Consider the following 56,467-nt stretch of genomic DNA (forward strand, 5'->3'; position numbering starts at 1 on the left):
GATCTGGACCCTCGACAAGTCCTATCGTTCCAGGTCAGGAGCACTTCTCGCGTTTCTGATCAAGCCTCGGACAGCTCACCTCATGAAAGCCCGAGGCTAACGGCGCAGAACCGCAGGCGGTAAACGGTAGCGGGCAGACTCCGATTGGGCTGGCTCGGCTCATTGTGAACCATGATGTCAAGGCTCATTTTGAGGACCTCCCGTAGCGATCGAATTTGGATCCCGAGGCGGCTACTTGAGGTTGGCGAGAAAAGTTACATATTAATAATTTGAGATTTACCTCCGAGGCCTTTTTAGATTTCCCAGAAGGCTCGGAGATGGCGGTAGCTGACGGTAGCGCCAACGGCGGGTTGTCCGAGGCGGTGGTTCGCCGTCGACAGGTTGGGTGAGTGCGAAGGGCGATGGCGTTGAGCCGGAGTCGGTCAGCGGAGGCTGGCGGTGCGCAGAAGAAGTGCGGCTCCCGCTATGCAGACGCGAGTACATTGCGAAGCATCAGTACCGCGATGGGGGTCAGAATGTCCGACACCGCCTCCGCTGCCCCGGACCGCATCGGGGCACGTATCCGAGGGTTCCGCGCCCTCCGTGACTACTCGCTCTCCGAACTCGGCCGGCGCGCGCACGTCTCGCCCAGTCTGCTCTCCCGGATCGAGAACGGAGAGCGCGCTCTGAGCGAGTCCGTCCTCGCGGCCGTCGCCCGTGCCCTTGCCGTGAACGTCTCGATCCTCCGGGGCCAGCCGTACATCCAAACGCTCCAGAAGGAACAACTGGACGCCCTGCTCACGCCGATCAGCACGGCGTTCGACGACTGGGACCTTCCCCCGGACGATGCTCCACCGCCGCGTTCGCTCGATGCCCTCGAAGACGAGGTGCGCCGCCTCCGTGACCTCCGCGTGAAGGCGCAGTTCACCGAGATCGCTGGGTTCCTGCCGGGGCTCGTCTCCGAACTCGCCCTCGCTACGCAACTCCATGCGGTCCCGGGGCGCGATCGCGAGCGAGCATACGCAGCACAGGCCGAGGTCTCCCGTACGGCGGCCATCGTGGCGTACCGGATCGGGTACATGGATCTCGCGCGCCTGGCCCTGTCACGAATGGCGGTCTCAGCGCCGCAGTCGGGCGATCCCCGGCAGGTCGCCATCGAACGTTACGAGCGGGCGCAGATAGCGGCGGACAGTTCGCGACCGGACCGCGGTGTCTCGCTCATGCGGCACTCGCTGCGGGAGCTGGACGACGACGGTACGCGCGCCACACGGGCCGTGCGCGGAACGCTTCAGCTTCGCGCGGCGACGCTCTCGGCCCGTGGCGGGGACGAGAGTGGCGCGGCGGACTGGATGGGCCAGGCCGCTGAACTCGCCGACGCGACCGGCGAAACCCGTGACTACGCGCTCGCGTTCGGCCCGCTCAATGTCCATCTGCATGAGATCGCGGCGGCCGGCGATCAGAACAACTACGACGAGGCACTGGCAGTCGCCGCAGACGTACGGCTGCCCGACGACTACCCGCCCACTCGCGCAGCGCACTTCTGGATCGACAAGGCGCGCGCCCAGACATGGACCGCCCAGAACGATGAGGCTCTGGCCTCACTCAACGCCGCACGGGCAGCGTCGCCGCAGCTCACCCGGTACCACCACTCCGTACACGAGACGGTGGCGACGCTCCTGCGCGCCAGGCAACGAGCCAGCAACGGGCTTCGCGACTACGCACTGTGGTGCGGCGTTTAACACTCTGCTCAACCCTCGTCAAGCCCTGCGGAGTTGACACTTTGGTCAACGCCACAGGGCTTCCGTGCGGTCACGATGAGTCACAACGAATTCCCCGGCGGCGGCGCAGACAACCCGGGGTGGTGACCTACCGGACGGAAGCAGGTCGAGATGACGCAGGCTCCAGCCCTCGGGCATGAGCGCGATCCCGGGGCCAGGATGACGATCCGCGTCTACACGGTGCGCGGCGGAAGCGGCGAGATCGTCGAGGATCGTGGCGTGGTCAGGGTCTTGGTGAGTGATGACCCGCCCCCGCTGAGGATCGCGTTCCCGCCCTGCGCCTGCCCCCTGCACCGCAGGCAGGAGGCCGCACAGTGACCACCCGCGCCGCCACGGACACCCCGCCCCCATCAACCGAATGCACCGTCGCACAGCGGCCGGAGTACGCGGATCTGCACCCGGCCTGCCGCCAGACCAAGGACGTCCCCTTGCCCCATGGAGGCGGGCTGCTGCTGATGCGGCGGTGCGGTTGCACTTGCCACAGCTGGACCGGAGTTGCCCCATGACGCCGGGACTGCCCGTGTGCCATCACTGCGACGGGCTGATCATCGACCCCGAGGACGCGGTCGTCGTGGCGTACGTGCACACCAACTCCGGGCCCGGCAGGGTGGTGTGGGCGCACGGTGCGCACGCACAACTCGTACATCCGGATCCGTATCCGCTCGCACTGCTGGCGCGTATTCGCGCGCTGTGCGCTGGGGGCTCCAGCTGAGTCGTCGCCCTGGGCCCGGTGACCGAGAGACAGCACACGTCGGTCGCCGAGGCCCAGCGGGCCGTCTTCCGACTGGAAGATTTTTGAGACAGCGGATGACGACGAGGTGTGCCGTTCGGATTCCCGCAGGGTGATCTCCACCGGTTCATATGATCTCAGCGCTACCGCAGATGAACGTGGTGTCCCGGAGAAGTTCCGGCGTGATGCGAACGCCCGTCAAGTGCTCGGCGAGGGCGAACGCCGCCTCCGTGTCCAGATCATCCGCAGTGTCGGAGATCTCGTCCCCGAACTGGAAACCGATGTGGTGCATGGCGTCCAGGAGGGCGTCGGGGGTCGTCCCCCAGCGGTAGTCGGGGGAGCCGGGTTCGAATGTCAGACGCTTGACCCTGTCTTCGGCCCAGAGGAACCTATTGACGCCGTTGATATTGACGTAGTGCGAGACCCAGCGCGTTCCGGCGGAGGCCGGTAGGGCGCGTTCTTCGGTGACCCCCAGATAGCCGATGGGCTCTATCAGCAGGGTCCAGTCCCCGACTGTGGTCACGGCGATGAACTGCCAGGTGTTGTCTGAAAGGTCGAGGATCTCGAAGGCCGCGTCCACTATCGCCGTCGCACCTTTCAGGGAAGGCTTGGCCTCTCCTCCGAGGCGGGTGAGAACGTCTGCGGGTGGCAGGTTGTGCACCAGCGTGAAGCAGTACGCCTCCGCGAGTTCCGGGAAGAGCTCCCCGAACCACAGGTAGTCGGCAGCAGTCGCAGTCGATCCCACCAGAACTCCCATTCGCGGCGCTTCATAGGCTCCTGGGCGTATGTCTCCCAGGAGTGGTTTGCCCATGGCGGGACTCTACGAGCCACCACTGACAGAGCACCCGAGGGAGCACCCTGAAGCACCCCGTGGAACTACGCCCCGTCAACCCCATCCCGCACAACCTCCCGAGCCACAGTCCTCCTCGCCCCCGCCAACTCACCCGCGATACGACCCACCCGCTCCTCATCCGCCGCAACCAACCCCGCCACCGCAGCCCCCTCCAGCAAACGCCGTCGCCTCAAGTGGGTCGGCGGGTGCGTCGAGTCGACGCTGTGGCCGCGCAGCGCGCCTACTCTGCGCTGGCGTTCGTACTCCGACTCCGGGACGGAGTCGATATGTGCCGCCAACTCCTCCCAAAGGCCCTCGCCTTCGGTGCCCCGAGTCTGGCCGCTTCGCCGCAGCCGGCGGTTGTTCACCTCGCGGCGCAGGGTGATGTCGATGGAGTCGGTGACCAGGAGGCGGTCCATCAGGCCGACAGCCGCGTTCGTCGAACCGGCCCTCGCCGCAGCCGAGTCGGCGAGGTACTCGCTGCGCTGCGTGGCCCGCAGGGTGAGGGTGTCGAGGAGCATCAGTACGCCCTGGAGGAGGAGTCGTGGCACGACGTACGCCAGGTTGGTGATCATCTGGATCGCGGTCGCCGGGTTGGCGATGGGGGAGACGTAGTGCAGCCACAGGCCGAGCGAGTGGAACGCGCTGCCAAGGACCAGGCCGCGACGAGTGTCGCCGTTGCTGTAGTGGCCCAACTCGTGGCCGAGCAGGGCGATTCGGTGCTCGGGGGTGAGTGATTCCCACAGGGGGAGGCCCAGGGTGAGGAGGCGTCCACGGAGGCCGTAGGTCCGTACGCTCGCGTTGATCGACGCGTTGACCGCTACGGCGTTCACGCCCCTCGTACCCGATGCTTCCGCGATCTCGTCGATCAGCGCGAACAGTTCGGGCGCCTCCGGGCGGCGCAGGACGACGCCGTTGTCCTCCTCCTTCGGGAGGCGGCCCAGCCTCGGCCGCAGTGCGAAGCCCAGCAGGAGCAGGAACAGTCCGGGCAGCATGAGGAATCCGCCCCAGCCGCTCACCACGCACCAGATGCCGGTCAGGAAGAGGGCAGCCGTCACTCCGTGGATCAGCAGCGCGACGGCGTAGGCCAGTGCCCCGTACACATCACGATGAGCCCGCTGCCCTCGGGACGCTCCCGCCGCGCCCGTTTCCGTTCCCGTTTCCGTGCTCATCGTGTCCAGCAGCTTCTCGCCGTGCCGCTGCGCCAGCGTGCGGCGCAGGGCCTCCAGCCTGCCCGTCTTCTCCTCCGGGCCGCCCGGATCCACGTTCCAGTCGCACGCCGGACACCACGTGGTGAATCGGCTGTCCGCCTGGATCTCCGTACCGCACTGAGGGCACTGACTGGACTCCAGCAGGCCTTCTCCGATGGTGCGCATCGCTGCGTACCTCCCCCCGGACCTCTCCCCAGAGGTCGCTCTGTTCATGACATGTCGGGGTCGATCATGCCAGTGCCTTTTGACGGCTGGAGTGGAGAGGGGTAGGTGACTTGCCTTGTCCAGGCAAGCGAAGAGGGATATATCCAGCGGCATATCGCGCAGGCTGGGTTGGTGGTGCTGCTGCGACGCGACCGGCCTGACTCGCAAGCCGCGTTACGCCACGACCACCCGCGTCCCGTTGAAGTTGGCCACGACCTCCAGCTCTCCGCCCAAGGCGGCGACGTAGGCGGCCACGGTTCCCACCTCTGCGGATGACGTACTGCCACGCTCGATGGCGGACACCCGTTCCTGGCGCACATGCATACGATCGGCGACTTCGCGCTGGGTGAGACCGAGTTGACGGCGCATCTCGGCGAGCCGGTGCGCGCGTGCCTCGGCCACCATGCGCCGGGCTCCTGCTGAGATCTCGCGAAGGTCTTCGGCGTCGAAGACCTCCTCCTTGACCTCGTCCCAGGAGTGGAAGCTGGTCATGTTCACGTCTACTTCCGTTGTCTCTGCTCCAGGGGTGCGAGCCACTGCGTGTACCGGGCTTCGGCCAAGGGGATGGAGTGCCTGTACCACTCGGTCCACCGGCCCGCCTTGTCGCCGGCGACGAGTATGACTATCGATTCCGTCCGGTGGGGATGACGACCTGGCCGCGGGCCCCCAGCCGGACGAACTCCTGGCGGTCTCCATCGGCCCCGGCCGGATCGAGCACCGGGCGGCGGCAGGGACGGCCCGGCGCTATGGTGGAAGGCGCGACACGCTCTGTAACCATTGGAGAACTGTGGTGACCATCATGACCGAGCGTCCGACAGTCATAGACGGAGACGCTCCTGCGGCCGGGTCCTTCGAGGACATGCTCCGGATCGTCGAGGAGATGGACACACCTGCCGGCTACAAGGCCGAACTCATCCGGGGGAAGATCGTCGTGTCGCCGTGGTCGAAGCTGCGTTACAAGAGGGTCATGAAGGCTCTGCGGCTGCAATTGGAGCCCCACGCCCCGGAGGGGCACGACGTAGATGTGGCGCCCTTTCTCTTCAGGTTCCCTGGATTCGAACGCGGCTTCGGGCCTGACCTCCACGTCGCCGACGAAGCGGCCTTCGACGACGAAGGCCGCCACGCCGACGCAGCTGCACTCTCCCTCGCCGCCGAGCTGACCTCTGACTCCACCAAAGACGTCGACTGGCTCGACAAGACGGACACTTACGGGCGGATCGTGCCTGTGTATCTCCTGCTCGACATGAGGATGCAGGAGATCAACGTCTTCTGGGATCCGTCTCCGAAGGGTTACCGGTCGCGGACCAATGTGCCCTTCGGGCGGCCCGTGCGTGTCCCCGCCCCGTTCGACTTCGAACTCGACACATCGGCGTTCATCATCGAGGCCAAGGCGGAAGCACAGGGAACAGCCGAAGGGAACGCCTCGGCTGAGAAGTGAGGCAGGCCGCCGCCCGCCTCACCACCCCCAGCCCCATACTCCTCACCAGGTCAGGACACGGACGCGAACGTGTACGTGGCCGTGGGCGTCCTCAGCACCCGCCCGCCCGCCGCGAACTCACCACCACATCGTCCATCCGCACGTCGTACGACGCCGGCGTCGGGTTCCCCTGGTACAGCTGCCACCCCAGCTTCAGCTTGTCGAACGTCGGGAAGGTGAAGTCGGAGTCCTGGGCGCCGCCGTGATGGGTGGCGTCAACCGTCAGGTCCGACTGCTCGACCCCGTCGAAGTACACCGTGACGCGGCTGTCCCTGGCGTCCAGATGGAATTCCACGCACTGCCACTTGTCCGCCACCGCCGGTGCCGACGTCTTCCACGACGTCCAGTCGCCCGTCGGGCCCAGGTCGGAGCCGACGCCCCAGAAGTTGCCCTTGTCCGTGGGGGCGTACTGGCCGCCCAACGGACGTACGAGGGTGGGGGAGTCGGAGCCCGAGGCCTCCGCCATCGTCCAGTGGGCCCAGTCGGGGGAAATCGGGTAGGCGTCCACGCGTAGGCGCAGGCGGGCCCAGTAGCTGTTGCCGGGCGGGGCGAGGTCGGGGAAGACCAGGAACGCGCGGCCGTTGCCCTCCGTGTGGATGCGGAGTTCGCGGCCCTTGCCGGTGGAGCTGCGGGCGACGGTCAGGGTGCCGTTGGAGGTGTCCGTCGTCCAGCCGCGGCCGGCGGTCACCGGGCCGAGGGGGAGGTGGTCGAAGTTCTCACGAGCGAGGGGGCGTTGGCCGAGTGCCGTGTCGTGCACCGGGGTTGCCGAGGCGGTGGGGGGTATCGCGAGCAGGGTGGCCGCCGTCGCCGCGACGGCGGACAGTGCTGCGATCGATTTCCTCAGAATGGTCATGTGCCCAGTCTGTAACGGGAGTTGACCAAGTTCCTAGAGGTGTCGGCGAGCCGAAACGCCCCAGGGCCCTGTTTCTGTCGATACAGAAACAGGGCCCTGGGGGCAAAGCAAACGACTGCGAAAGATCAGAACCGCCGAGTGATCAGCGCCCTCTTCACTTCCTGGATCGCCTTCGTGACCTCGATGCCACGCGGGCACGCGTCCGTGCAGTTGAAGGTGGTCCGGCAACGCCAGACACCGTCCCGGTCGTTCAGGATCTCCAGGCGCTGCTCGCCCGCCTCGTCACGCGAATCGAAGATGAACCGATGCGCGTTCACGATCGCGGCCGGGCCGAAGTACTGGCCGTCGTTCCAGAAGACCGGGCACGAGGAGGTGCAGGCCGCGCACAGGATGCACTTCGTCGTGTCGTCGAACCGCTCGCGGTCCTCGGCCGTCTGGAGGCGCTCGCGCGTCGGCTCGTTGGTGTCCTTCGTGATGAGGAAGGGCATCACGTCGCGGTACGCCTGGAAGAACGGCTCCATGTCGACGACCAGGTCCTTGAGGACCGTCAGGCCCTTTATGGCCTCGACCGTGATCGGCTTCGCCGGGTTGACGTCCTTGATCAGGGTCTTGCAGGCAAGGCGGTTCTTGCCGTTGATCCGCATGGCGTCCGAGCCGCAGATGCCGTGCGCGCAGGAACGACGGAACGTGAGCGAACCGTCCTGGTCCCACTTGATCTTGTGGAGGGCGTCGAGGACGCGCTCCTTCGGGTCGATCTCCAGCTGGAAGTCTTCCCAGACCGCCTCGGCCGCCAGCTCCGGGTTGAAGCGGCGGATGCGGAAGGTGACCGTGATGTACGGGGAGTCGGCGAAGCCGGGCTCGGGCTCGCCGGCCGCGTCGGCCTTGTCCAGAACAGGGGTTGCCATCAGTACTTACGCTCCATCGGCTGGTAGCGGGTCTGGACGACCGGCTTGTAGTCGAGACGGATCGACTCGGCGCCGTCGTCGCCCACCTCGCGGTACGCCATGGTGTGGCGCATGAAGTTGACGTCGTCGCGGTTCGGGTAGTCCTCGCGGTAGTGACCGCCGCGCGACTCCTTGCGGGCCAGGGCGGAGACCGCCATGACCTCGGCCAGGTCGAGCAGGTTGCCCAGCTCGATGGCCTCCAGGAGGTCGGTGTTGAAACGCCGGCCCTTGTCCTGGATCGAGACGTTCAGGTAGCGCTCGCGCAGCTCCGCGATCTTCTCGACCGCCGTCTTGATCGTCTGCTCGGTGCGGAACACCATCACGTTGGCGTCCATGCACTCCTGCAGCTCCAGGCGCAGCGTGGCGACGCGCTCAGTGCCCGTGGACTCGCGCAGGCGCTCCACCTGGGAGACCACCAACTCGGCCGGGTTCTCGGGCAGTTCGACGAAGTCGGCCTTCTGGCTGTACTCCGCCGCCGCGATTCCGGCCCGCTTCCCGAACACGTTGATGTCCAGGAGGCTGTTGGTGCCCAGGCGGTTGGCGCCGTGCACCGACACACAGGCGACCTCGCCGGCCGCGTACAGGCCCGGCACCACCGTCGTGTTGTCGGAGAGCACCTCACCCTCGACGTTCGTCGGGATGCCGCCCATCGCGTAGTGCGCGGTGGGCTGGATCGGGATCGGGTCCGTGTACGGCTCGATACCGAGGTAGGTGCGCGCGAACTCGGTGATGTCCGGGAGCTTGGCGTCGAGCTGCTCCGGCGGGAGGTGGGTCAGGTCGAGGTAGACGTGGTCGCCCTCGGGGCCGCAGCCGCGGCCTTCCCGGATCTCCGTGTAGATGGAGCGGGACACGACGTCACGGGACGCGAGGTCCTTCATGACCGGCGCGTACTTCTCCATGAAGCGCTCGCCGTCCTTGTTGCGGAGGATGCCGCCCTCACCACGGGCGCCCTCCGTCAGCAGGATGCCCATGCGCCAGATGCCGGTCGGGTGGAACTGGAAGAACTCCATGTCCTCCAGCGGCAGCCCGCGACGGTAGACGGCCGCCTGGCCGTCACCGGTCAGCGTGTGGGCGTTCGACGTCACCTTGAAGAACTTGCCGGTGCCGCCGGACGCGTAGATCACGGCCTTCGCCTGGAAGACGTGGATCTCACCGGTGGCGAGTTCGTAGGCCACGACGCCCGCGGACCGCTTCACACCGTCGACCTCGACGATCAGCTGGTCGAGGACGTAGAACTCGTTGAAGAACTCCACGCCCTCCTTCACGCAGTTCTGGTAGAGCGTCTGGAGGATCATGTGACCGGTGCGGTCGGCCGCGTAGCAGGAGCGGCGGACCGGGGCCTCGCCGTGGTTCCGGCTGTGGCCGCCGAAGCGGCGCTGGTCGATCGTCCCGTTGGGCGTCCGGTTGAACGGCAGGCCCATCTTCTCCAGGTCGAGGACCGAGTCGATGGCCTCCTTCGCCAGGATCTCGGCGGCGTCCTGGTCGACCAGGTAGTCACCACCCTTGACCGTGTCGAAGGTGTGCCACTCCCAGTTGTCCTCCTCCACGTTGGCGAGCGCGGCGGCCATACCGCCCTGCGCGGCGCCCGTGTGGGACCTGGTCGGGTAGAGCTTCGTCAGTACGGCGGTACGGCTGCGCTTCGTCGACTCGATGGCCGCGCGCATGCCGGCGCCGCCCGCGCCGACGATGACGGTGTCGTACTTGTGGATCTTCATCAGTATTACCTCAGCCCCTTGTGACCCGGTGGCCTAGCGGATGTTCGGGTCGAAGGTGAAGATCACCAGCGTGCCCAGCAGGATCGTGAACACCGTGGCGGTGTAGAGCAGGCCCTTGAGCCACAGCCGGGTGTTCGCGCGCTCCGCGTAGTCGTTGATGACGGTGCGCAGGCCGTTCGCGCCGTGCAGCATCGCGAGCCACAGCATCAGCAGGTCCCAGACCTGCCAGAACGGGGAGGCCCAGCGGCCGGCCACGAAGGCGAAGCCGATCTTGGAGACACCGCCGTCCAGCACCAGCTGGATGAGGAGGTGGCCCAGGACCAGGACGACCAGGACGATGCCGGACAGGCGCATGAACAGCCAGCCGTACATCTCGAAGTTGCCCCGGGTGGACTTCGGGGACTTCTTGGTGCGCTTGCGGGGGGCCTCGATCAGGGGCGCCGGGTTGTCGGCGTCGTACCCCGAGAACGTGCCCGCGCCCTCGACGGGGCCGATGCCCGCGGTGGATTCAGTCGTCGCCATGTGTGTCAGCTCCCGAACAGTTCACGAGCGGCGTGACCGAGGACGGGGTAGATCGCCCCGAGCATCAGCACGACCCACAGGCCGACGACGGTCCACAGCATGTGCTTCTGGTAGCGCGGGCCCTTCGACCAGAAGTCGACGGCGATGACGCGCAGGCCGTTGAGCGCGTGGAAGAGGATGGCGGCGACGAGGCCGTACTCCAGCACGGCGACGATCGGCGTCTTGTACGTGGCCACGACCTTGTCGTATGCCTCGGGGGAGACACGGACGAGAGCGGTGTCCAGGACGTGTACGAACAGGAAGAAGAAGATGAGGACGCCGGTGACTCGATGAGCCACCCAGGACCACATTCCTTCCCGGCCGCGGTACAGCGTTCCAGCCGGCACGGAAAACCCTCCGGGAGCGGGGATCGGGGCCGCGCCGGCTTGGTTGTCGGACGGGCCCGGCCGGGTACGGTCCTCCGGCCCTCGCCATCGTAGCGACGTGTTGTCGGAACGCTTACAGCGGCCCTACCGATGTGATCAAACTGGCTCTTACGGGCTACTGGGGGCGGCTACGGGGGGAAGGGGGGAAGGGATCGCGGTTGTGTGCCGGGTGCGGGCCGTCAGGGGCTGGTCGCGCCCCGCGGCGGAGCCGCATATGTCACAGCCCCGCGCCCCTTACGTACGTCACCAACCGTTGCCTTGCGAGGCGCCGGAGTTCTTCGGCGGCCACCACCCGTTCCTCCTCCGGATCGTTTGCCAAACGTGACCGGATGCCTGTCAGGACCTGGTTGAGGGCCTCGTCCGGGGAGGTGTGGTCGACGCAGATGACGAACACGTGTCCGAATCGACTCTCGTACGCCGCATGCGCGGCCCCCAGTGCTGTGTGGGCCGCCGAGTACACGCCCTCCGGGAGGTCGGGCAGGGACTCCGCGGCCAGGGCCTCCGCGAGGTCGCTCGAGGTCAGGTCGTACGCCGCCTCGTCCGCTGCGGCGAGCAGGGAGTCCAGGTCGGGGTAGGGGCGGTGGTCGGTGAGGCGGCGAGCCCAGCGGAGGCTGCGCAGGCAGGTGAGGAGGGCGCGCTCGACGTCCTCGGCCGGATCGGTGTTGAACCGCTCCAGGCTCGTCGGCGTAAGAGAGCCCGGCAGGGTGGGGCAGGGGGACTCGGTGCGCGTCTGGGCCGGCATGGCGAGACCGCCGGAGCAGTGGGTGAGACGGTGCGCGGGCAGCGTGAGTCCTCGGCGTCGTGGGCTGGTGGGGTGTGTGAGGTACGCGTCATTCGGTGTGTGAGATGCGCGTCAATTGCCGCTCACATTATCGAGAAGCGGTCAGGAGCCGTCCGACGGACGTCTGAATTTCACCCGAACGGGAGAGTTTCGGAACGTATCGTGGACGACTTCGGGTACGGCGGATTCGTAGGCGCAGAGGCGGAGGAGATCCAAAGAGTGGGTGGCATGCGGGCGATATGTGAGGCACGGACGGGCGGGAACCGGTGACCGGGCGGAGGCGGCGGGCTCCCGAGCGGAAACGAGGTCTGAGCGGGAAGACGTACGGACAAGGGTCCAGGTTGCTTCTCGGGGCCGGTGTTCTCGTCGCCGCCGGGGCGGTGGGCGTTTCCGTCGCCTTCTGGCCGGTCGGCGACTCGGACCCCGGCACCGACATCGACGCCGGCCGGACCGCCGCGTCGACCGGGGCGGCGCGCTCCTCGGAGGGAACAGAAACGGCCGACTCCGCGCCCGCCGCCGGGTCCCGTGACTCTTCCCGCGTCACGCCCTCTCCATCCCCGGCCCGCGTCTACCCCCTCTCCAAGACGCCCCGCACCATCCCCGCCGTACGCGAGCACATACCCGCCCGGGGCCCGGGCTGGCGTCCCGCCTCGACCGCGCGGGTGGTCGTCACCGCCGGCGGGCTGGCCGACGAGGGGAAGCTCCTCGCCGGTGAGCTGCGGATGACGTACGGCGGTACGGCCGCACCTCGTGCCGGGGACGTGCAGCTCAAGCTGGACCCGGGTCAGGCGACGCGCGGCCCCGAGTCCTACACCCTCACCGTCACCAACCGGCGCGTCACCGTCTCCGGTCCCACCGAGGCGGGCGTCTTCTACGGCACGCGCACCCTCAAGCAGGAGGTGACCGGCGGCGGCACCGCGTCCGAGGGCGTCGTACGAGACCGGCCCGCCAAGCCGCAGCGCGGGCTGATGCTGGACATCGCGCGCAAGCACTTCACGGCGTCCTGGATCGAGGACCGCGTCCGTGAACTGGGCGACCTCAAGTTCAACGAGCTCGGCCTGCACTTCTCCGACGACCAGGGCTTTCGGATCGCCTCGGACACCCACCCGGAGATCGTGTCCAGGGACCACCTCACCAAGGCCGAGGTCCGCCGCATCCTCGCCCTCGCCGCGAGCCGCCACATCACCGTCGTCCCCGAGATCGACTCGCCGGGCCATCTGGGGGCGGTCCTCGCCGCTCACCCCGACCTCCAGCTGACCAACGCGCAGGGCACGCCGGCCCGCGGGGCGATCGACATCTCCAAGCCCGGGGCCGCGAAGATCGTCGACGATCTGCTGGGCGAGTACGCCGACCTGTTCCCCGGCGCGTCCTGGCATCTGGGCGGCGACGAGTACCGGGCCCTGACGGTCGCCAACCCGGCGGCCTCCTACCCGCAGCTCGCCGCCGCGGCCACCGCGAAGTACGGTGCCGGCGCCGGCGTCTCCGACCTCGCGACGGGCTGGCTCAACGACCGCGCCGCGACCGTGCGTTCCCACGCACCCCGGAACCGGACCGTGCGTGCCTGGAACGACGGCTTCTACGCGTCGAGTTCGGTCCAGGCGGGCAAGAACGTCCAGGTCGCCTACTGGACCGGCAAGGAGATCGGCGCCCGCAAGCCGACCGCGTATCTGAGCGCGGGCCGCAAGGTCGTCAACTACAACGACGAGTACCTCTACTACGTGCTCGGGCAGCCGAACACCTTCGTCTATCCCACCGGCGAGCGGATCTACAAGCAGTGGACGCCGCGGGTGCTGCGCGGCAGTACGGCCGTCTCCTCGACGTACGACAGCCAGATACTCGGCGGGGTCTTCGCCGTCTGGTGCGACCTCGCCGGATCGCAGACGCAGAGCCAGGTGGCCGCCGGAATCCGGCTGCCGCTGCGGGCGACCGTACAGAAACTGTGGGATCCCCGGGCCCAACCGTCCCTGTCCTGGACCGACTTCAAGAAGCTGGCGAAGCAACTGGGCTGAGAGGGGCCGCGGCAGGCGGGGCAGGCGGGGACGGGCTGATACCGGCTGGACGCGGGGGCGGGTTGAACCATAGGTTCCGCACACAGTTTCGTATTCGGGGGGATCCTTATGTTCAACAAGCGTGCCCAGACACCCACTCCGGCCGGACCCGTCGTCCAACCTGACGGACCGGCCTGGCTGCGGTCGCCCGTCTGGCTCGGCAAGGCCGTCGCCGTACTGCTCGGCGTGGTCATGGCCGCCGACCTCTTCGCCGTCTACGCCGGCATCACCATGCAGGACGCACTGGACTCCCTCGCGTACGACAGCCTCCCCTTCGAATACGGCACCGTCCTGCGCGACGCCGACCGCGCGGACTCGCTCTACAGCACCGCCGGATACATACAGACGGCGACCTTCTTCGTGACCGCCGTCGTCTACCTCGTCTGGTTCCTGCGCGTACGGGTCAACGCCGAGGTGTTCAACCCGTTCGGGCACAGCAAGAAGCGCATCTGGGCCGGCTGGTGCTGGTTCGTGCCGGTCGTGAGCCTGTGGTTCCCGCGCCGGATCATGCTGGACATCTGGGACGCCAGCAGCCCCGCGGGCACCCGCGCCCCGCACGGGCTGGTCAACGCCTGGTGGACGGTGTGGCTCGTCGCGCTTCTCAGCAGCCGGAACGACTTCAGGACGTTCCAACGTGCCGACACGGCCGAGGAGATCCGCAGCGCCGTCGACCAGGCGATGTTCTCCGACGCCGCCGAGATCGTGGCCGCCGTGCTCGCCATCCTCGTCGTGCTGCGGGTGACCCGTATGCAGAACGAGAAGGCGCTGCTCGGTCCCGCCGCCGTGGGCGTCTGACACGCCCGAAGCGTCGGATCCCTGGCCAACTGCCTTGTCTCTGTGGTGTATTCGGCGCGGGCACAGCGAGCAGAACCAGAACGCCAGGGGGATGGCATTGGGTTACTGGGGCTATTTGATCGTGGGCAGGAGCGAGCGGCCGCTCGCCGAGACCGACGCCCTGCGGGCGGTGCGCGACGCGCTCACCTCGCGCGAACGGCGGGACGACGGCTGGCAGGTCTGGGAGTACCCGAGCGGTGACGGTGACGTCGGCAGCATGAACACCCTCGCCCTGGAGACCGGCGCGCCCGCGCTCTTCGGGTACGTCATGGACAGTCACTGCGTCGTGCTGGAGGCGGCGGCACCCGAGAGCGGGGCGTGGACCACCTGTCTGGCACGCGGCGCCATGGCCGGGTACCTGGGCGACGGGGAAGGGGGAGGGGAGGAGGGCGGCGGGCTCACGCTCGACGACTACTTCCTCGAACCCGGCGACGCCGCCCGACGCGCGGTCGACTGGGCCGCGGAGGCCGGGCACACGGTGAACGCCGGGCCGCTCCTCGACGTACTGATTTCAGAGCCCGACCCATTGGCCGAAAACCTGTTCTTCCGGTTCCTCGACCGGCTCGGGGTTCTGCCCCTGTGACGCTCCGGGTACGTTGCACGCAGTAAGGGGAAATGCGGGCTCCGTAAGGGATGGCGCCCCGCGAGGGAGGCGTGCATGAGCCTGGTGGAACTGATCGCTCGGGCCGACGAGCGCGGCCTGGCAGCCAGCGGACTGGCTTGTTTGGATCGGTGCGTCGCTCTTCTGGGCGGCGACGACGAGATGCTGCGTCCCCTGTGGGCGAGTCTCGCCGACGGCGGCGACGCGGAGGAATGGGCGACCGGGCTGGAACAGGCCCGCCTCAAACTGGCCACGGATGGCACAGCGGAGACCGAGGGCGAGGCCGCGCTCCTCGCCCGGGGCATGCTCGCCGCCGCCCCCGACACCCGTTCCGAGGCCGAGGTACGCGAGTGGGCCGACGCCTGTTCCCTCGCCGCGCTCCGCATCCACCGGCTCCTGGACGCCTTCCCCGCCGGCCCTTCCTCCATCGAGTCGAACCGGGAAGGCCGTACGGAGGGCATCTCACCCCTCGTCGCGGCCGAGCTGCGGCGTCAGACCAAGGTGCTGGAGCTGCTCGCCGAGCACGGCTCCGGCGGGCTGCGGCAGGCGCTCGCGGTGTCCACGGAGGGCCGGCGCGTACTGCGCGCGGTGGTGTCGCGGCGGGCACGCGGCCGGGCCTGACCGCCCGGCCCCGGCGAGCCGTGTGGGTTTCCTGTGGGCGTCCCGGGAGGGAGCTGGGGTGGATCTGGGGTGGTCCCGTACCGATTCACGTCAGTCGCCGCAATGGGGTGACACCGGCCGCCACCTGCACGCTTTCCTTGACTGTGACAGCACATCGAGCACCAGAGCGACTGATACGCCCGCAGGCCGCCGCGAAGCCCGTACGGTGGGCCGCCGACACCGTCTCGACGATGCGCGAGGGCGCCCGACTGCGCCTCGACTACTCGACCCAGAGCCTGTGGCGCGTCGACCGCATGATCGAGGAACTCCGCCGCGAGCAGACCCCGTACGCCGCCGTGGAGTCGGTGCTGCGCGGCTTCGGTGCGTACGCCGGTGAGGTGATCGTGCGCCAGGCCCAGGGCAGCGCGGAGTGGCTCGAGGCGGGCGGCGGGCATTGGATCCGTACGGCCGACGGGCAGTTCTGGGACCCGGTCGACGAGGCCCGCCGCTGCTTCGGCGGCCACGGTTCGCTGCGGCTGCTGTGCCTGGACGCGACGGCGATCTGAGCCGACCCGGACCGGCCACCAGGACGGGCCTGAGCTGTGACACTTCCGCGCCGGGCGACGCAGATGCCCATGGGGACGGGGAAGTCGCCCCCGCACTCGTATCCGGTACGTCGGTTCGGTACGGACGAGGACAGCGCTTGGGCCAGGGACGACGGGAACCCCGCCGAGTACAGGCGTACGACGAGGAGTTGGGCGACGCGGTCACGCGGGCCCAGGACGGGGACGAGGCCGCCTTCGCGGTGGCGTACCGACTCGTGCAGCCCGGACTCCTCGGCTATCTGCGCGCCCTCGTCGGCGAGGAGGCGGAGGACGTGGCGTCCGACGCCTGGCTGGAGATCTCCCGCGACCTGGGCCGCTTCAAGGGCGACGGAGCGGGGTTTCGCGGCTGGACCGCGACCATCGCCCGCAACCGCGCCCTCGACCTGCTGCGCCGCCGACGGGTACGGCCGCAGGTGACGGCGCTCGAACCGTACGTACTGGACCTGCCCGGCCCCTCCAGCACTCCCGACCAGGCCCTCGAGACCCTGTCCACGGAGTACGCCCTCGGGCTCATCGCCGGGCTGCCGCGCGACCAGGCCGAGGCGGTCCTGCTCCGCGTGGTCGTCGGCCTCGACGCTCCCGCCGCCGCCCGCGTCCTCGGCAAACGCCCCGGCGCGGTACGTACGGCCGCACACCGCGGGCTGAGACGCCTCGCCCGGCAACTGGGGGAACCGGCATGAACGGCGGCGACAGCGGCGGCGACCGTGACCGGCGCCGGGACGACTGGCGCTGACCGGTTCGTGAGGGAGAGGGGCTGTCTCACTGGGCCTCAAGGATGAACGCCATAGGTACCGCGGTACTACCCGGCGGCCCAAGTGCGTCCTCCAGTGCCGGGGGACGGCGCGCATCCGCTCCTAGCTTGAGTTCGGGGCTGTTCCGGCCCCCTCCCCCCGACCTCTCGTCTCCCGCTGGAGTACACCGTGGCCACCTTTCTGTACCGGCTGGGCAGGCTCGCCTTCCGGCGACGCCGGCTCTTCCTCGCACTGTGGATAGTCGTCCTCGCAGCCGTCGGAGTGGGCGCCGCCAACAGCCCCGGCACCTCCACGGACGACTTCACCCTGCCCGGTACCCAGTCGCAGAAGGCGATCGACCTGCTGGAGAAGGAGTTCCCGCAGGCCTCCGCCAACGGTGCCACCGCCCGGGTCGTCTTCCAGGCGCCGAACGGGCAGAAGCTGACCTCCGGCGGCAACAAGTCGGTCGTCGAGTCCCTCGTGGCCGACCTGAAGACCGCCCCGCAGGTGGCGAACGCCTCCGACCCGTTCACCAGCGGGCAGGTCAGCAAGGACGGCACCATCGCCTTCGCGCAGGTCACCTACAAGGTGTCCAAGGCGGACCTCAGCGACGAGGCGTCGGGCGCCCTGACCAAGGCCGCCGACGAGGGTGAGAAGGCCGGACTCACGGTCAGCCTGGGCGGCAACGCGGTCCAGGAGAAGAGCGCCAGCAAGGCGGCCGAGATGATCGGTCTCGTGGTCGCCGCGTTCGTCCTGGTGATCACTTTCGGCTCGCTGCTCGCGGCGGGACTGCCGCTGCTCACCGCGATCATCGGCGTCGTGACCGCCGTCTTCGCGATCACCATCGCCACCGCGTTCGTGGACATGTCGTCGGCCTCCACGACCCTCGCGCTGATGCTCGGGCTCGCGGTGGCCATCGACTATGCCCTGTTCATCGTCTCCCGCTACCGCAGCGAGCTCCGCGAGGGCCACGAACCGGAGGAGGCCGCGGGGCGGGCCCTGGGCACCGCCGGTTCGGCCGTCGTCTTCGCCGGTCTGACCGTGATCATCGCGCTGGCCGGACTGAGCGTCATCGGCATCAAGATGCTCACCACGATGGGGCTGGGGGCCGCCTTCGCGGTCGCGGTCGCCGTCGTGATCGCGCTGACCCTGCTGCCCGCGATGCTCGGCTTCGCCGGGACGCGGATCACCAAGGGCAAACTGACGACCCAGCGGCTGCGCGCGCAGGAGCGCGGCGAGGGCGAGACGATGGGCGTCCGCTGGGGACGGTTCGTCACCCGCAACCCCGTCAGGATGCTCGTCGGGTCGGTGCTCGTCCTCGGTGTGCTGGCCATCCCCGCCCTGTCGATGCGGCTGACCCTGCCCGACGACAGCATGGCCGCCCCCGGCAGCACCCAGCGCGCCTCCTACGACACCCTGAGCAAGGGCTTCGGCGAGGGCTTCAACGGACCGCTGACCGTGGTCGTCGACGCCCGCGACAGCAAGGACCCCAGGGCCGCCGCGGCCGACGCGTACGCCAAGGTCGGCAAGCTGCCCGACGTCGCCGCCGCTCGCCCCGCCGTCTTCAACGAGGCCGGGGACGTGGCTCTGATCGGCGTCGTGCCGAAGAGCTCCCCGTCCAGCGAGGACACCAAGGACCTGGTCAACGCCATCCGCGACCAGAGCGCCGGCCTGCACGCGGACACCGGCGCGGATCTGCTGGTCACCGGCACGACGGCCGTCAACATCGACGTGTCCGCGAAGCTGGGCGAGGCCCTGCTGCCCTATCTGGCCATCGTCGTCGGCCTCGCCCTGATCCTGCTCCTGCTGGTCTTCCGGTCCATCCTGGTCCCGGTCAAGGCGGCGCTCGGCTTCCTGCTCAGCATCGTCTCCACCCTCGGTGTGGTGGTCGCCGTCTTCCAGTGGGGCTGGCTGAAGGACGTCTTCGGTATCGACGAGGCGGCACCGATCGTCAGCGTCCTGCCGATCTTCATGATCGGCGTGGTGTTCGGTCTCGCCATGGACTACGAGGTCTTCCTCGTCACCCGGATGCGTGAGGAGTTCGTCCACGGTGCCGAACCCACCGAGGCCATCGTCGCCGGGTTCCGGCACGGCGCCCGGGTGGTCACCGCCGCCGCCGTCATCATGATCGCGGTGTTCGCCGGGTTCCTCCTGGACGACACCGCGCTGATCAAGTCCATCGGGCTGGGGCTCGCCGCCGCCGTCCTCTTCGACGCCTTCGTCGTCCGGATGACCATCGTCCCGGCGGTGATGACCCTGCTCGGCCGCCGCGCCTGGAGCCTGCCGGCCTGGCTCGACCGGATCCTGCCGAACGTGGACGTCGAGGGCGAGAAGCTGCGCCACACCCTGGAGGCCCAGCGGTCGCAGAACGGCCCGGGCGGTGACAGGCCGGAGCAGGCCGAGCCCACGCCGCTGCACCAGGGCTGACACGCACCGCCGCACCGAAGAGCGCCGCGGTCGAAGCCATACGATCCCCCCGAGCGGGACGGATCCCGGCCGACCGTGTCCTCGAAACTCCGCCCGTCGGCCCCCCTTCCCCCTGGGCCGACGGGCGGATCCGCCTGCTCCGTGAAGGGCGTACACCGTGACCTCGACAAACGCACCCGAGTCCACCGCCGACAGCGGCGAGCGGGTGCTGCGCATTCCGGGGCCGCTGATGAGCGATCCCGAGTACCGCGTGATCCGCTCGCTCATCCTCCGGCTGGCCACCTGGCGCCTGGCCGACCAGGCCCATCCGCGGGTCAGGCGATGGGCGGTGCCGGCCCTGTGCGCGGTGCTCGGCCTGCCCGCCGTACTGCACGCCTCCGACGGCCGCGAGGCGTTGACCGCCCTGGCCCTGGCGGTCGCCTACGCCGTTCCGCTGCTGTGGCGGGACCGCCGGCCGCTGCTCGTCTTCGCCGTCGTCTCCTGCGTCCTGGCGGCCTCGTTCCCGCTCGACACCATCAGCGGCTCCGCCACCGCCTGGGTGCTGGCCCTCCACCAGGTGGGCCGGCACGAGACGCCCCGCCGACTCGCCCTCGCCGCCTCCGCCGCCCTCGTGGAGATCCTCGTGTGGGCCTTCTTCGCCCGGAGCGGTCAGCAGCTGGAGCAGATGACGCGCCCCGACGTGGTGACGCTCATGGTGATCCTCCTGTTGTGGGGGAGTGCCGCGCTCGGACTGGCCGGCCGGCTGGTGGACGCGGCCATGGCCTCGCTGGAGAAGGAACGCGACCAGCAGGCACGCCTCGCCACCGCCCAGGAACGCGCCCGGGTCTCCCGCGAGATGCACGACATCCTCGGCCACACCCTGGCCGTCATCGTCGGCCTCGCCGACGGAGCCGCCGCCCTCGCCGTGACCAGGCCCGAGAGCGGCGCCGACACGCTGCGCATCATCGCCGACAGCGGTCGCGACGCCCTGGGCGAACTGCGCCGCCTCCTCGCCGTCATCGGCGACGAGGACGCCCCACGGGACCAGGCCCCGCTCGCGCCCCAGCCGGGCCTGGCCGACCTCGACGCGCTGCTGCAGCGGATCCGCGCGGCCGGCCCCACCGCAACCCTGCGCACCGAGGGCGACCTCACCGGCCTCACCCGGGGTCTGCAGCTCGCCGTCTACCGCATCGTCCAGGAAGCCCTCACCAACAGCCTCAAGTACGCGGGCCCCGACACCACGGTGACCGTCACCGTCACGGCCGACGCCCACCTCGTACGGGTCGCCGTGGAGGACACGGGCCCCGCGCACGCCACGAAAGCGGCCCGCCCGAGCGGCGCCGGCAGCGGCCGGGGCGTCGTCGGCATGCGCCAGCGGGCCGCGCTCTACGAGGGCAGCATCGCCGGCGGCCCCAACCTCCGCGGCGGCTGGACCGTCCGAGCCCTCCTGAAGGCCGGCCCGTCGACCCCGTCCGCCACCGGTACGACCAACCACCCCGCACAGGAGCCGCCCGCATGACCACCGTGCTCATCGTCGACGACCAGGCCCTGCAACGCCTCGGCTTCCGCATGCTGTTGCAGGCCCAGCCGGACATGTCCGTCGTGGACGAGGCCGTCAACGGCAGCGAGGCGGTCCGCAAGGCGGCCGAACTGCGTCCCGACGTCGTCCTGATGGACGTACGCATGCCCGGCATGGACGGCATCGAGGCCACCCGGCGCATCGTCGAGTCCGGGGGCCGCTCAAAGGTCCTCGTGCTGACCACGTTCGACCTCGACGAGTACGCCTACGAGGCCCTGCGTGCCGGAGCCAGCGGCTTCTTCCTCAAGGACGCCCGCCCCGACGAACTCGTGGTCGGCATCCGCGCGGTGGCCGCCGGGGACTCCGTGATCTCCCCCGGCATCACACAGCGGCTCATCGACACGTTCACCCAGCGGGCGCCAGGCGGCCGGGGCGCAGCGCAGGAAAGCCGGCTCGCGGTCCTGACCGAGCGCGAGCGGGAGGTGCTCGTCGCGGTCGCCTCCGGCTGGACCAACATCGAGATCGCCGAGCGGCTCCACCTGGCCGAGTCGACCGTCAAGTCCCACGTCAGCCGCATACTCGCCAAGATCGGCGCCCGAGACCGAGTCCAGGCGGTGATCTTCGCCTACGACACGGGACTGGTACGGCCGTCGTGAAGCCCCTGGCCGGCAGGACGCGGACTCCCGTGCCTCGGGTGACGCCGGGCCGGCCGGAGCGAGGGCGGGCGCCGATGGACCACGGAGACGACCGGGGCCGCCACCCCCCACAGGAGAGGCCCCGGCCGTCGCGCGGTACGGGCCGCGCGGCGGCCCGTACCTTCTACAGCGCCACGCGTTCGTTTTCTGTCACACCGTCACCGCGTCACGAGTCAGTTGCACAATGGACGGACATGGACGAGGAGCACTTTGACGCCGTAACGTGCCTTTCGCTACAGGTCGCGGACGACGGGCACCCACGTCCTTGAGGCCTGGGACCGCAACCATTCATTGAGGAACCACGACGGCGAGGACCGGGTCCGCGAGAGCGGCGCCGGTTCAGGTGCGAAGAGGTGTGGTGCAGGGGGACGACGCGGAGCTGACCACCGCGGTGCTTGCGGCACAGGCTGGGGACGAGACCGCTTTCCGGACTGTGTACCGCTCGGTGCACCCACGGCTGCTCGGGTACGTACGGACGCTGGTCGGCGATCCGGACGCCGAGGACGTGACGTCCGAGGCCTGGCTCCAGATCGCCCGTGACCTGGACCGGTTCAGCGGGGACGCGGACCGGTTCCGGGGCTGGGCCGCCCGGATCGCCCGCAACCGTGCCCTCGACCACATACGTATGCGTGGCCGCCGCCCGGCGATAGGCGGCGACGAGACCGAGCTGTCCGGCCGGGCCGCCGACTCCGACACGGCGGACGAGGCCATGGAGTCCCTGGCCACCGACAGCACCCTCTCCCTCATCGCCCGGCTGCCGCAGGACCAGGCCGAGGCCGTCGTCCTGCGGGTGGTCGTCGGCCTCGACGCCAAGACCGCCGCCGAGACCCTCGGCAAGCGCCCCGGAGCCGTACGTACGGCGGCGCACCGCGGTCTGAAACGGCTCGCGGAGTTGCTCGGGGCGGACCCGGACGCGACCGCCGCGCTCGACGCGCTGCCGCTCCAACGGGAACCGCACGGACGTGCGGTGACGTCGGCCGGTGTGACGCATACGCGTTCGCGGACGCAGAAGGACATGTGATGGCCGACGACGACCGGTACAGGTGGCTGGACCGCGCCACGGCGGAGCGTTTGCTGAGCGGGGAGTCACTGGAGGCCTCACTGGCGTCCGCGGGCCCCGAAGCCCGTGACCAGGCCGAGCGGCTCGCCAAGACACTGGACTCCCTCTCCGTGGACAGCCCGCCGAGCGGCGACGAACTACCGGGCGAGGCCGCCGCGTTGGCCGCGTTCCGCAAGGCCCGCCCGGTCGCGGACCTCACCACCGGCGCGCCCGTGACGAACCCGGGCCCGGACATCGGTCTCGTCCGGGTGGGAGGCGCCGGGCGCTTCGGTGCCTCCCGGCGACGCGGCGTCCGTCCGGCCCGCTGGGGCCGCCCCCTGCGGGCGGGGCTCGGTGCCGCGCTGGCCGCCGGAATGGTCGGCTCGGTCGCGATGGCCGCCGGTGCCGGGGTCCTCCCGAACCCGTTCCGGGGTGGCGACCCCGGACGCCCCGCCGCCACCGTGTCCGCCGGTGAGTCGTCCGGCTCCGTGCCCGACTCGCCCTCTCCGGACGGCGGCACCCGGGGCAGGAGCGTGCCGTCCCAGGGGCCCGACGTCACGACCGGGGGCTCCGGCGACCAGGGTTCCGCCGGCGGTGGCGGAGCCAAGGCCGGTCCGGGCGACGGGAAGCAGGGGTCGCGCTCCGACATGAGCCTGCCCGGCGACTGGCGCGGCGGACTCGCCTCGTCGTGCCGGGACATGCGCAGCGGCAAGAAGCTGGAGACGGAGCGCAGACGGGCCCTGGAGAAAGCGGCCAAGGGTGCCAAGAAGGTGCCGAAGTACTGCGAGAAGACCCTGAACCACGAGCCGGCCGGCCGCCCGAACCCCAACACCGGCACAGGCACAGGCACAGGCCCCGGCACCGGGCAAGGCGGGGGAGAGGTCGGTGCCGAGGGCGGCCAGAGCGGCGCCGGTGACGGCGGCGGAAACGGCCACGGCGACGGTGGCAACGGCCACGGCGACGGCGGAAACGGCCACGGCGGCGGGAACGGCCAGGGCAACGGCGACGGCCACGGCGGCGGCGGAAACGGTCACGGCAACGGCCAGGGGAACGGCCCCGGCACAGGTCACGGCGGCCGTGCCGTGTCGGGACCGGCGCCCGCCCCGACGTCCTTCACCGCCGTAGGCGCGGACAAACCCCGAGACGAACCGGCCCCGGCCCCCGGCCCGTCGTACGGCATCCTGCCGCTGCCGAAGACCGACTGAGCCCCGCACACCCCACCGGTCACGCCCCCCGCACCACCCCGGGAATGATCGCAGTGCACCCCCTCCGACCTGCGCGAACGCGTGCCGAAGATCTTTTCTCCGGCCGGGGTGTGACGTTTTCGGCCGTGCCGACGCAGTAGACAGTGAGCCGACTGGTCATCGGTTCCTCGCACAGAGCCGGGGTTCCCCCCGTACCTACGGCTCGTGCACCTGGCGCGGGCGGGACACGTTCCCCCGGTCCCGTCCGCGCCCCATATCACCACCACTCGCCGCCGGCGCCGGCTCACCAGTAGATGACGACCTTGTCGCCGGTGCTCACCTCGGCGAAGATCGCGGCGATCGCCGTCTCGTCCCGTACGTTCACACAGCCGTGCGAGGCACCGCCGTAGCCGCGGGCCGCGAAGTCGGCGGAGAAGTGCACCGCCTGGCCCCCGCTGAAGAACATCGCGTAGGGCATCGGGGAGTCGTAGAGCGTCGACACATGGTGCCGTGACTTCCAGTAGACGCTGAAGACGCCTTCCCGGGTCGGTGTGTACTGGCTGCCGAACCGCACGGACATCGTCGAGACGGTCCGGCCGTCGATCATCCAGCGCAGCGTCCGGCTCGTCTTGCTGATGCACAGCACCCGGCCCCTGAGACAGCGCGGGTCGGGATAGGCGGCCGGCTGCCCGCCCATCAGATACAGCTCCCACTGCCCCGGCTCGCGCGTCATCCGCAACAGCCGCTGCCAGGTGACGGTGTCGGTCTTACCCGTGCGCGGCAGCCCGCGCTTGCCCTGGAAGCCCTTGACGGCGCTCTCCGTCAGATCGTCGTACGACCCGGTCGGCCCGTCGAACAGCCAGGCGACCTGATGCAGCCGCGCCTGAAGCTCGCGCACATCACGCCCGCTGTCACCGCGCGACCAGAGAACGGGAGCGGGCGGCGCGGGAGCCGCTTTCTTCGGCGCAGGTGCCGGTACTGGTGTCGATTTCGGTGGCCGCGTCGGAGCCGGTGCTGGAGCCGGGATCGAAGCGCCTGTCCGGGCCGGCGCCGGATCGTCCCCGGTGCCGGGTTTGTCGTCGGCGGGCGGACGCGAGACCTGGATGTGCACCGGCGAACGCGCCTCACCGTCCGGATCGGTGGTCTGCACCGTGCAGCCGCCCACGACGAGAGCCGCGAGAACCGCGGAAATCACCTTTCGCATGTCCGTAGTACGCAAGCCGAACCCCCCGAAGCTCATCGTCCCTACCTCCCATCCGTCCATCCGTCCGTCCCTCGGTGCTTCCCCGCACATGACCCGGGACGAACTACGCGGCATTGTTGTGTGCGGCGACTGGCAACGTACGCGGAAGGACACACCATGACGCGTGAGTCCGAGTCGGGACTACCCGTCGAACCGGTGTACAGCCCCGACACGCTCGCGGACTGGGACCCGGCGCGGAAGCTGGGCGAGCCCGGCGAGTACCCCTTCACCCGGGGCGTGTACCCCACCATGTACACGGGCCGCCCCTGGACGATGCGCCAGTACGCCGGTTTCGGCACCGCCGTGGAGTCGAACGCGCGCTACCGGCAGCTGATCGCCCACGGCACGACGGGACTGTCCGTCGCGTTCGACCTGCCGACCCAGATGGGCCACGACAGCGACGCCCCGATCGCGCACGGCGAGGTCGGCAAGGTGGGCGTGGCGATCGACTCGGTCGACGACATGCGGGTGCTGTTCGACGGGATCCCGCTGGACAAGGTCTCGACGTCGATGACGATCAACGCCCCCGCCGCTCTCCTGCTGCTCATGTACCAGCTGGTCGGCGAGGAACAGGGCGTCCCGGCGGACCGCCTCACGGGCACGATCCAGAACGACGTACTGAAGGAGTACATCGCGCGGGGAACGTACATCTTCCCGCCGAAGCCCTCCCTGCGCCTGACCGCCGACATCTTCGCGTACTGCGGGGCCGAGATCCCGAGATGGAACACGATCTCGATCTCCGGCTACCACATGGCGGAGGCGGGTGCGAGCCCCGCACAGGAGATCGCGTTCACGCTCGCGGACGGCATCGAGTACGTCCGGACGGCCCTCGCGGCCGGTATGGACGTCGACGACTTCGCCCCGCGCCTGTCCTTCTTCTTCGTGGCCCGTACGACGATCCTGGAGGAGGTCGCCAAGTTCCGTGCGGCCAGGCGTATCTGGGCGCGGGTGATGAGGGACGAGTTCGGCGCGCGGAACCCCAGGTCGTGGATGCTGCGTTTCCACACGCAGACCGCCGGGGTGCAGCTGACGGCTCAGCAGCCCGAGGTGAATCTGGTCCGGGTGGCGGTCCAGGGCCTCGCGGCGGTGTTCGGCGGCACCCAGTCCCTGCACACCAACTCCTTCGACGAGGCGATCGCCCTGCCCACCGACAAGAGCGCCCGGCTGGCCCTGCGTACCCAGCAGGTCCTCGCCCACGAGACGGACGTCACGGCGACGGTGGACCCCTTCGCCGGTTCGTACGCCGTCGAGCGGATGACCGACGACGTGGAGGCGGCGGCGGTCGGCCTGATGCGGCGGGTGGAGGACCTCGGCGGCGCGGTGGCCGCGATCGAACACGGCTTCCAGAAGAGTGAGATCGAGCGCGTCGCCTATCGCATCGCCCAGGAGACGGACGCGGGCGAGCGGGTCGTGGTCGGCGTCAACCGCTTCCGTCTCGACACGGAGGAACCGTACGAGCCCCTCCGCGTGGACCCGGCGATCGAGACCCAGCAGACACAACGACTCAGCGCTCTCCGGGCGACCCGCGACCGGGAGAAGATCGACACGACCCTGACCGCCCTCCGGCAGGCGGCGGCAGGCACGGCCAACGTCCTGTACCCGATGAAGGACGCCCTGCGGGCCCGCGCGACGGTGGGGGAGGTGTGCGGGGCGTTGCGGGAGGTATGGGGGGTCTACGCTCCCACAGATGCCTTCTGACCTGGCGGCATGAAGGGAATCGAGGCATGATCCAGCTCTTCTTCTCGGCGACGCAGTACGCCGCCGCGACCGTCGTCGCCGCGATTCGTGCCGGGCTCTTCGGGCCGCGTGAGGATCACCGACGTGTCCTCGTGGTCAGTGACACCGCCCCGGTTCCCGAGGCCGGTACCCCGCTGGACCGGATGGCGGGCTTCGAGAGGCTGCGGTCCGAGTTCGACGAGGTGCGTTCCTGGAACGAGTTCGTCTTCCCGCACCACCCCAGCGCCTGGTCCCCGACCGCCCAGGACGCCCCGATGTGGGAGAAGGCCGTACGCCTGGCCTGGGACCTCGGTGACGAGCCCGTCGAGATCGCCTGCGAGTCCCTCCAGGCCAACCCCTCCCGCGCGGTCGCCGACATCTTCGCCGACAGCCCCATCCATGTGTACGCGGACGGCTTGATGAGCTACGGCCCCACCCGCAACCGCATCCCGCACGGCATGAGCACCCGCATCGACCGCGTCCTGCACCTCGACCTCGTACCGGGGCTCAAGCCGCTGCTGCTCGCCGAGTACGGCGTGCGGCCCGTCGCGATCCCGAACGAGCCGATCGTCGCCGTACTGAACGAGATGGGCGAGCAGGGCGCGGCCCTCCTCGGAGAGTGCGTGCCGGACCTGAACCGGCCCACCGCCGTGCTGCTCGGGCAGTACCTCTCCGCCCTCGGCCTCATCTCAGGGGAGGAAGAGGAGGAACTGCACGTACGGATGCTGTGCGCGGCGGCGAAGGCCGGCCACACCCACGTCCTGTTCAAGCCCCATCCCAGCGCCCCGGCCGCGTACGCGGGCACCCTGGAGAACGCCGCGAGGGAGCTGCACATGCACCTGACCGTGCTGCGCGAGCCGGTGCTGGCCGAGACGGTCTTCGCCCAGCTGAAGCCCGACCTGGTCATCGGCTGCTTCTCCACCGCCCTGATGACCGCCGCGGCCTTCCACGGCATCCCCGTCGCCCGCGTCGGCACCCGCACGCTCCTCGACCGCATCACCCCGTACGAGAACAGCAACCGGATCCCGCTCACCATCGTCGACGCGGCCCTCCCCGACGCCGAGGACGGGCCGTCGGACTTCATGTGCTCGCCGACCGATGCCGGTGTGGCCGAGCGGCTGACGCCGCTGGTGCGCGCGGTGGGGTACTGCATGCAGCCCCGCAAGCATCCGGAGCTGCGCGACGAGGTCGCCGCCTGGTTGAGCACCCGGTCTGCGGCGGACGCCCACTACTTCGAGCGCCGCCGCCTCACCGGTCTCCGCCTCTACCCGGCGCGGCCGGGTCAGACCTTGTGGAACCGGGCCGCCTGCACGGTCATCGCGCGCTTGAGCCGGGGCCCGAACGGCTTCTCGACCAGGCGGTGGATCGCATAGGCCAGGACGAGCATGCTCGTGATGGTCGCGGCCAGCGTCAGGTACGGGTCGAGGCCGAGGCCGCGGTGCAGCACCCGGACGAAGAACCAGCCCAGGTGCTCGTGGATCAGGTAGAAGGGGTACGTCAGGGCCCCGGCGACCGTCAGCCAGCGCCAGTTCATCCAGCTCAGCCAGCCCAGCGCCACCACGGCGACGGCCACGAAGGCGAGCAGCACGAGGAACTGGATGACATGCGGGTTGCGGTGGAAGTCGCCGGTCGCGCCGGGGTGCCACAGCTCGACCGTCGCGTAGCGCTGCCCGAGCAGGAACGAGGCGCCGACTATGCCCCAGGTCAGCAGGTCGCTGCCGAACTTGTGGATCAGGAAGAGCGCCAGGCCGCCGACGAAGTAGGGCGAGTACTCGGGCATCACGATCTGGTCCACGAGCGGGTCGTTGGTGACCCCCGCGATCCCGCTGGCGAGCGTCCACAGCAGGCAGAAGATCACCACGCTGCGGTAGTTGACGCCCTTCCAGACCACGAGCAGCGCGAACAGCGCGTAGAAGCGCACCTCGACCCAGAGCGTCCAGCACACACCGAGCACCCGCTTCACGCCCATGGGCTGCTGCAGCATGGTGAAGTTGACGAGGACCTCGTCGGTGCGCAGCGGGTGCACGACCACGGGCAGCAGATACGCGGCGACGGTGATGATGACGATCGCGACCCAGTACGCCGGGTAGAGACGGGCGATACGCGAGCGGAAGAAGTCGCCGACCGTACGGCCCCAGCTGCTCATGCAGATCACGAAGCCGCTGATGACGAAGAAGAACTGCACACCGAGGCAGCCGTACACCGCCGCCTGGGACAGGGTCGGGAACATCAGGCCCGGCGACTGGTTCCAGGACTCGGAGATCGTCCCGCCCCGGCCGGCGTAGTGGTAGAAGGCGACCATCAGCGCGGCGAGGAGCCGAAGCCCGTCCAGCGCGCGCAGGCGGCTACCGGCCCGCGCGGGAGTGGGCGCGGGGGGCACGGCCGGGCCGGCCGGTTCGGCGTCCGCACGCGCAGCCGGTGGCGATGCCGGATGCGGGGGTGCCATGGTCTGGTCGGCCGCGGTCATCGTGAAGCCTTTCGGGACAAGGACTGTGGGCAGCAGGGACCGGAGGGGTCAGAGGCAGCGCACGGCACCCGCACAGAAGTTGTACGGGTGAAGGATAGGACAGTGTATTGACCCCCGAGGCCGCACATGGGTTGCCCCCCGTTTCGCAAGGAAACGGGGGGCAACTGTCCTACGGTTCAGTCCGCTTCTACTTCTTCACGGTCTTGCCCAGGGCCCGCGCCCGGCGGGCGATGCGCCGCACGGTCGCGTTGCGCGGGATGAACGCCAGCTGCACGGGCACGGAACCCGGCAGGGCCAGTGCGGTCAGCCGGCGGCGCTTGAAGTAGCGCCAGGTGTGCGCGTCGAGCCGCGTGGAGAGGTACTTCTCCGCCTCCGGCCGCAGCTTGGGGTAGATCTTCGGTTGCATGGCGAACCCGACGGCCTTGACCAGCCCGGCCAGGTCCTCGTCCACCCGCCCCCGCGAGGGCATCGCCCACTTGGCCACCGCCGCGGCGTCCTCCAGGTCGGGCAGCAGCGCGTCGACGATGGTCAGGGGCACCCGGTTGCTGTTCTGGTAGGGCGCGAGCCGCTCCAGCAGGGTGTCCGTGCCGACCCGGGCGACCGGGATGCCGTACAGACCGGCCGCGGTGAGCAGCCCGGTGGAGAAGCAGCCGACGACGAGCGAGGGCCGGGTCTGCTGGAAGACCACCTCGGCGAGCACCGGCCGGTCCAGCACGGTGAGCTCGGCGCCGAGCTTCTTCGCCTCGTTCTCCAGGGTCTGCGACCAGTGCGCGGGCGCGACCGGGTGCGGCTTGAAGACGATCTTGCGGTGGCCGCGCGCCACGGCGCCCCGCATCATGCGCACGTGCAGCTCCTCCTCCTCTTCGGGAGTGAGGATGCTGAGCGCCGACAGGTACTGGCCGAGCAGCAGCGCGGGACCCTCGCCGGAGCCGGCCGCCGCGGTCGTCCCGCCCTTGACCCCCTCCTCGGCGGCCGCGGACTCCGCGAGCTCGCCGAGGACCTTGAGGAACGCCTCCGACGGCACCAGCTCGGGCTCCACCCCGAACTCGGTGAGCAGCAGCGGCTTGAGCCCGGGTACGAGATCGAGGTGCAGCAGCCGTCTGATGCCGGTGCCGACCAGTGGGTCGATCTTGTCGCGCGTGGGGCCGTAGCTCATCAGGCCGTCCGCGTAGACGTCGACGGGCGCGCCGTTGAACAGACGGCACAGCGCCAGCGAGGGATTGACCTGGACGGACTCGACGGCGAGCTCGACGTGGTCGTCACCGAGGTTCCACAGGAGCCGCAGATGACGCTCCCATATGGGGATGTCGTCGGCGCGCGGGCTCCAGCCGCTGGGGTGGAAGGGGTAGATGGCCTCGTTCCACGAGAGCACGTCGTCGAAACGCTCGCGGACCCGGTCGAAACCGGACATCTCGTCGAGACCGGGGGTGATCTCGGGGGCGGCGGTGTTGTTGGTGACCAACAACACCCTCCGGTCGGCCGGTTCGAACAGCCCGGCGTCCAGCGCGGCGGCCACCGTGGCGGCGCCGTACAGCGTGGACGCGACGAAGATCTGAGTGGTGCGCGCCATCAGCCGGCCACCTTCTCCGCGGCGACGGGCCTGCGCCGCACCCGGCGCAGCCGACCGGCGCGCGTGGCGTCCATGGAGTTGATCGCCTCCGTGAGGACGTCCTGCGGCATCCGCTTCAGGGCGGCTGAGCTCAGTGAGCGCAATTCTCGAGCCACGGCGGGTTCGAACCTCTCGATCGATCCGAGATGATGGGCCATGATCGCGCAGTACGTGCGCACTGCCTTGGGCAGCAGCCTATCGGCCTCGGCATCCCGGGCGGTCTCCTCGATCACCTGGTCGAAGGCGCGGATGAAGTCCAGTTGCCGGGTGTCACCGATCTGAGTGAGGGACGACGTGACCCCGCGCCGGTAGAAGACGCCGAGCAGTCCCACCACGGCGAACGTCTCCGCCTCCCGGTGCAGCTTCCAGATCCACGGCCGGTCCTCCGCCGTGCGCAGCCCGTCCCTGAAGTGCAGGACGCCGCGGTCGACGAGCCGGCGGTGATAGATGCCCGCCCAGGCATAGGCGTAGTCGACGGACGTGGTGCGGTCGGTCGGCAGAATCGCGTCCCGCGGAGACATCACCACCCCGCGCCGGCCATGCGGAACCCGGTGGATCGTGCGCGCCTTGCCGGTGCACTGCACATGATCCGTGCGGACGAAATCGCAGCCCAAGTCCTCAATAGAAGCGAGGAGTTGGGAGAAATAACCGGGCGCGAGCCAGTCGTCGCCGTCGAGGAACGTGAGGTATTCGCCACGCGCTTTGTCGATCCCGGTGTTGCGGGCGGTGGCCAGTCCTCCGTTCTTCTCGTGGCTGACCAGCACGGCGCCCGGCAGCTCGCGCTCTGCGCGCGCGAGGATGTCCGGAGTCTCGTCGCGCGAGCAGTCGTCGACGAGAATGAACTCGAAGTCCTCGCGCGCGTTGGCGCGGAGGCTCTTCAGAGTGTCGGGCGCGTATTGCTGCACGTTGTAGAACGGCACGATGACGGAGAGCTTGACCACGGGTCCAGGTTAGAGCCTCTCCGGAGCTCGTACTTTACCCGGGGTTAGAGGTGCGGCGAACTGCATGTGTCGGCCCGGTGAATCAAGGGGGTTTCTGCATGTATGGCGCCCCGAATCAAGCGGCGTCGATCTTTTGTTAACCCTTTGTTGCCTCGGGATTGGGCGGAAGCACCCCATGTCGGCTTAAGGTCTTGGGCGTGCCAGCCAGTACCTCGAGCCCCATGAGGGTCGCCGTTCTCGCCGATTCCGACACTCGGTGGAAATGGGGTGCACTCACCGCCAGTCGTATTTCTCCTGATAATTCAGACATTCTCCTCGACGGCTACCTCCTTCGAGGCAGAGCCACCCCAACGGCCCGCCAGCTCCAGGAGGTCGGCGTCACCGCGGACTCGCTGCGCGAGGTGACCGCCCTGGAGTTCCTGCGGGCCATGGAGCAGGAGGAGCCGTACGACATCCTCGTACTCGCCCTGGTCGGCGGCGGTGTGCAGGCGATGCTGCACGGCCTGGCGAAGGTGTGGGACGACACGGCCCTGCGTCCCGTCGTCGTCACCGGCTACGTGGGCGTCGTCTACGAGAAGCTCACCGACGGACTGCTGCTGCGCCACGGCGCGGACCTGGTCCTCGCCAACTCCCGCCAGGACGCCGACCGCTTCAAGGCCGTATACGACGGGGTCGGTGCCGATTCGTCCTCTGTGACCGAAGTCGCACTCCCCTTCCTGGGCGGTACGACGTACACAGGTGAGCATGGTCACCCCTACACGGTGGTGTTCGCCGCCCAGCCCTCCGTCCCGGAGAGCCGCAAGGACCGTACGTATCTGCTGGACCGCCTCGTGCAGCACGCGAAGCTGCACCCCGAGCGCGAGGTGCTGCTCAAGCTGCGCTCCAAGCCCGGCGAGCACACCACGCACATCGAGGAACTCCCGTACCAGAAACTGGCCCAGCGCGCCGACCTTCCGCCGAACTTCAAGCTCGTCTACGGGCACATGGGCGAGGTCCTGGACCGTACGGACCTGCTGGTCACCATCAGTTCCACGGCGGCCCTGGAGTCCCTGCACCGCAGCATCCCGACCGTCGTGCTGAGCGACCTGGGAGTGCGCGAGTCGCTCGGCAACCACCACTTCGTGGGCTCCGGCTGCCTCGCCTCCTGGGCGCAGTTGGACGAGGGTCACCAGCCCGTTCCCGACCCGGAGTGGGTGGCGCGTCAAGGTGTCGCCGCTGATGGCTCGTACGAGACGGCCTTCGACGCGGCACGCGACAGGATCGACCGTCTTCTGGGATCCTCGAAGCTTCCGCCCCTGGCTCCGTACTACACGCCGATGACGGCTCCCGGATATTTGCCGGGTATTCTCGCTCGGCACCACCTCGGCCCCGACGGCGTTCCGCTGCCCGGAGCGCCGGCCGCCGACAAGGAGCCGGGAGCGGTGCGGCAGATCGTGCGTCGCGCGGCCCGCGGCGCCTACCGGCACGGCGTGCAGCGCGTCGCGCCCGTGATCCGGCGGATGGGGGAGCTGTGACCCACCGGATCCCCCGTCAGACACGCGAAGAGCGTCAAGGAGTGCAGGCAATGTCCAACCCGGAAGCGGGCCGAGCGACCGCGCGGCCCCGCGTGCTCGCGGTCATCCCCGCCAGAGGCGGCTCCAAGGGCGTCCCCGCGAAGAACCTGCTGCCCGTCGGCGGGGTCCCGCTGGTCGCCCGCGCGGTGCGCGAGTGCCTCGCCGCCAAGCTGGTCACGGACGTCGTCGTCTCCACCGACGACCAGGCGATCGGTGCCGCCGCCCGCCAGGCCGGCGCCGAGGTCGTCCTGCGGCCCGCCGCCATCGCCGGTGACACGGCGACCTCCGAGGCCGCGGTCCTGCACGCCATGGACGCCCACGAGGCGCTGCACGGCGTCAAGGTCGACGTCGTCCTGCTCGTGCAGTGCACCAGCCCGTTCATCGTCCGCGAGGACGTCGACGGCGTCGTCAACGCGGTCGTGCACAACGGCGCGGACAGCGCGCTGACCGTCGCCCCCTTCCACGGCTTCATCTGGCGCGACGCCGCCGACGACCCGCAGGCGGTGCCCGGCGAGCGCACCGAGGTCGAGGGCGGCACCGGCAGCGTGGCCACCGAGACGGTGACCGTCGGCGGCGGCTATGGCGTAAATCACGACAAGTCCTTCCGGCCCCGCCGCCAGGACCGTCCCCAGGACCTCCTGGAGACCGGCGCCGTCTACGCCATGAACGCGGCGGGCTTCCGCAAGTCGAACCACCGTTTCTTCGGTCACACCGAACCCGTGCGCACCGACCCGGCCCGTGTGCTGGAGATCGACGACCCGCACGACCTCGCCCGCGCCCGGGCCCTCGCGACGCTCTTCGACGCGAACCGCCCCGGCGCCCTCCCGACCGCCGACGACATCGACGCGGTCGTACTCGACTTCGACGGCACCCAGACCGACGACAGGGTGCTGATCGACTCCGAGGGACGGGAGTTCGTCTCCGTGCACCGCGGCGACGGACTCGGCATCGCGGCGCTGCGCAAGAGCAGCCTCAAGTTGCTGATCCTGTCCTCGGAACAGAACCCGGTCGTCGCCGCCCGCGCACGGAAGCTACAGCTGCCCGTGCTGCACGGCATCGACCGGAAAGACCTCGCGCTGAAGCAGTGGTGCGAGGAGCAGGGCATCGCGCCGGAGCGCGTGCTCTACGTCGGCAACGACGTCAACGACCTCCCGTGCTTCGCCCTCGTGGGCTGGCCCGTGGCGGTCGCGAGCGCCCACGACGTTGTGCGCGGCGCCGCACGCGCGGTCACCACCGTTCCCGGCGGCGACGGCGCGATCCGAGAGATCGCCAGCTGGATCCTCGGCCCCTCTCTCGACCCCCTCAACAAGAAGTAAGGAACCCCCGGAATGACCTCCACCCGCTTGCGCTCGTTCGGCTCGAAGACCGCCGGCCCCGGCCAGCCCGTGTACATCTGCGGCGAGATCGGCATCAACCACAACGGTGAGCTGGAGAACGCCTTCAAGCTGATCGACGTGGCCGCCGAAGCCGGCTGTGACGCGGTCAAGTTCCAGAAGCGCACCCCGGAGATCTGCACCCCGCGCGACCAGTGGGACATCGAGCGCGACACCCCCTGGGGCCGCATGACCTACATCGACTACCGCCACCGTGTGGAGTTCGGTGAGGACGACTACCGCGCCATCGACGAGCACTGCAAGAAGCGCGGCATCGACTGGTTCGCCTCCCCGTGGGACACCGAGGCCGTCGCGTTCCTCGAGAAGTTCGACGTCCCGGCCCACAAGGTCGCCTCCGCGTCCCTCACGGACGACGAGCTGCTCGTCGCCCTGCGCAAGACCGGCCGTACGGTCATCCTGTCGACGGGTATGTCCACCCCGAAGCAGATCCGTCACGCGGTCGAGGTGCTCGGCAGCGACAACATCCTGCTCTGCCACGCGACGTCGACCTACCCGGCGAAGGCCGAGGAGCTCAACCTCCGCGTGATCAACACCCTGGAGAAGGAGTACCCGAACGTCCCGATCGGCTACTCCGGCCACGAGACGGGCCTGCAGACCACGCTGGCCGCGGTCGCCCTCGGCGCCACCTTCGTCGAGCGTCACATCACCCTCGACCGCGCGATGTGGGGCTCCGACCAGGCCGCCTCCGTCGAGCCGCAGGGCCTGACCCGCCTCGTCCGTGACATCCGTACCATCTCCGAGTCCCTCGGCGACGGCGTCAAGAAGGTCTACGAGTCCGAGATCGGCCCCATGAAGAAGCTCCGTCGAGTCTCCGGCGTCATCGCCGACGCGGAGGTCGCGGCTGCGGCGGGCGAGCCCGTCACCGCCTGATCCACACCACTCAGCGGCTTCACCGGCGCCAGCCGGTGACCACTCCGTCCACGCGGATCCCCCAATCCGTACTCACGGAAGCGACGGTCGTACGTCGATGAGCCCACGCGCCGGTACCACCGGCCCCCAAACTCTCGCCTTCGTCGAGAGCCCGGTCCAGCTTCTCAACGTGCTGGAATGGGCGCACGTGCATGCGCACGCGCCCAGCCCGGAGGGGGCCGGCGGTCCGGCGCCGGCTGTTTCCACCCGTAAAAAAGGCAAAGCCTCCGGCAGGGTCCGGGTCCCCGGACAGGCCACGCGCCGCTGGCGCAGGGGCCAGAACCGGCCGGAGATCCACCGGGAGCCCGTCGGCGACGGAGGACTGACCCTGGTGGTTCTCTCCCCGGTCGACCCGATGACCCGGGGCCAGCTGCGCCGCATGGCCGAACTCGCCCGCGAGGAGGGCCACGAGGTCCGCTGGGAGGACGCGCGGGACGGTACGTCGGCGCCCTTCCGCACGATCGGCGGCCTCGCCCCCCTGCTGCGCAGGACGCGGCGGATCGTGATGGGGGACCCGTTCTCCCGTTACGTACAGGTACTTCTCAACATCACCAAGGCCCGCGATCTCGTCGTGGTCGACGACGGCACCGCGACCATGGAGTTCGTCTCCCAACTGGCGCGCGGTGAACGCCTGGTGCGCTGGCACCGCAAGTCCCGGCGCCCCGGCGCACGGGACCTGCTGTTCATCCCCGTCTCCTCGAAGGCCCGCCGTCGGCTGACCCCGGGCGGCAGGCGCCGGGTCGAGATCTTCTCCTCGATGCCGATCGAGGACACCCCCAAAGGCGTCGAGGTCACGTACAACGACTTCGCCTGGACCCGCTCCCGCTTCGGCCCCCCGCACATCGCCGAGGGCGCGGACATGGTCGGTACGTCCCTGGTCGAGACGGGCGTGGTCGACGCCGACCGCTACCGCGAGGCCGTCCGCACCCTGGCCAAGGCCCACGGGGTGACGCGCTACTTCGCCCACCGCCGCGAAAGCCCCGAGAAACTCCACGACCTGGCGTCCTGCACGGGCCTGGAGGTGGTCCGCCCGGACCTCCCCCTGGAACTGATCGCCCGCCGCGGCCCCATCGGCCGGACGATCCTCAGCTTCCCGTCGACGGTCGTGCACACCCTCCCCCTGGCCCTGGCGGGCACGGACGTCAAGGTCGCGGTCTGCGACATCGACCCGGCCTGGCTGACCGCGAACGCGTCACCGAGGGCCCAGGGCTTCCTGTCGGGCGTCACGGGCTCGGCCCGCGACGTGGAACGGGTGTCGACGGACTCACCCCGCCCCACAAAGGAAGCAAAGGCAACGGGCTGACGCTCGCCCTGCATCTTTCCTGTGCATTTCCATCGTTCCTGTGCATCTCCAGCCCGTCCGGCGTTTGAGGACGAGGCCCGTTCAGGGCCGTAGGGGGGTCTGGGGGCACAGCCCCCAGGAACGGGATGGGACGGGTAGGGGCGGCGGGGGCGAGAAACACCCGGCCACTACACCGGCTTGCGGGCCAGAACATACGCGCGCCGCCGCTGCTCCCCCTCATACGGTTCCCGGATCGTTTGCGCGTGCGTAGTCAGACCTGCCTTGGTCAGGAGTTCCGTCACCCTGTCCGGGCTGTGGAACCAGTAGTCCAGGGACATCTCGTGGCCGAAGCGCTCCGTCAGGTGCAGATGCAGCTCTTCGTCGTCAAGGTCCGTCTGGAAGCCGAGCAGGACATGGCCGCCCGGGGCCAGGACGCGCTGGAACTCCGCGAACACCGTCGGCAGATCGCTGTCCGGGATGTGGATGATCGAGTACAGCGCCAGGATTCCGCCCAGGGTCTCGTCCGGGAGATCCAGCGCTGTCATCGAGCCGACGTGAAAGCGGAGGCCCGGGTGGGCCCGGCGGGCCAGCGCCACCATGCGCGGGGACAGGTCCACCCCGAACACCGGTACGCCCAGGGCGTGCAGCCGCGCGGTCACATGGCCGGGGCCGGAACCGATGTCGGCGACGGGCTCGGAGCCCCGGGCCCGCACCAGCTCGGCGAAGGCGGCGACGAGCGCACGGTCCAGCGGAAGGTCCGCCAGGTGGTCCGCGTATCGCTCTGTGTAGTCGGCGGCCATCGCGTCGTAGGACGCGCGGGTGGCGTCGAGGAAATCCGGTGCGCTCGGTGCGTCCGGGGGGAGTAAGGCCTGTGTGGAGTCCTGGTTCTGGGCGGTCACGTGGGTGCACGTTACCCGGGCGCCGGGCGGGGGCGGAGGCCGTTCTCGTCGACGACGGCGAGTGTTCACGCCCCTGACCGTGACCGTTTCGGTGGGTGGACAGTTCGGTCGAGGCGGTGGACCGCGTGGCATCGTGGACGAAGGTAGACAGGAGTGGCTGCCGGGAAAGGGCCCGGAGTCTACCCATCCAAGTTCGCGAGTATGCCTCCGGCGATCAGTTTTTCTTCCTCTGACAGGTTGAAATTTTGTTGATCCTGGTCAGCTGACCGCCAGGGCGTCCTACCCTTCAGAGGGTGAACCAATTGATGTCCCGAGAGTCCGAGGCCGACCTCCCCGCGGAAGCACTGCTTCCCGGCGCGCTGCCGGAGGCACTGCGCGCCGAACTCGTCGCGTTCCGGCGCGACCTGCACATGCACCCGGAGCTCGGCAACCAGGAGTTCCGCACCACCGCCGCGATCAAGGCACGGCTCGAGAAGGCCGGCCTCGAGCCGCGTGTGCTCACCACCGGAACCGGGTTGATCTGTGACATCGGCGACATCGAAGCCGACCCCGAGGGCCAGGGAGACGGCACCCCCGTGCCCGTCCTCGCCCTGCGCGCCGACATCGACGCCCTCCCCATCCCGGACACGAAGAGTGACTGCGCGTACCGCTCGACCGTGCCCGGCCACGCCCACGCCTGCGGCCACGACGTGCACACGACCGTCGTCCTCGGCGCCGGCCTCGTCCTCGCCGACCTGCACCGCCAAGGCCTGCTGCCGCGCCCGGTGCGGCTGCTGTTCCAGCCCGCCGAGGAGGTCCTGCCCGGCGGCGCCGCCGACGCGATCGAGTGCGGCGCGCTCGACGGGGTCGGCCGGATCATCGCCGTGCACTGCGACCCGAAGGTCGACGCCGGGAGGATCGGGCTGCGCCACGGCCCCATCACCTCCGCCTGCGACCGGCTGGACATCTCCCTCGACGGCGCCGGCGGCCACACCGCGCGCCCCCACCTCACCACCGACCTGGTCACCGCCGCCGCCCGGGTCGCCACCGACCTGCCCGCGCTCGTCGCCCGCCGCGTCGACGCCCGCAGCGGGCTCTCGGTGACCTGGGGCCGGATCGAGTCCGGTCACGCCTGCAACGTGATCCCGCAGCACGCCGAGCTCTCCGGGACCGTACGGTGCCTCGACCTCGAGACCTGGCACCAGGCCCCCGACCTCGTCCACGCGGCCGTCGACGAGATCGCCACCCTGTACGGGGCCAAGTCCGAGATCACCTATGTGCGCGGGGTGCCGCCCGTCGTCAACGACGCCGACGTCACCGAACTGCTGCGCGACGCGATGACCGCCCGGCTCGGCGCCCACTCCGTCGAGGACACCCCGCAGAGCCTCGGCGGCGAGGACTTCTCCTGGTACCTGGAGCACGTCCCCGGCGCGATGGCCCGGCTCGGCGTGCGCAGGCCGGGGGATCGCGGGGTGCGCGATCTGCACCAGGGCGACTTCGACGCCGACGAGTACGCGATCACGGTCGGCGTGGAGATGTTCACGGCCGCCGCGTTGATCGACGCCCAGGAGCGGAAGGCGTAGGACGGTCCGGGAGGTCCCCTTCTACACAGAAGTGAGAACGGCCTCAGGCCATCCAGAAGAACACCGCCGTCATCCGCTTCTCCTCCAGCGTCGTCCCGAAGTACCCGGTCGCGCTGTGTACGAGGTTGGCGTTGTAGAGGAGCAGGCGGTTGTACCTGTGCGGGACGCGTACGTCCTCCTCGAAGGCGTCCGGTGCCACGAACCGCGTGCCCAGCGCCTCCACGAGGTTGTTGTGCGGGGCCTGGACCGTGTTGCCGCCGAGACGCCCGCCGGGCAGGGACTGGCGGTAGAAGCTGGTCCCGCAGTCCTTGGGGACACCCGGGTTGAGGTAGAGCACGGCCGCGTACCGGCACAGAGCCCGTGAGTCCGTGTGCGGCCGGGGCGTGCTCTCGCCCTCGCCGACCACCTGGACGCAGTTGTGGTTGAGGGTGCCGCCGCCGGGGGCCTGCTGCACCCAGAGTTCCTTCGCACCGGTCGCCTGCCTCACCACCCGCTCGATCCGCCCCAGCTCGGCGGGCTCGAGACCCGGCATGGCCCGCAGTCCGGGCCAGCTCTCCGAGGTGTAGGGGTGGCCCTCGATCCAGTCGTCCTTGGCGAGACACCGCTCGCGTACGGTGTCCACGCCGGGCAGGACGTCGTCGAGGACCCAGTAGTCGCGGCCCTTGGTGGGCTTGCGGTAGGGCAGCACCGGGAGCGCGGGGCGGGCAGCGGCGACCCAGGGGGGAGACGGTGGCTGTGGGGGCATGGGTGAGAAGCTAGGACGGACCTGGTTTTGTCTTTGTCTGTACTCCGTCAAATTTTGCCCGACTTCGGTCAATCTTCGGTCAGTGGGCGTCGCTCCCGGGGTGTCTCCGCAGGTCGGGTTCGGCATGCTGGAGCGGGCGGCGGCTGCTCAGGGACCCGCTCCGCCGATCGGCGCAACCTGGTTGTAAGCCAATCGTGCGCCATCGGAAATCATCGACCGGGGAGCCGTAAGGACACGAGTTCAGAGGGTGTTTGCCTCGAATCGATAACGGCTTACCCACGGGTTATTTTCTGACATCTACGCGCGTTACGATGCCGCGAAGCCGACGCCACTGGGGCGTCCGGGCCCGAGCACTGGCATGGTGCTCACATGAAGCGCCGACATGGCGCTCAGGTCAGGTGAAGGAGCCCCCCGTGCGCCGGGTAGCCAAGCTTTCCGCTGCGTGTATCGCGACCGCAGCTCTCGCAATGACTGCCACTGCCTGTGGCAGCACCTCCTCCGAGAAGGACAGCTCGTCCTCGTCCTCGTCGTCGGACGGCGCCAAGGGCGACCTCAAGATCGGCCTCGCCTACGACGTCGGCGGCCGTGGTGACCGCTCCTTCAACGACTCCGCCGCCCGCGGCGCCGACAAGGCCGAGGCGGAGTTCGGCGGCTCCATCAAGGAACTGACCGCCAAGAGCACCGACACCGAGGCCGACCGCGAGCAGCGCCTGACCGACCTCGCCGACGCCGGCTACAACCCGATCGTCGCCATCGGCTTCTCCTACGCCACCTCGGTCGACAAGGTCGCCGCCAAGTACCCGAAGGTCAACTTCGGCCTCATCGACGCGGTCGCGACCGCCAAGAACGTCGACAGCATCACCTTCACCGAGGAGCAGGGTTCCTACCTGGCCGGTGTCGCTGCGGCGCTGAAGACCAAGAAGAACTACGTCGGCTTCATCGGCGGTGTGGACACCCCGCTGATCAAGAAGTTCGAGGCGGGCTACGTCCAGGGCGTCAAGGACACCAACCCCAAGGTCAAGGTCGACGTCCAGTACCTGACCCACGGCTCGGACTTCTCCGGTTTCGCCAGCCCCGACAAGGGCAAGGAGGCCGCGTCCGGCCAGCTCGACAAGGGCGCCGACGTGATCTACTCGGCGGCCGGCTCCTCCGGCACCGGCTCGATCGAGGCCATCTCCGGCGTCAAGGGCGCCTGGGCCATCGGCGTGGACTCGGACCAGTACAACATCAAGGGTCTGAGCAAGTACAAGGAGTCGATCCTCACCTCGATGGTCAAGAACGTCGACGTCGGCGTCTACGACTTCATCAAGTCCGTCCACGACGGCAAGCCGCTGACCGGCAACCAGGCGTACTCGCTCGCCAAGGGCGGTGTCGGCCTGGCCACCAGCGGTGGCTTCATCGACGACATCAAGACGCAGCTGGACGAAGCGAAGAAGAAGATCGTCGACGGCACCATCACGGTCAAGACCACCCCGTGACCTGACGGTTCCCGAGGGAACCAGGCTCGGCGGGAGGGGGCGGGTCCGCCCCCCTCGCCGGGCCATAACAATGTGTCAACTCTACGCGTGTAGCATGGAGTTGCCGCGCTAGCGTCACCGACGCCTGCCCTCCCCTACGCAGCCCCTTTCCCCGAGGAGAGTGCGCCATCAACGCGTCCAGCCCTCCCGCTGCCGTCGAACTGCGCGGCATCACCAAGCGTTTCCCCGGTGTCGTGGCCAACAAGGACATCGACATCACCGTCCGCACCGGCACCGTGCACGCCCTGTGCGGTGAGAACGGTGCCGGCAAGTCCACCCTGATGAAGATCCTCTACGGCATGCAGCAGCCGGACGAGGGCACCATCACGGTGAACGGCGAGACGGTCACCTTCCACAACCCCGCCGACGCCATCGCCCGCGGCATCGGCATGGTGCACCAGCACTTCATGCTCGCCGACAACCTCACCGTGCTGGAGAACGTCGTCCTGGGCGCGGAGAAGCTGTACGGCATCGGCGCCAAGGCCCGCGCGAAGATCAGGGAGATCTCCGACGCGTACAGCCTGAACGTCCGGCCCGACGTCCTCCTGGAGGAACTCGGTGTCGCCGACCGCCAGCGCGTGGAGATCCTCAAGGTCCTCTACCGCGGCGCCAAGACCCTCATCCTCGACGAACCCACGGCCGTCCTCGTGCCGCAGGAGGTCGACGCCCTCTTCGCCAACCTGCGGGAACTGAAGGCGGAAGGCCTCACGGTCATCTTCATCTCCCACAAGCTCGGTGAGGTCCTGTCCGTCGCCGACGAGATCACCGTCATCCGCCGCGGCACCACCGTCGGCACGGTCGAGCCCGCCGGTACGACTCCCAAGCAGCTCGCCGAGCTGATGGTCGGCAGCGAACTGCCCACCCCGGAGACCGAGGAGTCCACGGTCACGGATGTCCCGCTGCTGAAGCTGGACGGCCTGCGCCTGGCCCAGACCGACCTCGACGGCGTCGAGCGCATCATCCTCGACGACATCTCCTTCACCATCCACAAGGGCGAGGTCCTCGGCATCGCCGGCGTGGAGGGCAACGGCCAGTCGGAACTGGTCGAGGCGATCATGGGCATCCGCGACCCCGACGCCGGTGTCATCACGCTCGACGACACCGACATCTCCCACGCGCCCACCCGCCGCCGCCGCGAGGCCGGCGTCGGCTACATCCCCGAGGACCGCCACCGCCACGGCCTGCTCCTCGAGGCCCCGGTGTGGGAGAACCGCATCCTCGGCCATGTCACCGAGAAGCCCAACTCCCGTGGCCAGCTGCTCGACATCAAGGCGGCCCGCACCGACACCGAGCGCATCGTCGAGGCGTACGACGTCCGCACCCCCGGTATCGACGTCACCGCGGCCTCCCTCTCCGGCGGCAACCAGCAGAAGCTGATCGTCGGCCGTGAGATGAGCCACGCGCCCAAGCTGCTCATCGCCGCCCACCCCACCCGCGGTGTGGACGTCGGCGCGCAGGCCGCGATCTGGGACCACATCCGCGAGGCCCGCCGCGAGGGCCTGGCCGTGCTGCTGATCTCCGCCGACCTGGACGAGCTCATCGGGCTCTCCGACACCCTGCGGGTGATGTACCGCGGCCGACTGGTCGCCGACGCCGACCCCGCCACGATCACCCCCGAGGAGCTGGGCTCCGCCATGACGGGTGCGGCCACCGGCCACCTGGAGCACACAGAGGCCTCCGGCCCGGAGAGCACAGAGGACGACGCCCGATGAAGAAGCTGACGCAACGCATCGACAGGGAGCGGCTGCTCCTCGGCATCGCGGCGCCGCTGCTGGCGGTCGTCGCCGCGCTCGTCGTCACCACCCTGGTGATCCTCGCCACCGGCAAGAGCCCGGGCGCCGCCTTCAGCGACATGGTGACCTACGGCTCCGCCAGCGACAGCCAGATCTACATCCTGAACAAGGCGACGACGTACTACCTGGCGGGCGTCTCGGTGGCCATCGGCTTCCGGATGAACCTGTTCAACATCGGCGTCGACGGCCAGTACCGGATCGCCGCGTTCGTCGCCGCCGTCCTCGGTGGCGCGCTGACCACGCCGGGCTGGATCTCCATCCCGCTGATCATCCTGTGCGCGATGGCGACCGGCGCCCTGTGGGCGGCCATCGCGGGCATCCTGAAGGTGACCCGAGGGGTCAGCGAGGTCATCTCGACGATCATGCTCAACTCGATCGCCACCGCGATCATCGCCTATCTGCTCCAGCCCGGAAAGCTCGCCGAGCTCCAGGCCGGCGGCACGGTCGTCTCCACGACGCCGCTGCCGAAGTCGTCGTACTTCTTCCAGATCGACACCGGCGCCGCGGGCGAGCTGTGGGGCTTCATCGTCATCGCCGTGCTCGTCGGCATCGCCTACTGGTTCGTGCTCGGCCGTACCCGCTTCGGCTTCGACCTGCGCACCGTCGGCCAGTCCGAGTCCGCCGCCGCCGCGAGCGGTGTGTCCGTGAAGAAGATGATCGCGACCAGCATGGTGATCTCGGGCGCGGTGGCCGGTCTGATCGGCATGCCGACCCTGCTCAACGACAGCCACCAGTTCAGCAACGACTTCCCCGTGGGCATCGGCTTCACCGGCATCGCCATCGCGCTGCTCGGCCGCAACAACCCGGTGGGCATCGCGCTGGGCGCCCTGCTGTGGGGCTTCCTGGAACGCACCACCAACCACCTGGAGTTCGAGGGCTACGACAAGGAGATCCTCGGCGTCATCCAGGGCGTCATCGTCCTGTGCGTCGTCATCGCCTACGAAGTCGTACGACGCTACGGACTCAAGCGCCAGCAGCAGCGGGTCGGCGCCGAGCTCGCCGCCCAGGCCGCAGCCCCCACCCAGAAGCAGGAGGTGGCGTGATGACTGCCACGATGACCGACACGCCGCCCCCCGCGGCACCCAAGGCGGGCACCGCCACCCGGTCGGGCCGTTCGCTCGGCCAGATCCTGCTGATCGTCGCCGGAGCGCTGCTGCTCATCGCGGCCGTCCGCGTCATCTCCGGCTCCGACCAGCTGACCTCCGAGGGCCAGGTCTCCGCCGCGCTCAGCCTCGCCGTACCGATCGGACTCGCCGGACTCGCCGGTCTGTGGTCCGAGCGGGCCGGCGTGGTCAACATCGGCCTCGAAGGCATGATGATCCTCGGCACCTTCGGCGCCGGCTGGATCGGCTGGCAGTCCAGCCCCTGGCTCGGCCTGCTGTGCGGCATCGGCTTCGGTGTCCTGGGCGGCCTGCTGCACGCGGTCGCGACCGTCACCTTCGGTGTCGACCACATCGTCTCCGGTGTCGCGATCAACCTGCTCGCGCTCGGCGCCACCCAGTACCTCGCCAAGCTCTTCTTCGTGGACGGCGACGCGGCCGAGGCGGGCGGCAACCCCAAGCAGTCCCCGCCGGTCGACTCGCTGCCCAGCTTCGACGTCCCGGGCCTGTCCAGCGGGCTGCACTCCATCGAGAACCACCACTGGTTCCTGATCTCCGACATCGCGGGCATCCTCGGCGGTCTGTTCACCGACCTGTCCATCGTGACGGTCCTGGCGGTCGCGCTGTTCGTCGGCAGCTGGTGGCTGCTGTGGCGCACCGCGTTCGGCCTGCGCCTGCGTTCCTGCGGCGAGAACCCGATCGCCGCCGAGTCCCTCGGCGTCAACGTCTACAAGTACAAGTACGCGGCCGTGGCCGTCTCCGGCGGCCTCGCCGGCCTCGGCGGTGCCTTCCTCGCGCTGGTCACCTCGCACACCTACCTGGAGGGCCAGACCGGCGGGCGCGGCTACATCGGTCTCGCCGCCATGATCTTCGGCAACTGGCGTCCCGGCGGACTCGCCATGGGCGCCGGCCTGTTCGGCTACTCCGACGCGCTCCAGCTGCGCAACGGCGGCGAGACCGTCCACGCGTTGCTGCTCCTGCTGTTCGTGCTGCTCCTGGCGATGGCCGGCTGGAAGCTGTACAAGAAGGCGCACTGGCAGGGCGGCATCAGCCTCATGGTGGCCGCAGGCGTCCTGGTCTGGTACCTGACCACCGACGAGGTCCCCAGCGACTTCGTGGGCGCCACCCCGTACGTCGTCACGCTGCTGGTGCTGTCGCTGTCCGCGCAGCGGCTGCGGATGCCCAAGGCGGACGGCATGCGCTACCGGAAGGGCCAGGGCAAATGACGGACGTCGACTGGGACGCGCTGCGGGAGGTGGCCCGGGACGCGATGTCCCACGCGTACGCCCCCTACTCCGGCTACCCGGTCGGTGTCGCGGCCCTCGTCGACGACGGCCGCACGGTCTCGGGCTGCAACGTCGAGAACGCGTCGTACGGGATCGGACTGTGCGCCGAGTGCGGCCTGGTCTCCGAGCTCCAGCGCACCGGCGGCGGCCGGCTGACGCACTTCACGTGCGTGGACGGCAGGGGCGACATCCTCGTCCCGTGCGGGCGCTGCCGGCAGCTGCTGTACGAGTTCGGCGGCGCGAGCCTGCTCCTGGAGACCCCGGCGGGCATCCTGCCCCTGTCCGAGATGCTTCCCCAGGCCTTCGGGCCGGATCATCTCACCAAGTAACTCCCGTACGGCCCCCCTGAGTTGGTTGCCTGCCTCCTCAGGGGGGCCGCGCGGTTCCCCAGAACGACCGGTTCCCAGAACCACCGGAAGGAAGCCAAGCCATGACGCTCCTGTCGATGGATGTCATCTCCGTCATCCGCACCAAGCGGGACCGCGGTGAACTCAGTGACGATCAGATCGACTGGGTCATCGACGCGTACACGCGCGGCGAGGTCGCCGACGAGCAGATGTCCGCGCTCGCCATGGCGATCCTGCTCAACGGCATGAACCGCCGCGAGATCGCCCGCTGGACCGCCGCGATGATCGCCTCCGGCGAGCGCATGGACTTCGCCTCCCTGTCCCGCCCGACCGCCGACAAGCACTCCACGGGAGGCGTCGGCGACAAGATCACGCTGCCCCTCGCCCCCCTGGTGGCGGCCTGCGGCGCGGCCGTCCCCCAGCTCTCGGGCCGTGGCCTCGGCCACACCGGCGGCACACTGGACAAGCTGGAGTCGATCCCGGGCTGGCGGGCGCTGCTCTCCAACGAGGAGATGCTGAGCGTCCTCGACGGCACCGGCGCGGTGATCTGCGCGGCGGGCGACGGTCTGGCCCCCGCCGACAAGAAGCTGTACGCGCTGCGCGATGTGACCGGGACGGTCGAGGCGATCCCGCTGATCGCCTCGTCGATCATGTCGAAGAAGATCGCGGAGGGCACGGGCTCGCTGGTCCTGGACGTGAAGGTGGGAACCGGCGCCTTCATGAAGACCATCGAGGACGCGCGGGAGCTGGCGTCCACGATGGTGGGCCTGGGCACCGACCACGGTGTGAAGACGGTGGCCCTCCTCACGGACATGTCGACGCCGCTCGGCCTGACGGCGGGCAACGCGCTGGAGGTACGGGAGTCGGTCGAGGTCCTCGCGGGCGGCGGCCCGGCCGATGTGGTCGAACTGACGATCGCCCTGGCCCGGGAGATGCTCGACGCGGCCGGCATCCGCGACGCCGACCCGGCGAAGGCGCTGGCCGACGGCTCCGCGATGGACGTGTGGCGCCGGATGATCGCGGCCCAGGGCGGCGACCCGGACGCCCCGCTGCCCACGTCACGGGAACAGCACGTCATCAAGGCCCCGACCTCGGGTGTCCTGACCCGCCTGGACGCGTACGGCATCGGCGTGGCCGCCTGGCGCCTCGGCGCGGGACGCGCGCGCAAGGAGGACCCGGTGCAGGCAGGCGCGGGCATCGAACTCCACGCCAAGCCCGGCGACACGCTCACGGCAGGCCAGCCCCTGCTGACCCTCCACACGGACACCCCGGAACGCTTCGAGTACGCCCTCCAGTCGATCGAGGGTTCGTACGACATCGGGGCCCCGGACACGGCGTTCACCACGGCACCGGTGGTGCTGGAACGGATCGCCTGAGCCCGCAGCGGGAAGAGGACGCGTGAGCCCGGGGGAGTGAGTCCCCCCCGGGCGCGCCTCGTTCGCTCAGCCCAGCAGGGCCGCGACCACCACCAGTACCGGTACCGCCAGTACCGTCGACAGGAGGATCGATTCGCGGGCCAGGGTTTCCGCCACCCGGTAGCGGCTCGCGTAGGTGAAGAGGTTCTGGGCGGCGGGTAGCGCCGACGTCACCACCACGTCGAGCAGGGGCGCGCCGTGCAGGCCGAAGACACCCGCGCCCAGGGCCCAGGCGGCCACCGGCTGGCCCACCGACTTCAGGGCGACCGACAGCAGGACGGGCGTGCGCTCCCGGCCGCGCAGTGGCAGCGTGCTCGCGCTCAGCGAGATGCCGAACGCCAGGAGCACCGCGGGCACGGACATGCCGCCGATGAGTTTCAGCGGGTCGAGGATCGGCGCGGGGACACCGATGCCCGCCGCCGACACCAGCACCCCGGACAGCGAACCGACCGCGACGGGATTGCGCAACGGCGTGATCAACTGCCGCCACAGCGGCCCCTTCTCACCGGGGCCCGTCAGATCGAGGACGGTCAGCGCGATCGGCGTGACCACGATCGTCTGGAACAGCAGCACGGGCGCCACGAGCGAGGCATCGCCCAGCACGTACACCGCGATCGGGATACCGAGGTTCCCGGAGTTGACGTAGCTGGAGCAGAGCGCGCCGATCGTCGTACGTCCGGCACCCCAGCGGCGTACGACGCCCACCGCGACGAAGACACTCGCGGCCGCGATCGTGCTCAGCGCGGTGATCAGGAGCCGGCTGGAGAAGATCACCGACAGGTCGGCCCGGGCGAGCGTGGTGAACAGCAGTGCCGGGGTGGCGACGTGGAAGGCGAGCTTGGTCAGGACCTCGCGCCCGTTGTCCCCGAGGTAGCCGCGCAGCCCGATCGCGTAACCGACGCCGATGACCATGGCGATCACCGCGAACCCGGTCAGCACGCCTTGCATGCGGCCTCCGTCATGGGCGGGAAGGGAGGCAGGTGTCGCGGGCCGTGGGGTATCGCGGAGGGGGGTGGTTCGTGGGGCATACACGTAACCCTCGGGGGGAGGAGGGGCGCGCGTCAAAGCGATCTCAACGGGTGGGCGATGAGTTGGGGGCCGCCGCCCGGTCTACCCTTCGTGGACGCCATGACACCCGCTGTACTCGTGTTGGCCGGCCCCGTCACCCGTGAGCAGGTGCCCGGGCTGTGCGAGGCCTTGCGTGCGTTGCTGGAAGCTGAAGCCGGAGGCGGAGCCAGCAGGGGAGGCGGTGGGGGGCGTGAGCCGGTCGTCGTCTGTGATGTGGCGGGGCTGGGGCCACCGGGGCTGGGCTCCGTGGAACTGCTGGCCCGGCTCCAGCTGACCGCCCGCCGGGCCGGAGGCCGCATACGCCTCCGGGAACCGGCCCCCGCCCTACTCGCCTTTCTCGACCTGGTCGGTCTCGCCTTCGACATCGAGGGGGAGCGAGAGGGGGAGGTCGAACAGCGGGAACCAGCGCTTCGTGTCGAGGAAGCAGTGGAATCCGGTGATCCGGCCATCTGAGATCTCCAGCACCTGGACCGCCCAGGGGGAGAAACCGCCCGTCTCCTCGTCCGGCTTGTACTGCGCGAAGCCCGGCAGCCCGTTGACCGCGACCGGCACGAGATGCGAGCCCGCGCAGGCGGCGCCAAGGGTCGTCATGAAGCCCGTGATGTCCTGCGGTCCGGTCAGCCACAGGTCGAACGGCGGCATCGTCATGACGGCGTCCTCGTGCAGCAGCGCGGTGAGGGCCGTCATGTCGTACCCCTCGAACGCGGCGACGTAGCGTTCGAGCAGTTTCTGCTGCTCCTCGCTGAGCGGGTCGGAGACGGCACCGGCAGCGGAGCCGCTCCCGTCCCGGTCCCGCTCGGCGAGTGTCGCCCGGGCCCGCTGGAGGGCACTGTTGACGGACGCGACCGACGTCTCGAGAAGCTCCGCGACCTCGCTCGCCTTCCAGGCCAGCACCTCGCGGAGGATCAGCACGGCCCGTTGTTTCGCGGGCAGTTGCTGCAGGGCCGCCATGAACGCCAGCCGGACGGACTCCTTGGCCACGGCCGCCTCCGCCGGGTCCTCGACGGTGGGCAGCACGCGGGCGTCCGGCATGGGTTCCAGCCAGGTGTTGTCGGGGCGGGGGGAGAGGGCCGCGCGGGCGAGGGGGGTGGAGTCGGTGAGGTCCATGGGGCGGGCGCGCTTGTTGCCCGCGGTGAGCATGTCCAGGCAGACGTTCGTGGCGATGCGGTAGAGCCACGAACGGAGACTCGACCGGCCCTCGAACTTCTCGTAACTCCGCCAGGCGCGGACCATGGTGTCCTGCACGGCGTCCTCGGCCTCGAAGGAGGAGCCGAGCATGCGGTAGCAGTACCCGGTCAGTTCGACGCGATGCTGTTCGAGCTTCACGTCGAGGTCTGTCGCAGTGGCCGTAGCCGCACTGTCACCCATTGCCAACCCGCCCCATGGCTGCCCTTGTCGCACCGTCGCGACCCAACACGAGAAAGCTAGCGCAGGCCACTGACAACGGCCCTGGGAGCGAAGAAAGGTGCAGGTGAGAGAGTTTTCGCCCCCGCCGCCCCTACCTGTCCCATCCTGTCCCCGGGGGCTGCGCCCCCAGACCCCTAACGGCTCCCCTAACGGCTTCCCTAACGGCCCTGAACGGGCGCCGCCGCGGCAGGAAGGGCGGCCGGCCCGTCGGCTTCGACAAGACGATCTACGAGCGAGGGAACGAAATTGAGCGAACGATCAACGCGCTGAAGAACTCCCGGGCCGGGGCCACGAGATTCGACAAGCGCGCCTATGTCTTCCACGGCACCGCCACCGTTGCTTCGATCCGCCTTTGGCTCAAGCGTGATCATTTGGCCTTCGTGACAAGATCTGGGGGTGACGACGTTGTTCCTGACGGTTGGCCTGCCCGGAGCCGGAAAGACCACGAGAGCTCGACAGCTGGCCAAGGAGCACAACGCGCTGCGGCTGACGCCGGATGAGTGGATGCTCCCACTGTTCGGCGATCCTCAGCCGGCCGGGAAGCGCGATGTGCTGGAAGGACGGCTGCTTTGGCTGGGTCTGGAGGCGCTGAAACTGGGAACGAACGTGGTCCTGGATTTCGGGTGCTGGTCTCGTGACGAGAGGTCCGCGATCCGCTGGTTGGTCATGTCTGGGAGCGCGTCCTGTCAACTCGTGTACGTGCCGGTGGACCTTGAGACCCAACGTGCTCGGATCGCCCATCGCCAGTCGACCACCCCTCATCAGACCTTCGTGATGAGCGAGACGGACCTCTTGCACTGGAGGACGCTGTTCGAGGAGCCCGACGCCACGGAACTCGATGGACATGAGGTAGGAGGTCCGCCTCCTGGGTGGTCAGGATGGCTGGAGTGGGCCGCCGACCGGTGGCCATCGCTCGCGTGACCGTCCGGCCCACCATGACGTCGCCCAGTAACGCAGCCGTGCCGGAGCGCCGAGCCCGGAAAGATCCGCCGGACAGGCCCTGGTGGAGATCGGCGCGCGGTGAACGCCCGGTGCCGGGAAGTCGCTTCGAGCGAGTAGTAGCGTGTCGCCCCCGTGCTGGAGTTCACGGCCGGTATCGGCACCCTCATTGCCCTGTCCTCGTGGGTTGAGTGCGGGGCTATTCCCGTTTTCTGGGGGGTGCATCGGATGATCTGGCGGGGGGTCCGGCGTGACTGATCAGAGTTGCCCGACTACGGCGCGGGCATACGCTTGATGTGAGGTGAGTGCCGATGTCCACAGGGTTGGCAGACAACGTCAGGAAGTTGCGCCGTACGGCCGGACTCAGTCAGGAGGGTTTGGCCGAGGCGGCGGATCTCTCGCTGAGCACTGTGCGCAAGGCGGAGCAGGGCGGGCACGTCAGCATGGACACTCTTGGTGCCCTTGCCCGTGCGTTGGGGGTTTCGACGTCTGCCTTGTTCGCCACGGATACGCCGAAGTCCGTAGTCGGTGCGGAGGATGAGGCGAACCGTCGCTATCTTGCGGAGCTGAGGCGGGCGCTCATGCCCCCTGTCGGGCTCTCGGTGCCGCTGTCTGAACCTGGCGAATGCTGATGAAGTGTCCGTCATCCGGCAAGGCGTGCAGGACGGCCACGCGCTCTACCAGGCGGACCGGTACACGTCTGTCGCACGTAAGTTGCCTGGCTTGCTGCGTTCTTCCGAAGCCGCCGTCGCCACTCTCGAAGGTGAGGAGCAGCAGCACGCCACGATCGCGCGGGCTCATGCGCTGTTGCTCACGGGCAAGTACCTGACTCAGGTCCGGCAGTACGACATGGCCTATTTCGCGCTCGCCGAGGCCATCCGTCTTGCGCGAGAAACGGGCCAGACTCAGTTGGCGGCAACGGGGGTTGTGGGGCTGTGCTGGCTGTTGCTGAGGCAGGACCGGTTCGACGAGTCCGAACAGCTTGCGGCGCAGACGGCGCAGGAGGTCGAACCGCGAATGTCCGGAGCGACACCCGCGAGCCTCGCTGTGTGGGGCGAGTTGTGGCTGAGGGTTGCGGCGGCATCGGTGCGCAACAACCGGCCGGACGTAGCGCAGGAAGCCCGCAGGATGGCACGGACCTCCGGGGGCGCGCTGGAGGGTGAACACGTCGACTTCCCCACGCACTGGAGCGCGTTCGGTCCCGTCACTGTTGAGGCGAAAGCTGTTGAGGACCTGTCGCTGATCGGCGATTCGCGGGGCGTGCTGCGCCGGGCCGACGACGGACCGTTGAGCGCCAGAGGGGTGCGGAACTACGGGACGTTGAGCACCAACAACTGGGGCCGTCACCGGCTGGACGTCGCTCGCGCTCACGTCGCGCTCGGGTCGCACCAGGACGCCATGGACGAGCTGACCCTCATCCGCCGTACGTCCAGCGAGTGGATGACCCATCAGCCCATGGCCCGGCGCGTGATGGCGGACATCCTCAAAACTCGCAAGCGGACGCTGACGGAAGACATGCGCAGCATGGCGGCGCATCTCCGGGTCGCCGGCTAGCCGTTGCGGAGCGTGGTAGTTCGGTCGCAAAGGGCGCTGAACTATCGCTGTGAGCACGTGGATTGAGCTTCTGAGTACCCGTAGGTTCCCTCTGCCAAGCAACTCCAAAGGGGGCCGAAGCGATGCAGAGAACGGACAGCGACCGGCAGCAGCGGTGCGGGACAGCCGATGTGCGATCGGGACACCGACCGCGGTTACTGCCCTGGACGACAGAGGACGGCAAACGGTGCTTGCTGAGCACCGACGATGATGGCGGATTCATGTCCCGGCTCGCCGACGACTTCGAAGCCGCGCAGCTCGCCATGGGCGCGGACACCCTCACGCAAGCGTCCAAGGTGCTGGACGACCTCATGTCCACGCATGCCGAGGTGCGGTACACGCTGCTGCGTGTGACGGAGTGCCTGACTGACGCACTGCGGATCGCAGAAAGCCGGGGGCTGCGCCTGTCTGTACCCGAGAGCAGTGAAGACGACGAGGATGACGAAACCGACGACAGCCCCCAACAGCCCGCCGAGGCATCTGTATGAGGCGCGCCGTTCTGCGCTACGTCCCCCACACGATCCGTCATGAACCGGAAGGCGGAGTCACCTTCGAAGCCTTCTGCGTGACACCCGGCTGCGACGAAAATTCCAGCTCGCAGGAAGAGCAGGAAACGGCGCAGGACTGGTGTCTGCGCCACACCGGCCGTACTGGTCATGACCTCTTCCGCCGAGTCGTCACCGATCATGCCCGCGTGACCCGGGACGAATGACCAGATCCGCTGAGCGAGGGCGAGAATCACGGCTCAGCTCGTTGGACTGCCCCATCTGCGATCTCATCTGCGGTGATGAGTCCCGCGTCCTCACAGAGATCTCGCATGAATCGGCCGCATGCAGGATTCTCCATGCGCAGCAAGCCGCCGCCGAGCTTCAGGTAGTGCCGCTCGGGCGTGACATAGCGGCGAACCAAGGCCAGCAACTCGGCATCATCGTGAGGATTGCTCACCGCCACCCTCGAACGGCTCCGCGTCGACCGCCAGCTCGAAGAAGCCCTCACCCACGGTGCCGACCCGCTCCACCTTGCACTGGTCTTCGGTATCGACGAGAAGACCGCCATCCGCTACGCGGACTCGGCGCGGGCACTGCTGGAACAGACAGCCCAGCACCCAACGTCGCCCTCGGGAAAATAACTTGGCCCAGACTGACGGGACTTGAAGAATGACGGCCATGCAGATTCGACAGGCATGGCCTGATGATGCGTCAGCGGTCGCAGGTGTCTACGTGCGCTCCTGGCAGTCGGCCTTTGCCGGTCTTGTTCCCCAGCACTACCTCGACGCCATGGACCCAAGCCGCGAAGAGTCCGAGTGGAAGACACGGATCGCGGAAACACGGTGGCCGTCGTCGGGGGTACTGGTAGCCGAAACCGAGGCCGGGATCGTCGGATTCGCAAGTTTCGGCCCGTCTCAGGACATCCCTGTCACCGCGGAAATCGGCACGCTCTACGCGATGCCCGAGGTCTGGGGCACAGGGATCGGAAAGCAGTTGATGGCGGCCACGTTGGCGGCTCTCGGACAGGCCGACTACACACAGGCCACCTTGTGGGTCCTGGAAGACAACGAACGTGCCCGGCGCTTCTACGAAGCCGCCGGCTGGGGCGCAGACGGCGCGGCCGTGGAGGACTCCACCGGCGGCGCCTCTCTCAACAAGTTGCGCTACCGCCGCCCTCTTGACTAGATGATTGAGTCCAAGGGCTCGTAGCCGTAGGCCGCCAGCGAGCGGTGTCGCATGTCGCTGCCATCGCTCGCCCAGCACGTGCAAGGCGTGCCCGTTTCATCCTGGCGGTCAGCGGAGAGCACGCGACGCATGCTTCAGCAACTCGGAGGACGTCTCGTGGTCGGGGCCCTGCTTGGGAATGGCCTTGAGTCTCCAGTGACTGGAGACAGCAGAGTGGGGGACATGGACGTTACGACCCTCTACTCGATCGGGGAGCTCTCCCGGCGGACCGGCTTGTCTGTGAGGACCATCCGGTTCTACTCCGATTCGGGGGTGGTAGCGCCGACCACCCGTAGTCCCGCCGGCTATCGGCTCTACGACCTCGACGCACTGCTTCGTCTGGAACTCCTCCGCACACTGCGCGAGCTGGGCATGGACCTGGCCACGATTCAACGGGTACTGGACCGCGAGCTCTCGGTGGCGGAAGTCGCCGCGGCGCACGCCGACGCCATGGACGTCCAGATCCGGGTGCTGCAACTGCGTCGGAGCGTTCTGCGAGTCGTGGCCAGACGCGGGTCCAGTCCCGAGGAGACCACACTCATGCACAGGCTCACACAGTTGTCCGGCGAGGAACGCCGACGTTTGATCGACGATTTCGTGGATGGCACCTTCGGCCCAGTGGATGCCGACCCGACCGCGGTGGCCATGGTTCGCGCTGCCACTCCCGACCTCCCCGATGATCCGACCAGCGAGCAGGTCGCCGCGTGGGTGGAGCTCGCCGAGCTGGTCGGCGACGAGGATTTCCGTGCCCGGATGCGCCGGACGGCCGTACGTCAGGCCGCCGGGCGCCCGCTCGACATCGAATGCGATGCCGGCGAGGAACTGATGGAATTCACCCGTCAGAAGGTGGCCGAGGCCATGGAGTCGGGCATCGACCCGCTCAGCGACAGGGGCGCACCCGTCATCGACGACCTCGTGCGCCGCTTCGCCGAGGTGCTCGCGCGCACCCCTGACACGGGATTCCGGGACTGGATGGCCCAGCAGTTCGACGAGGCGCACGATCCCCGGGTAGATCGATACTGGCGGCTGGTGTGGATCGTCAACGGCTGGCAGATAGTACCGAACCTGATCCCGGTGTACCCCTGGCTCATCCAGGCCCTGCGAAATGACCGTGACGCATAGTCACCGCAGTGGGCACGCCCCGATCCCTGAATGAGTCCAGGGGATCGCCTGCGGACATGAGACAAGGGCGTCGAACGTCGATGTGTGACTAACGACCTGGACACCCTCGCAACGGCACTGTATGCCCGGATTGACGACGAGTTGAAGGCTTCGCCGTGGCTGGCGCCGTGGCTGGCGCCGTGGCTGGCGCCGTGGCTGGCGCCGTGGCGGCCTGCCGTCGGAATCACGCCCACGCTCAGTGACGCCGAGCTGATCACGCTCGCGGTCATGTCGGCGCTGCTCGGATACACCTCTGAGCGGCGCTGGCTTCGCCGCGTCGGGCGGGACTTCGGCCACCTGTTTCCCTACGTGCCCCAGCAGTCCGGCTACAACAAGCGGCTGCGCGCCGCGTTCTCACTGCTCACCAGCATGATCCGGATCGTGGCCCGCGATACCTCACTGTGGAGCGACGATGTGTGGCTGGTCGACTCCACACCGGTCGGTTGCGGTTGCTCCCGTGAGACGGTCAAACGCTCGGACCTGGCAGGTTGGGCCCAGTACGGCTACTGCGCATCACACTCGCGATACTTCTGGGGGCTGCGTCTGCACCTGGTGTGCACACTCGGCGGACTGCCGGTCCTGTTCGCACTCACCGGGGCCAAGGCGGACGAGCGCGAAACGCTGCGCGACATGCTCGATACCGCGCCAGACGTCCTCGCTGTTCACCCCGGGCAGACGATCATTGGGGACAAGAACTACTTCGGCCGCGAGTTCGAGTACGGCCTTGCCGAGCGTCACCTGAAGTTGCTGCGGCCAGCCCGTAAGGGGGAAGCCGAGCGGGCCGGGGCGCACCTGTTCAAACCGCTGCGGCAGGTTATCGAGTCGATCAATCAGACCTTCAAAGGGCAGCTCGACCTGGAACGACACGGCGGCAAGAGCGCTGCAGGGGTGTCAGCCCGGGTCTTGTGCCGGATCCTCGCACTCACAGCGGTGATCTGGCACAACGACCAAACTGGACAGCCCATCAAGCGATCACTCACGGCCTACGATCACTGACCGCAACAACACCCCTTGGACTCATTCATCTAGGCCTGTCTCAAAGTCCGGCTCATTTGATCTTGTGGCAAGATCGCGGGATGCTACGACTAACCGACTT

The 56,467-nt window shown here is 69.0% G+C and carries 56 protein-coding genes and 2 pseudogenes (1 of these 58 cut by a window edge); 40 read left to right on the top strand and 18 right to left on the bottom strand.

Annotated elements, in window-relative coordinates; translation table 11 throughout:
- Positions 1-515 precede the first annotated feature (515 nt).
- The 3 genes from PV396_RS33280 to PV396_RS33290 all read left to right on the top strand — a co-directional run bounded on the left by PV396_RS33280 (position 516) and on the right by PV396_RS33290 (position 2,469).
- The gene (locus tag PV396_RS33280) at positions 516-1,718 is read left to right on the top strand and encodes a helix-turn-helix transcriptional regulator (RefSeq protein ID WP_319211022.1); all 1,203 of its coding nucleotides are present in this window, start codon (positions 516-518) and stop codon (positions 1,716-1,718) included.
- Positions 1,719-1,868: 150 nt separating this feature from the next.
- Positions 1,869-2,075 (top strand): hypothetical protein, encoded by a 207-nt coding sequence (locus tag PV396_RS33285; RefSeq protein WP_319211024.1) that lies wholly within the window; start codon positions 1,869-1,871, stop codon positions 2,073-2,075.
- Between the two features lie 184 nt (positions 2,076-2,259).
- Entirely contained in the window at positions 2,260-2,469 is a 210-nt protein-coding gene (locus tag PV396_RS33290; RefSeq protein ID WP_319211025.1) for a hypothetical protein, read from the top strand.
- A gap of 145 nt (positions 2,470-2,614) precedes the next feature.
- Here PV396_RS33290 and PV396_RS33295 read toward each other — a convergent pair whose 3' ends face one another.
- The 3 genes from PV396_RS33295 to PV396_RS33305 all read right to left on the bottom strand — a co-directional run bounded on the left by PV396_RS33295 (position 2,615) and on the right by PV396_RS33305 (position 5,226).
- A complete protein-coding gene (locus tag PV396_RS33295; RefSeq protein WP_319211027.1) occupies positions 2,615-3,298 on the bottom strand; it encodes a DUF6461 domain-containing protein in 684 nt (227 codons plus the stop codon).
- Between the two features lie 65 nt (positions 3,299-3,363).
- Complete coding sequence (locus PV396_RS33300) at positions 3,364-4,695, bottom strand: M48 family metalloprotease (protein WP_319211029.1); 1,332 nt, start codon at positions 4,693-4,695, stop codon at positions 3,364-3,366.
- A gap of 213 nt (positions 4,696-4,908) precedes the next feature.
- Positions 4,909-5,226, bottom strand: coding sequence for a helix-turn-helix transcriptional regulator (locus PV396_RS33305; protein ID WP_319211369.1), 318 nt, complete (start codon positions 5,224-5,226; stop codon positions 4,909-4,911).
- Positions 5,227-5,533: 307 nt separating this feature from the next.
- Here PV396_RS33305 and PV396_RS33310 point away from each other — a divergent pair, with 307 nt between their 5' ends.
- Positions 5,534-6,172, top strand: a complete 639-nt coding sequence (locus PV396_RS33310) for a Uma2 family endonuclease (protein WP_319211371.1) — start codon at positions 5,534-5,536, stop codon at positions 6,170-6,172.
- 91 nt (positions 6,173-6,263) lie between these two features.
- Here PV396_RS33310 and PV396_RS33315 read toward each other — a convergent pair whose 3' ends face one another.
- The 6 genes from PV396_RS33315 to PV396_RS33340 form a co-directional block, all read right to left on the bottom strand.
- Entirely contained in the window at positions 6,264-7,064 is an 801-nt protein-coding gene (locus PV396_RS33315; RefSeq protein ID WP_319211031.1) for a hypothetical protein, read from the bottom strand.
- A gap of 125 nt (positions 7,065-7,189) precedes the next feature.
- Positions 7,190-7,969 carry a succinate dehydrogenase iron-sulfur subunit gene (locus PV396_RS33320; RefSeq protein ID WP_319211032.1) on the bottom strand — a complete coding sequence of 260 codons (780 nt, stop codon included), beginning with the start codon at positions 7,967-7,969 and terminating at the stop codon, positions 7,190-7,192.
- Positions 7,969-9,723, bottom strand: coding sequence for a succinate dehydrogenase flavoprotein subunit (gene sdhA, locus PV396_RS33325; protein WP_319211034.1), 1,755 nt, complete (start codon positions 9,721-9,723; stop codon positions 7,969-7,971). Before sdhA ends, PV396_RS33320 begins: the two co-directional genes overlap by 1 nt.
- Before the next feature lie 33 nt (positions 9,724-9,756).
- Positions 9,757-10,245 carry a succinate dehydrogenase hydrophobic membrane anchor subunit gene (locus tag PV396_RS33330; RefSeq protein ID WP_319211036.1) on the bottom strand — a complete coding sequence of 163 codons (489 nt, stop codon included), beginning with the start codon at positions 10,243-10,245 and terminating at the stop codon, positions 9,757-9,759.
- Between the two features lie 5 nt (positions 10,246-10,250).
- On the bottom strand, positions 10,251-10,631 hold the full coding sequence (gene sdhC / locus PV396_RS33335) for a succinate dehydrogenase, cytochrome b556 subunit (protein WP_319211038.1): 381 nt from the start codon (positions 10,629-10,631) through the stop codon (positions 10,251-10,253).
- A gap of 256 nt (positions 10,632-10,887) precedes the next feature.
- Positions 10,888-11,412: a 2-oxo-4-hydroxy-4-carboxy-5-ureidoimidazoline decarboxylase gene (locus PV396_RS33340; RefSeq protein WP_319211040.1), complete on the bottom strand. Its 525-nt coding sequence runs from the start codon at positions 11,410-11,412 to the stop codon at positions 10,888-10,890.
- 380 nt (positions 11,413-11,792) lie between these two features.
- Between PV396_RS33340 and PV396_RS33345 the strand changes: the two genes are divergently transcribed.
- The 11 genes from PV396_RS33345 to PV396_RS33395 all read left to right on the top strand — a co-directional run bounded on the left by PV396_RS33345 (position 11,793) and on the right by PV396_RS33395 (position 23,734).
- Positions 11,793-13,460, top strand: coding sequence for a glycoside hydrolase family 20 protein (locus PV396_RS33345; RefSeq protein ID WP_319211042.1), 1,668 nt, complete (start codon positions 11,793-11,795; stop codon positions 13,458-13,460).
- 108 nt (positions 13,461-13,568) lie between these two features.
- Positions 13,569-14,294, top strand: a complete 726-nt coding sequence (locus tag PV396_RS33350) for a DUF4328 domain-containing protein (RefSeq protein ID WP_319211044.1) — start codon at positions 13,569-13,571, stop codon at positions 14,292-14,294.
- 97 nt (positions 14,295-14,391) lie between these two features.
- Entirely contained in the window at positions 14,392-14,916 is a 525-nt protein-coding gene (locus PV396_RS33355; RefSeq protein ID WP_319211373.1) for a hypothetical protein, read from the top strand.
- A gap of 75 nt (positions 14,917-14,991) precedes the next feature.
- The gene (locus tag PV396_RS33360) at positions 14,992-15,555 is read left to right on the top strand and encodes a hypothetical protein (RefSeq protein ID WP_319211045.1); all 564 of its coding nucleotides are present in this window, start codon (positions 14,992-14,994) and stop codon (positions 15,553-15,555) included.
- A gap of 143 nt (positions 15,556-15,698) precedes the next feature.
- Positions 15,699-16,100, top strand: a complete 402-nt coding sequence (locus PV396_RS33365; protein ID WP_319211047.1) for a hypothetical protein — start codon at positions 15,699-15,701, stop codon at positions 16,098-16,100.
- Positions 16,101-16,237: 137 nt separating this feature from the next.
- On the top strand, positions 16,238-16,819 hold the full coding sequence (locus PV396_RS33370) for an RNA polymerase sigma factor (RefSeq protein WP_319211049.1): 582 nt from the start codon (positions 16,238-16,240) through the stop codon (positions 16,817-16,819).
- Between the two features lie 240 nt (positions 16,820-17,059).
- Entirely contained in the window at positions 17,060-19,297 is a 2,238-nt protein-coding gene (locus PV396_RS33375; RefSeq protein ID WP_319211051.1) for an MMPL family transporter, read from the top strand.
- A 157-nt stretch (positions 19,298-19,454) separates the two neighbouring features.
- On the top strand, positions 19,455-20,795 hold the full coding sequence (locus tag PV396_RS33380; RefSeq protein WP_319211053.1) for a sensor histidine kinase: 1,341 nt from the start codon (positions 19,455-19,457) through the stop codon (positions 20,793-20,795).
- Positions 20,792-21,451, top strand: coding sequence for a response regulator transcription factor (locus PV396_RS33385; protein WP_319211055.1), 660 nt, complete (start codon positions 20,792-20,794; stop codon positions 21,449-21,451). The genes PV396_RS33380 and PV396_RS33385 overlap by 4 nt, the downstream gene beginning before the upstream one ends.
- Before the next feature lie 397 nt (positions 21,452-21,848).
- Complete coding sequence (locus PV396_RS33390; protein ID WP_319211375.1) at positions 21,849-22,511, top strand: RNA polymerase sigma factor; 663 nt, start codon at positions 21,849-21,851, stop codon at positions 22,509-22,511.
- Positions 22,511-23,734 (top strand): hypothetical protein, encoded by a 1,224-nt coding sequence (locus tag PV396_RS33395; protein WP_319211057.1) that lies wholly within the window; start codon positions 22,511-22,513, stop codon positions 23,732-23,734. Before PV396_RS33390 ends, PV396_RS33395 begins: the two co-directional genes overlap by 1 nt.
- 283 nt (positions 23,735-24,017) lie before the next feature.
- Here the strand turns inward: PV396_RS33395 and PV396_RS33400 are convergent, their stop codons facing one another.
- Entirely contained in the window at positions 24,018-24,917 is a 900-nt protein-coding gene (locus tag PV396_RS33400) for a L,D-transpeptidase family protein (protein WP_319211059.1), read from the bottom strand.
- A gap of 156 nt (positions 24,918-25,073) precedes the next feature.
- On the opposite strand from PV396_RS33400, the gene PV396_RS33405 reads away from it, so the two are divergent.
- Both PV396_RS33405 and PV396_RS33410 read left to right on the top strand, forming a co-directional pair.
- Positions 25,074-26,654 carry a methylmalonyl-CoA mutase gene (locus PV396_RS33405; RefSeq protein WP_319211060.1) on the top strand — a complete coding sequence of 527 codons (1,581 nt, stop codon included), beginning with the start codon at positions 25,074-25,076 and terminating at the stop codon, positions 26,652-26,654.
- A gap of 26 nt (positions 26,655-26,680) precedes the next feature.
- Positions 26,681-28,045, top strand: a complete 1,365-nt coding sequence (locus PV396_RS33410; protein ID WP_319211062.1) for a polysialyltransferase family glycosyltransferase — start codon at positions 26,681-26,683, stop codon at positions 28,043-28,045.
- On the opposite strand, the gene PV396_RS33415 is transcribed toward PV396_RS33410, so the two are convergent.
- The 3 genes from PV396_RS33415 to PV396_RS33425 all read right to left on the bottom strand — a co-directional run bounded on the left by PV396_RS33415 (position 27,955) and on the right by PV396_RS33425 (position 31,689).
- Complete coding sequence (locus tag PV396_RS33415; protein ID WP_319211064.1) at positions 27,955-29,139, bottom strand: acyltransferase; 1,185 nt, start codon at positions 29,137-29,139, stop codon at positions 27,955-27,957. The two genes, PV396_RS33410 and PV396_RS33415, sit on opposite strands and share 91 nt — an antisense overlap.
- Before the next feature lie 187 nt (positions 29,140-29,326).
- The gene (locus tag PV396_RS33420) at positions 29,327-30,709 is read right to left on the bottom strand and encodes a polysialyltransferase family glycosyltransferase (RefSeq protein ID WP_319211066.1); all 1,383 of its coding nucleotides are present in this window, start codon (positions 30,707-30,709) and stop codon (positions 29,327-29,329) included.
- Positions 30,709-31,689: a glycosyltransferase family 2 protein gene (locus PV396_RS33425; RefSeq protein ID WP_319211068.1), complete on the bottom strand. Its 981-nt coding sequence runs from the start codon at positions 31,687-31,689 to the stop codon at positions 30,709-30,711. Before PV396_RS33425 ends, PV396_RS33420 begins: the two co-directional genes overlap by 1 nt.
- A gap of 221 nt (positions 31,690-31,910) precedes the next feature.
- Between PV396_RS33425 and PV396_RS33430 the strand changes: the two genes are divergently transcribed.
- The 4 genes from PV396_RS33430 to PV396_RS33445 all read left to right on the top strand — a co-directional run bounded on the left by PV396_RS33430 (position 31,911) and on the right by PV396_RS33445 (position 36,848).
- Positions 31,911-33,203 carry a DUF6716 putative glycosyltransferase gene (locus tag PV396_RS33430; RefSeq protein WP_416071519.1) on the top strand — a complete coding sequence of 431 codons (1,293 nt, stop codon included), beginning with the start codon at positions 31,911-31,913 and terminating at the stop codon, positions 33,201-33,203.
- A 50-nt stretch (positions 33,204-33,253) separates the two neighbouring features.
- Positions 33,254-34,558, top strand: a complete 1,305-nt coding sequence (locus tag PV396_RS33435) for an acylneuraminate cytidylyltransferase (RefSeq protein WP_319211071.1) — start codon at positions 33,254-33,256, stop codon at positions 34,556-34,558.
- 12 nt (positions 34,559-34,570) lie between these two features.
- Positions 34,571-35,506, top strand: a complete 936-nt coding sequence (locus PV396_RS33440; RefSeq protein ID WP_319211072.1) for an N-acetylneuraminate synthase family protein — start codon at positions 34,571-34,573, stop codon at positions 35,504-35,506.
- A gap of 97 nt (positions 35,507-35,603) precedes the next feature.
- Positions 35,604-36,848: a hypothetical protein gene (locus PV396_RS33445; protein WP_319211074.1), complete on the top strand. Its 1,245-nt coding sequence runs from the start codon at positions 35,604-35,606 to the stop codon at positions 36,846-36,848.
- A gap of 167 nt (positions 36,849-37,015) precedes the next feature.
- On the opposite strand, the gene PV396_RS33450 is transcribed toward PV396_RS33445, so the two are convergent.
- Positions 37,016-37,726 (bottom strand): class I SAM-dependent DNA methyltransferase, encoded by a 711-nt coding sequence (locus tag PV396_RS33450; protein ID WP_416071520.1) that lies wholly within the window; start codon positions 37,724-37,726, stop codon positions 37,016-37,018.
- 305 nt (positions 37,727-38,031) lie between these two features.
- Between PV396_RS33450 and PV396_RS33455 the strand changes: the two genes are divergently transcribed.
- Positions 38,032-39,288 carry an amidohydrolase gene (locus PV396_RS33455; RefSeq protein WP_319211076.1) on the top strand — a complete coding sequence of 419 codons (1,257 nt, stop codon included), beginning with the start codon at positions 38,032-38,034 and terminating at the stop codon, positions 39,286-39,288.
- Between the two features lie 43 nt (positions 39,289-39,331).
- Here the strand turns inward: PV396_RS33455 and PV396_RS33460 are convergent, their stop codons facing one another.
- Positions 39,332-40,033: a DUF6445 family protein gene (locus PV396_RS33460; RefSeq protein ID WP_319211078.1), complete on the bottom strand. Its 702-nt coding sequence runs from the start codon at positions 40,031-40,033 to the stop codon at positions 39,332-39,334.
- 413 nt (positions 40,034-40,446) lie between these two features.
- On the opposite strand from PV396_RS33460, the gene PV396_RS33465 reads away from it, so the two are divergent.
- The 6 genes from PV396_RS33465 (at position 40,447) to PV396_RS33490 (ending at position 47,452) form a co-directional block, all read left to right on the top strand.
- Positions 40,447-41,511: a BMP family ABC transporter substrate-binding protein gene (locus PV396_RS33465; RefSeq protein WP_319211080.1), complete on the top strand. Its 1,065-nt coding sequence runs from the start codon at positions 40,447-40,449 to the stop codon at positions 41,509-41,511.
- Between the two features lie 233 nt (positions 41,512-41,744).
- Complete coding sequence (locus tag PV396_RS33470) at positions 41,745-43,262, top strand: ABC transporter ATP-binding protein (RefSeq protein WP_416071521.1); 1,518 nt, start codon at positions 41,745-41,747, stop codon at positions 43,260-43,262.
- Complete coding sequence (locus PV396_RS33475) at positions 43,259-44,386, top strand: ABC transporter permease (RefSeq protein ID WP_319211082.1); 1,128 nt, start codon at positions 43,259-43,261, stop codon at positions 44,384-44,386. Before PV396_RS33470 ends, PV396_RS33475 begins: the two co-directional genes overlap by 4 nt.
- On the top strand, positions 44,386-45,669 hold the full coding sequence (locus PV396_RS33480) for an ABC transporter permease (RefSeq protein ID WP_319211084.1): 1,284 nt from the start codon (positions 44,386-44,388) through the stop codon (positions 45,667-45,669). Before PV396_RS33475 ends, PV396_RS33480 begins: the two co-directional genes overlap by 1 nt.
- Positions 45,666-46,058, top strand: coding sequence for a cytidine deaminase (locus tag PV396_RS33485; RefSeq protein WP_319211086.1), 393 nt, complete (start codon positions 45,666-45,668; stop codon positions 46,056-46,058). The genes PV396_RS33480 and PV396_RS33485 overlap by 4 nt, the downstream gene beginning before the upstream one ends.
- Positions 46,059-46,168: 110 nt before the next feature.
- Complete coding sequence (locus PV396_RS33490) at positions 46,169-47,452, top strand: thymidine phosphorylase (RefSeq protein WP_319211381.1); 1,284 nt, start codon at positions 46,169-46,171, stop codon at positions 47,450-47,452.
- A gap of 66 nt (positions 47,453-47,518) precedes the next feature.
- Here the strand turns inward: PV396_RS33490 and PV396_RS33495 are convergent, their stop codons facing one another.
- Complete coding sequence (locus PV396_RS33495; RefSeq protein WP_319211088.1) at positions 47,519-48,439, bottom strand: AEC family transporter; 921 nt, start codon at positions 48,437-48,439, stop codon at positions 47,519-47,521.
- A 180-nt stretch (positions 48,440-48,619) separates the two neighbouring features.
- Between PV396_RS33495 and PV396_RS33500 the strand changes: the two are divergent.
- Positions 48,620-48,853: pseudogene (locus PV396_RS33500) on the top strand (hypothetical protein); the annotation flags it as partial.
- A gap of 30 nt (positions 48,854-48,883) precedes the next feature.
- Here PV396_RS33500 and PV396_RS33505 read toward each other — a convergent pair.
- Positions 48,884-49,927, bottom strand: coding sequence for a sigma-70 family RNA polymerase sigma factor (locus PV396_RS33505; RefSeq protein ID WP_319211090.1), 1,044 nt, complete (start codon positions 49,925-49,927; stop codon positions 48,884-48,886).
- Positions 49,928-50,136: 209 nt separating this feature from the next.
- On the opposite strand from PV396_RS33505, the pseudogene PV396_RS33510 reads away from it, so the two are divergent.
- From PV396_RS33510 to PV396_RS33535, 6 genes and pseudogenes are all read left to right on the top strand, one after another.
- Positions 50,137-50,328, top strand: a pseudogene (locus PV396_RS33510) (IS5/IS1182 family transposase); the annotation flags it as partial.
- 34 nt (positions 50,329-50,362) lie between these two features.
- Positions 50,363-50,887 (top strand): ATP-binding protein, encoded by a 525-nt coding sequence (locus PV396_RS33515; protein WP_319211092.1) that lies wholly within the window; start codon positions 50,363-50,365, stop codon positions 50,885-50,887.
- Between the two features lie 329 nt (positions 50,888-51,216).
- Positions 51,217-51,537, top strand: a complete 321-nt coding sequence (locus tag PV396_RS33520) for a helix-turn-helix transcriptional regulator (RefSeq protein ID WP_319211094.1) — start codon at positions 51,217-51,219, stop codon at positions 51,535-51,537.
- 4 nt (positions 51,538-51,541) lie between these two features.
- On the top strand, positions 51,542-52,459 hold the full coding sequence (locus tag PV396_RS33525) for a transcriptional regulator (RefSeq protein WP_319211096.1): 918 nt from the start codon (positions 51,542-51,544) through the stop codon (positions 52,457-52,459).
- Positions 52,460-52,689: 230 nt separating this feature from the next.
- The gene (locus PV396_RS33530; protein ID WP_319211098.1) at positions 52,690-52,986 is read left to right on the top strand and encodes a hypothetical protein; all 297 of its coding nucleotides are present in this window, start codon (positions 52,690-52,692) and stop codon (positions 52,984-52,986) included.
- Complete coding sequence (locus PV396_RS33535) at positions 52,983-53,210, top strand: hypothetical protein (RefSeq protein ID WP_319211099.1); 228 nt, start codon at positions 52,983-52,985, stop codon at positions 53,208-53,210. The genes PV396_RS33530 and PV396_RS33535 overlap by 4 nt, the downstream gene beginning before the upstream one ends.
- 26 nt (positions 53,211-53,236) lie before the next feature.
- Here PV396_RS33535 and PV396_RS33540 read toward each other — a convergent pair whose 3' ends face one another.
- Entirely contained in the window at positions 53,237-53,443 is a 207-nt protein-coding gene (locus PV396_RS33540; protein WP_416071522.1) for a DUF6000 family protein, read from the bottom strand.
- On the opposite strand from PV396_RS33540, the gene PV396_RS33545 reads away from it, so the two are divergent.
- The 5 genes from PV396_RS33545 to PV396_RS33565 all read left to right on the top strand — a co-directional run.
- Positions 53,436-53,627, top strand: a complete 192-nt coding sequence (locus PV396_RS33545) for a hypothetical protein (RefSeq protein ID WP_319211100.1) — start codon at positions 53,436-53,438, stop codon at positions 53,625-53,627. The genes PV396_RS33540 and PV396_RS33545 overlap by 8 nt on opposite strands.
- Before the next feature lie 37 nt (positions 53,628-53,664).
- Positions 53,665-54,171, top strand: a complete 507-nt coding sequence (locus PV396_RS33550) for a GNAT family N-acetyltransferase (RefSeq protein ID WP_319211101.1) — start codon at positions 53,665-53,667, stop codon at positions 54,169-54,171.
- A gap of 222 nt (positions 54,172-54,393) precedes the next feature.
- Positions 54,394-55,332, top strand: a complete 939-nt coding sequence (locus PV396_RS33555) for a MerR family transcriptional regulator (RefSeq protein WP_319211102.1) — start codon at positions 54,394-54,396, stop codon at positions 55,330-55,332.
- An 84-nt stretch (positions 55,333-55,416) separates the two neighbouring features.
- Positions 55,417-56,367: an IS982 family transposase gene (locus PV396_RS33560; protein ID WP_319211105.1), complete on the top strand. Its 951-nt coding sequence runs from the start codon at positions 55,417-55,419 to the stop codon at positions 56,365-56,367.
- A gap of 80 nt (positions 56,368-56,447) precedes the next feature.
- Positions 56,448-56,467: the 5' portion of a VOC family protein gene (locus PV396_RS33565; protein WP_319211107.1), read on the top strand. Its footprint extends 391 nt past the window's final position; 20 of the gene's 411 nt are visible here — the first part of the coding sequence; it begins with the start codon at positions 56,448-56,450; its stop codon lies off the right edge, out of view.

The sequence above is a fragment of the Streptomyces sp. ME02-8801-2C genome (assembly GCF_033793965.1).
Classification (GTDB): Bacteria; Actinomycetota; Actinomycetes; order Streptomycetales; family Streptomycetaceae; genus Streptomyces.

Excerpts from the sequence above, each read along its gene's own strand:
- PV396_RS33395 (WP_319211057.1), top strand. The coding sequence starts at position 22,511 with ATGGCCGACGACGACCGGTACAGGTGGCTGGACCGCGCCACGGCGGAG.
- PV396_RS33330 (WP_319211036.1), bottom strand. The coding sequence starts at position 10,245 with ATGGCGACGACTGAATCCACCGCGGGCATCGGCCCCGTCGAGGGCGCG.
- PV396_RS33435 (WP_319211071.1), top strand. The coding sequence starts at position 33,254 with ATGTCCAACCCGGAAGCGGGCCGAGCGACCGCGCGGCCCCGCGTGCTC.
- PV396_RS33360 (WP_319211045.1), top strand. The coding sequence starts at position 14,992 with ATGAGCCTGGTGGAACTGATCGCTCGGGCCGACGAGCGCGGCCTGGCA.
- PV396_RS33405 (WP_319211060.1), top strand. The coding sequence starts at position 25,074 with ATGACGCGTGAGTCCGAGTCGGGACTACCCGTCGAACCGGTGTACAGC.
- PV396_RS33475 (WP_319211082.1), top strand. The coding sequence starts at position 43,259 with ATGAAGAAGCTGACGCAACGCATCGACAGGGAGCGGCTGCTCCTCGGC.
- PV396_RS33445 (WP_319211074.1), top strand. The coding sequence starts at position 35,604 with ATGAGCCCACGCGCCGGTACCACCGGCCCCCAAACTCTCGCCTTCGTC.
- PV396_RS33520 (WP_319211094.1), top strand. The coding sequence starts at position 51,217 with ATGTCCACAGGGTTGGCAGACAACGTCAGGAAGTTGCGCCGTACGGCC.
- PV396_RS33550 (WP_319211101.1), top strand. The coding sequence starts at position 53,665 with ATGCAGATTCGACAGGCATGGCCTGATGATGCGTCAGCGGTCGCAGGT.
- PV396_RS33285 (WP_319211024.1), top strand. The coding sequence starts at position 1,869 with ATGACGCAGGCTCCAGCCCTCGGGCATGAGCGCGATCCCGGGGCCAGG.
- PV396_RS33480 (WP_319211084.1), top strand. The coding sequence starts at position 44,386 with ATGACTGCCACGATGACCGACACGCCGCCCCCCGCGGCACCCAAGGCG.
- PV396_RS33385 (WP_319211055.1), top strand. The coding sequence starts at position 20,792 with ATGACCACCGTGCTCATCGTCGACGACCAGGCCCTGCAACGCCTCGGC.
- PV396_RS33505 (WP_319211090.1), bottom strand. The coding sequence starts at position 49,927 with ATGGGTGACAGTGCGGCTACGGCCACTGCGACAGACCTCGACGTGAAG.
- PV396_RS33310 (WP_319211371.1), top strand. The coding sequence starts at position 5,534 with ATGACCGAGCGTCCGACAGTCATAGACGGAGACGCTCCTGCGGCCGGG.
- PV396_RS33555 (WP_319211102.1), top strand. The coding sequence starts at position 54,394 with ATGGACGTTACGACCCTCTACTCGATCGGGGAGCTCTCCCGGCGGACC.
- PV396_RS33315 (WP_319211031.1), bottom strand. The coding sequence starts at position 7,064 with ATGACCATTCTGAGGAAATCGATCGCAGCACTGTCCGCCGTCGCGGCG.
- PV396_RS33430 (WP_416071519.1), top strand. The coding sequence starts at position 31,911 with ATGAGGGTCGCCGTTCTCGCCGATTCCGACACTCGGTGGAAATGGGGT.
- PV396_RS33440 (WP_319211072.1), top strand. The coding sequence starts at position 34,571 with ATGACCTCCACCCGCTTGCGCTCGTTCGGCTCGAAGACCGCCGGCCCC.
- PV396_RS33410 (WP_319211062.1), top strand. The coding sequence starts at position 26,681 with ATGATCCAGCTCTTCTTCTCGGCGACGCAGTACGCCGCCGCGACCGTC.
- PV396_RS33535 (WP_319211099.1), top strand. The coding sequence starts at position 52,983 with ATGAGGCGCGCCGTTCTGCGCTACGTCCCCCACACGATCCGTCATGAA.
- PV396_RS33400 (WP_319211059.1), bottom strand. The coding sequence starts at position 24,917 with ATGCGAAAGGTGATTTCCGCGGTTCTCGCGGCTCTCGTCGTGGGCGGC.
- PV396_RS33295 (WP_319211027.1), bottom strand. The coding sequence starts at position 3,298 with ATGGGCAAACCACTCCTGGGAGACATACGCCCAGGAGCCTATGAAGCG.
- PV396_RS33455 (WP_319211076.1), top strand. The coding sequence starts at position 38,032 with ATGTCCCGAGAGTCCGAGGCCGACCTCCCCGCGGAAGCACTGCTTCCC.
- PV396_RS33485 (WP_319211086.1), top strand. The coding sequence starts at position 45,666 with ATGACGGACGTCGACTGGGACGCGCTGCGGGAGGTGGCCCGGGACGCG.
- PV396_RS33415 (WP_319211064.1), bottom strand. The coding sequence starts at position 29,139 with ATGACCGCGGCCGACCAGACCATGGCACCCCCGCATCCGGCATCGCCA.
- PV396_RS33305 (WP_319211369.1), bottom strand. The coding sequence starts at position 5,226 with ATGACCAGCTTCCACTCCTGGGACGAGGTCAAGGAGGAGGTCTTCGAC.
- PV396_RS33300 (WP_319211029.1), bottom strand. The coding sequence starts at position 4,695 with ATGCGCACCATCGGAGAAGGCCTGCTGGAGTCCAGTCAGTGCCCTCAG.
- PV396_RS33340 (WP_319211040.1), bottom strand. The coding sequence starts at position 11,412 with ATGCCGGCCCAGACGCGCACCGAGTCCCCCTGCCCCACCCTGCCGGGC.
- PV396_RS33290 (WP_319211025.1), top strand. The coding sequence starts at position 2,260 with ATGACGCCGGGACTGCCCGTGTGCCATCACTGCGACGGGCTGATCATC.
- PV396_RS33320 (WP_319211032.1), bottom strand. The coding sequence starts at position 7,969 with ATGGCAACCCCTGTTCTGGACAAGGCCGACGCGGCCGGCGAGCCCGAG.
- PV396_RS33495 (WP_319211088.1), bottom strand. The coding sequence starts at position 48,439 with ATGCAAGGCGTGCTGACCGGGTTCGCGGTGATCGCCATGGTCATCGGC.
- PV396_RS33280 (WP_319211022.1), top strand. The coding sequence starts at position 516 with ATGTCCGACACCGCCTCCGCTGCCCCGGACCGCATCGGGGCACGTATC.
- PV396_RS33460 (WP_319211078.1), bottom strand. The coding sequence starts at position 40,033 with ATGCCCCCACAGCCACCGTCTCCCCCCTGGGTCGCCGCTGCCCGCCCC.
- PV396_RS33420 (WP_319211066.1), bottom strand. The coding sequence starts at position 30,709 with ATGGCGCGCACCACTCAGATCTTCGTCGCGTCCACGCTGTACGGCGCC.
- PV396_RS33350 (WP_319211044.1), top strand. The coding sequence starts at position 13,569 with ATGTTCAACAAGCGTGCCCAGACACCCACTCCGGCCGGACCCGTCGTC.
- sdhA (WP_319211034.1), bottom strand. The coding sequence starts at position 9,723 with ATGAAGATCCACAAGTACGACACCGTCATCGTCGGCGCGGGCGGCGCC.